A 57,671-nucleotide genomic window follows, 5' to 3' on the forward strand; every position below is an offset into this window, starting at 1 on the left:
CCTCCCGTTCTCCAACTCCGCGGTCCCCGCCCCTTCCTCCAGCACATCCAGCGCGACCAGCACCCGCAACCCCAGCGAACCCGGCAGATACTCCGTGAGTTCCTCGCGCGGGACGAGCCGCCACGACAACAGCTCCTCCTCCTGGAGCCGGATCGACTTGAGGTCGTTCGCCGTGAGGACTCCGCCGTCGTACAGGTAGGCCACCAACGGCGGGTAGTCCGGGCCGTGGTAGACCCAGTCGACGGCGAGCAGGGGGCCGAGTTCGACGTCGAGGCCGATCTCCTCCAAGGTCTCGCGGCGCGCGCCCTGGCGGGGTGTCTCGCCGTCGTCGGACTCGATCGTGCCGCCCGGAAGGGCCCAGCCCTCACGGTAGTTGGGCTCGACGAGGAGGACGTTTCCCCCGGTGTCGCGGAAGAGGGCGGCGGCACCGGCGAGGATGCGGGGGAGACCCGCGAGGTACGTGGCGAAGTCTGTCGTGGTGGTCATTGGGGAAGGGTAACCAGCCCGCGCAGCCGCCTCTCCGACTCGCTGCCCGGCTCGGGGAAGTGACAGATCAGGCTCAGCCAGGGCGCCTCCTGCACCGCGAGCCGTACGAACGACACCTCGATGTCACCCGCATCGGGGTGCCGGTAACGGCGCACGGACGAGCGGAACTCCACCACATCGTGTGCCTCCCACAGCCGCGCGAAGTGCGGGCTGGTGGTGACGAGTTCGTCGATCAGCTCCGCGAACCGCGGGTTGTCCAGTTCGTACGCCGCCTGCTGCCGCAGCAGGCCCGCCATCCACTCCGTCTCCGCCTCCCACTCGGGCATCAGGGCACGGACGCCCGGTTCCCTGAACAGCAGCCAGGCGCTGTTGAGTTCTAGGCGCGGCCGGTCGAGGAGGGTGGGGCCGAGGATCGCTTCCTGGGCCCGGTTCCAGGCCAGGACGTCGAAGCAGCGGTCGATGACGAAGGCGGGGTTCGGCATCAGCGTGTCCAGGAACGCCCGTACCGCGTCCGGGACTTGGAGGGACCGCTCGGCCGGTTCGGGGGCAGGCCGGCCCGCCAGCCGGAACAGGTGCGCCCGTTCCACGTCGTCCAATTGCAGCGCGCGGGTCAGGGCCAGCAGGATCTGCGGGGAGACGTTGATGTCGCGGCCCTGTTCCAGCCAGGTGTACCAGGTGAGGCTCACACCGGAGAGCAGCGAGACCTCCTCGCGGCGCAGGCCCGGGGTGCGGCGGCGGCCACCCGGTGGCAGCCCCGTCTCCGCCGGGTCGGCGCGCTCGCGGCGGGACCGCAGGAAGGCGGCGAGGGCCTTGCGGCCGTGATCCTTGGCCCCTGGTGGTTCCTTGGCTTCCGGTGGTTCTTCGGCTTCTGGTGGTGGTGTCGGCGGCACCAGTAAATTCTGCACTCTTCAACCGGGCCGCCACCCGGCGCAGGGTGGGAGGGACACCGGACCCGCAGGTCCGAAGCGATCCCAACTCCCAGCCGAAAGGCGGCCCTTGTGGCTGAGCTGTCCCTGTCCACTCCCCGCACCGTCCTGGTCACCGGCGCCACCGGCGGCGTGGGTTCCGCCGTCGCCCGCCGCCTGCACGCCGACGGCTGGACCGTGTACGCCGCCCACCGCCGCCCCGCGGACGCGGAAGCGCTCCGGGACGCCGGCTTCACCCCCGTACTCCTCGAACTGACCGACGAGGACTCCGTCACCGCGGCGGCGGAACAGGTCGGCCCGCGTCTGGACGGGCTCGTGAACAGCGCCGCGATCATGGGCCAGGGCCCCGTCGAACTGACCCCCACCGAGGCGTGGCGCCGCCAGTTCGAGATCAACGTGATCGGTCAGGCGACCGTGATCCGCGCCTTCCTGCCCGCGCTACGGGCGTCCGGCGGCCGGATCGTGAACGTCGGCGCCGTCTCGGCCCGCGTCCCGCCACCGTTCTTCGGCCCGATCGCCGCCTCCAAGGCCGCCCTCGCCGCCCTCACCCACTCCCTGCGCGCGGAACTGCGCCACCAGGGCGTCAAGGTCACCCTCGTCGAACCCGGCGCCATGGACACCCCCATCTTCGCCACGGCGGACAAGGCGAACTCGGAGATGGGCCTGGCCGGTTCACCGGAGACCCAACGCCACTACGCCCGCGCCCTGGACGCCGTACGAACGACGGCCGCCCGCCAACCGCTCGGCCCGGTCACCCCGGCCGTCGACGCCGTCGTACGCGCCCTGACCGCCCGCCGCCCCGCGACCCTCACCACCACCGGCAAGGACGGCCGCGCCCTCGCCCTGTTGCGCTTCCTGCCGGACGGGCTACGGGACCGGCTGGTGCTACGGGCGTTCGGGGTGACGGCGGAGGCGTTCGACGACATGACGCCTACGGAGTCGCCCGCAACCCGTCCACGATGAGGTCCAGGATCCGCCCGGCCCGCGCTTCCCCACCCCGTGCCGGATCGAGCCGCCACAGCACGCTCAGCTGAAGCAGCACGTCCTCCGGATCGAGCCCGGACTTGAGCGACCCGTCGGCCGCTCCCGCCTTCAGGAGTACGGCAATTGCGGCGACGAAGGGCGCGAAGTACTCGTCGTCGGCGCCCCCGTCGGTCGCCGCGTGGATGACCTCGGCGACGCCGTACTTGAGCCTCCCGTAGTGGGCGACCTCGTCAAACCAGAGGCGTAGCGCCACGAGCGGGGGATGGTCCGCGAGAAGGACGGGCGCGCGGTCGATCAGGTGCTGTATGTCGTGGCGGTACAGCTCCAGGATCAGCGCCTCCCGGGTGGGGAAGTGGCGGTAGAGCGTCCCGATGCCGACGCCCGCCTCCTTGGCGATCGCGGTGAGGGACGCGCTGCTGGACGTGGCGATCGCCTCTCGGGCGACGGTCAGGATGCGCTCCCGGTTGTCGAGGGCGTCGCGGCGGGTCGGTTTCGGGTTCACGGGTGCGGGGCCGTCCGTCCGGTGTCGGATTGCTAAGCGGAGGGTCCTCCGGTACGTTGGTGGATGTACCGGAGGGGCCTCCGCTTCGTTCTTCATTCTGGCACATCCCCACCCGACACCGCAGGGAGCACCGTCATGCCCGAACTCGTCCTCGTCACCGGAGGCAGCGGCTACATCGCAGGCTGGTGCATCGCCGAGCTGCTCCGCCGCGGCTACGACGTCCGTACGACCGTCCGCGCCCCGGGCAAGGAACGCGCGGTCTCCGACGCCGTCGCGACCGTCGTCGACCCCGCCGGCCGGCTGAGCTTCGCCGTCGCCGACCTCACCGCCGACGAGGGCTGGGACGCCGCGCTCAAGGGCGTCGACCTCGTCCTGCACGTCGCCTCCCCGCTCGGCGCCGCCTCGGACGACCCCGACGCGCTGATCGCCGCGGCCCGCGGCGGCGCCCTGCGCGTCCTGCGCGCGGCCACCGAGGCGGGCGTACGACGCGTGGTGATGACCTCGGCCGCGAACGCCGCGAGCCCCTCGTCGTACGCCTCCGAAGGCGTCACCGACGAATCGCTGTGGACCGATCCAGACGACCCGACCCTCATCCCCTACCGCCGCTCGAAGACCCTCGCCGAGCGCGCCGCCTGGGACTTCATGGACGGCTACGACGGTCCGACCGAGCTGACCACCGTCCTCCCCGGTGCCGTCTTTGGACCGGTCCTCACCACCGCGAACATGGGCTCCGTCGGCATCATCGCGCGCATGGTGGGCGGCAAGATGCCCGGCGTCCCGCGGATCGGCCTCGAAGTCGTGGACGTCCGCGACCTGGTCGACGTCCACATCCGGGCGATGACGTCACCGGACGCGGCGGGTCAACGCTTCCTGGCCACCGGGGAGTTCGTGTGGATGGAGGACATCGCGCGCACCCTGCGCGAGGGCCTCGGCGAGCACGGCCGTACCGTCTCCACGCGCCGCCTCCCGGACTTCGCCGTCCGCCTCGCCGCCCGCTTCCGGGACCCGTCGCTGCGCGAGATCACCCCCGCGCTCGGCCGCCGCAACCGCCACAGCACCGAGAAGGCACGCCGCGTCCTCGGCTGGGAACCGCGTCCCGCGCGTGAGGCAGTCCTTGACTGCGCCCGGAGCCTCATCGCGCAGGGCGCCGTCTAGGCGTCGGCGGCCTCCGCCAACTGCACGGTCCGCGCGGCCAGTTCACTGATCCGCGCCCCGTCGAAACCGAACACCGCACTGCGCACGGTGTCCTCCAGCGGGTCCTTCCACTGCGGCGGGATCGCGTCCGCGCCGGTCAGCACCCCGGCGACCGAACCGGCCGTCGCGCCGTTCGAGTCGGTGTCCAGACCGCCGCGGACGGTCAGCGTGATGGTGCGGGTGAAGTCGCCGTCGCCGTACAGGAGCCCGGCGGTGAGGACGGCCGCGTTCGGGATCGTGTGGATCCAGCCGAGCCCGGCGGTCTCCTCGGACAGCGTGGTGAGCGTGTCCTCCCAGGTCATCCGGGTCTCGTGCAGCGTGAGCACCCGGCGTACGGTCCGCGCGAGGCGGCAGCCCGGCGGGATCACGGTCAGCGCCGTGTCCAGCGCGTGCCGCACGGTCGGCGCGGTGAACGCCGCCGAGATGAGAGCGGCGGCCCACATCGCGCCGTAGACCCCGTTCCCGGAGTGGGACAACACCGCGTCCCTGCGCGCCAGTTGGGACGCGCGACGAGGGGCACCCGGACTCGTCCAGCCGTAGATGTCGGCGCGGATCAGGGCGCCGATCCACTCCTGGTACGGGTTGTCGTGCGTCGCCGTCAGCGGTGGCTTGAGGCCGTTGGCGAGGTTGCGGTAGGCGGCGCGCTCGGCCGTGAACGTCTGGAGGTACGGCAGTCTCCGCAGCCACAGTTCGCCGACCTGCTCGGTGCTGAAGCCGAAGCCGTGGGTCTCCAGCAGGTCGAGGCCGAGGACGGCGTAGTCGACGTCGTCGTCACGGCAGCTGCCGTGGATCCGGCCGCGCACGCACCGCTGCCACTCGGGGCGCAGCTCGAAGCCGTCGGACTCGTCGGCTGGCTCGGGCAGGTAGTCGGTCAGCGGCAGGGCGGCGGCCTGCCGCAGATAGCGGTCGATGCGGTCGCGCGTCCACAGGTCGCCCTGCTCGACCGGCTTCCCGAGCATGTTGCCCGCGATCCGGCCCAGCCAGCCCCCGAGGACGCGGTCCGCGAGCGCCGGCTCAGTGCCTACAGGGGTCATACCTCCGGTGTACCCGATTCCGGGCCGGGCAGCGGCACAGAGCGCGGCACAGGGTCCGCTCAGCGCGGTCCCAGCGTTCGGTCGGGGCATGACGGCGGGGGCGTCCGCCGGTTAAGGTCGCAGCGGCGCGACTGGCCCCGGAACGCGCGGGGGCCCGTAGAGCAAGGGGATCGCAAGGTGGCGAACGCTGCACAGAGGGGCACCCACAGGGTGCTCATCGCCGCGGACAAGTTCAAGGGGTCGCTGACGGCCGTGCAGGTCGCCGAGCGGGTGACGGCCGGGCTGCGCCGGGTCGTACCCGATCTGGACGTGGCGGCGATGCCGGTCGCCGACGGCGGCGACGGCACGGTGGACGCGGCCGTCGCGGCAGGCTTCGAGCGGCGCGAGATACGGGTCGCAGGACCCCTCGGCGACGAGGTCACCGCGGCCTTCGCGGTACGCGGCGACACGGCCGTGGTGGAGATGGCCGAGGCGAGCGGGCTGCAACGGCTGCCCAAGGGCGTCTTCGCCCCCCTCACCTCCTCGACGTACGGCTCCGGCGAACTGCTGCGGGCCGCGCTGGACGCGGGCGCGCGCACCATCGTGTTCGGCGTCGGCGGCAGCGCCACGACGGACGGCGGCGCGGGCATGCTCTCCGCGCTCGGCGCCCGCTTCCTGGACGCGGAGGGCGAACCGGTCCCCCCGGGCGGCGGCGGCCTGACCGACCTGGCCTCGGCCGACCTCACCGGCCTCGACCCGCGCCTCGCCTCCGTCGAACTGGTCCTCGCGAGCGACGTCGACAATCCGCTCACCGGCCCCAAGGGCGCCCCCGCGGTCTACGGCCCGCAGAAGGGCGCGGCGCCGGACGACGTGGACGCCCTCGACGCGGCCCTCGGGCACTACGCGAAGGTCCTGGAGGAGGCGATCGGCGCCAAGGCCGCCGAGTACGCCGCAGCACCCGGCGCAGGCGCCGCCGGTGGCATCGGCTACGGCGCGCTCCTCCTCGGCGCCCGCTTCCGCCCCGGCATCGAGGTCATGCTCGACGTCCTCGGCTTCGCCTCCGCCCTGGAGGGCGCCACGCTCGTCATCACCGGCGAAGGCTCCCTCGACGAACAGACCCTCCACGGCAAGGCCCCGGCAGGCGTCGCGGCGGCGGCCCGCGCGGAGGGCAAGGAGGTCGTAGCAGTCTGCGGCCGCCTCGCCCTGCCCCCACAGTCCCTGGGCCACGCCGGTATCCGCCGCGCGTATCCCCTCACGTCGATCGAGCCGGACGTCGTGAAGTGCATCGCGGACGCGGGCCCGATCCTGGAGAGCGTGGCGGAGAACATCGCACGGGACTTCCTGGTCTGAGCCGCACCCCGAGGAACGTCGAAGGGCCCCGAGCCAAGTGGCTCGGGGCCCTTCGTGTCGTACTGCAACGCGCGTTCTACGACCGCTACGGAAGCTGTGCGGCTCGCGCCTCACGCCGGTTGCCGCGGAAGTTGTTCACCCGGCGGGCCGTCGCGAACAGCGGGATCACCGCGCCCATGACCAGCTGGAGCGCGCAGCCCGTCTGAAGGAGCAGCTGGCCGCCCGGGGCGTCGAAGGCCCAGGATGCCAACAGGCCCATCGACAGGACGATCCAGGCGAGCATCGCGACCGCGAGGCGACCGCGGGGCTTCGGGTACTCGACCCGGCTCACCATCAGCCAGGCGGTGCCGAGGATCGCCATGAGCGTCGCCGCGAAGGGCAGCTCGAGCAGCACGATCGAGACCACCGTCAGCGCGCCGAACGGGGAGGGCATGCCCTGGAACATGCCGTTCGGTGGCGTCACGCACGAGAAGCGCGCAAGCCGCAGCACCACCGCCAGCAGCACCACGATCGCGCCGACCGCGGCCACTCTCTGGTGCGCGTCGTCGGCGACCATGCCGTAGACGAGGACGAAGTACGCCGGCGCGAGGCCGAAGCTGATCAGGTCCGACAGGTTGTCCAGCTCCGCGCCCATGGGGGAGGAGCGCAGCTTGCGGGCGACGAGGCCGTCGAAGAGGTCGAAGACCGCCGCGCACAGCATCAGGATGACCGCGGTGGCCGCGCTGTGGCGGGCCATGCCGGTCGACTCGTCGTTGCCCGTCAGATGCGGGATCAGGATGCCGGTGGTGGTGAAGTACACCGCCATGAAGCCGCAGGTGGCGTTGCCGAGGGTGAGGGTGTCCGCTATTGAGAGGCGGAGAGAAAGAGGCATCTCCTCCTCGTCGTCCACCTCATCGGCCTCGGGCACCCAGCCCGTCTGTGTCTCCGGATCAACCACGGTCAATGCGAGTCACCCCAGCCACCGTCTTCTGACCGACCTCCACGTCCACGTCGACACCCTCGGGGAGGTAGATGTCGACGCGCGAACCGAAACGGATCAGTCCGATGCGCTCGCCCTGCTCGACCTTCGTGCCCTGCGGGACGTAGGGGACGATGCGGCGGGCGACGGCGCCGGCGATCTGGATCATCTCGATGTCACCGAGCTCGGTGTCGAAGTGCCAGACGACCCGCTCGTTGTTCTCGCTCTCCTTGTTGAACGCGGGAACGAAACCGCCCGGGATGTGCTCGACCGACGTCACCGTGCCGGAGAGCGGCGCGCGGTTGACGTGGACGTTCAGCGGGCTCATGAAGATGGCGACGCGGGTGCGACCGTCCTTCCACGGCATGATGCTCTGCACCACACCGTCGGCGGGAGAGATGACCCGGCCTTGGGTGATCTCGCGCTCGGGGTCGCGGAAGAACCACAGCATGCCCGCCGCGAGCGCGGTGGCGGGTACGGCCACGGCCTTGGCGGCGCCGGACTTGCGCGCACGTACCAGGCTGAGGGCTGCGGTGGCGACGGTCGGCAGGAGCCACGGCGATGCTCCGCGCGCGAGGCGTACGCCTGCCAGGCTGTCGCGTGGTGCAGAGGTTTGGCTGTGGGGCATGGATGACCTTCGTAGCGGATGATGCCGCGCTGTAACGGGGGACGGCGGCTTTCCCGGGATCGTACCGGTCGCGGGCCACAACTGGGCAAGCCAGGAAGCCGAGTCGGCGGCTGAGGAGCGTTGACGGGGTGTGATCTTCTTCTCGATGAAAACACCCCGAAACGGACAATCAGCCCTGGAATCGATACTCTTCGAGCAACCTGCGCCCGATGATCATTTTCTGGATTTCGGCGGTACCTTCGCCGATCAGCAGCATCGGCGCCTCGCGGTAAAGGCGTTCGATCTCGTACTCCTTGGAGAAGCCGTACCCGCCGTGGATCCGGAAGGCGTCCTCGACGACCTCCTTGCAGTACTCGGAGGCGAGGTACTTCGCCATCCCTGCCTCAAGGTCGTTTCGTTCCCCGGAGTCCTTTTTGCGTGCCGCGTTGACCATCATCGCATGGGCGGCCTCGACCTTGGTAGCCATCTCCGCGAGCTTGAACTGGATCGCCTGGTGCTGGGCGATGGGCTTCCCGAAGGTGTGACGCTGCTGCGCGTACGAGACGCCCAGTTCGAAGGCACGCTGAGCGACACCGCAGCCACGCGCCGCCACGTTGACGCGCCCGACCTCGATTCCGTCCATCATTTGGTAAAAACCTCGGCCGGTCTCGCCGCCGAGCACGCGGTCGGCCGGAATCCGCAGGCCGTCCATGATCAACTCGGTGGTGTCGACGCCCTTGTAGCCCATCTTGTCGATCTTCCCGGGGATGGTGAGACCGGGCCGGACCTCTCCGAAACCGGGCTCCTTCTCCACCAGGAAGGTCGTCATCGACTTGTGGGGCGCGGTGCCCTCCGGGTGTCCTTCGTCACTTCGCACGAGGACGGCGACGAGCGACGACGTTCCGCCGTTCGTCAGCCACATCTTCTGTCCGGTCAGGACGTACTCGTCACCGTCCTTCACCGCCTTCGACGTGATCGCCGAGACGTCCGAACCGAGCGCCGGCTCCGACATCGAGAACGCGCCCCGGATGTCGCCGGCCGCCATGCGCGGCAGGAAGTGGTCCTTCTGCTCCTGGGTGCCGTGCTGCTTGAGCATGTAGGCAACGATGAAGTGGGTGTTGATGATGCCGGACACCGACATCCACCCGCGCGCGATCTCCTCCACGCACAGGGCGTACGTCAGCAACGACTCGCCCAGGCCGCCGTACTCCTCCGGGATCATCAGGCCGAACAGGCCCAACTCCTTGAGCCCGTCGACAATTTGCTGCGGATACTCGTCGCGGTGCTCCAGCTCGGTGGCGACCGGGAGGATCTCCTTGTCCACGAAGTCGCGGACGGTGGACAGGATTTCCCGCTGGATGTCGGTGAGACCGGCGGTCTGGGCGAGTCGCGCCATGGCTACTTCTCCGTCTGCTTCAGCTGGGGGCGGCCGGGCTGCTCGCCGCCGCGCTCCTTGATGTACGTCTCGGTCGGCACCATCACCTTGCGGCGGAACACGCAGACCAGCGTGCCGTCCTGCTTGTAGCCCTTGGTCTCGACGTAGACGATCCCGCGGTCGTTCTTCGACCTGGAGGGCGTCTTGTCGAGGACCGTCGTCTCGCCGTAGATCGTGTCCCCGTGGAAGGTCGGCGCCACGTGCTTCAGCGACTCGACCTCCAGGTTGGCGATCGCCTTGCCCGACACGTCCGGCACCGACATGCCGAGCAGCAGCGAGTAGATGTAGTTCCCCACGACGACGTTCTTGCCGAAGTCCGTTGTGTTCTCGGCGTAGTTGGCGTCCATGTGGAGCGGGTGGTGGTTCATCGTCAGGAGACAGAAGAGGTGGTCGTCGTACTCCGTGACGGTCTTTCCGGGCCAGTGCTTGTAGACCGCGCCGACCTCGAACTCCTCGTAGGTGCGTCCGAATTGCATGGTGCTCAGGCCTCCGGGGCTTCGAACTTGGACGTGCGCTCCATGCCGGCCGCCCGGCCCTTGCCCGAGATGACCAGCGCCATCTTGCGGCTCGCCTCGTCGATCATCTCGTCGCCGAGCATCGCGGAGCCCTTCTTGCCGCCCGCCTCGGACGTGTAGTAGTCGTAGGCGTCCAGGATCAACTCGGCGTGGTCGAAGTCCTCTTGAGAGGGCGAGAAGATCTCGTTGGACGCCTCGACCTGGCCCGGGTGCAGCACCCACTTGCCGTCGAAGCCGAGCGCGGCGGCACGCTGGGCGACCGCGCGGTAGCCGTCGAGGTTGCGGATCTGGAGGTAGGGGCCGTCGATCGCCTGGAGGTTGTTGGCGCGGGCGGCCATCAGGATCTTCATCAGGATGTAGTGATAGGCGTCCGCCGGATAGCCGGGCGGCTGCTCGCCCACGACCAACGACTTCATGTTGATCGACGCCATGAAGTCGGCCGGGCCGAAGATGATCGTCTCGACGCGCTGGGAGGCCGTCGCGATCTCGTTGACGTTGTTGAGGCCCTGCGCGTTCTCGATCTGCGCCTCGATGCCGATCTTGCCGACCTCGAAGCCCATCGTCTTCTCGATCTGCGTCAGCAGCAGGTCCAGGGCGACGACCTGCTGGGCCGTCTGCACCTTCGGCAGCATGATGCAGTCGAGGTTCTGCCCCGCGCCCTCGACGACCGTGACGACATCGCGGTACGTCCACTCGGTCGTCCAGTCGTTGACGCGCACGACCCGCGTCTTGCCCGTCCAGTCGCCCTCGTTGAGGAACTTGACGATGGTGTGCCGCGCCTCGGGCTTGGCGAGCGGCGCGCACGCGTCCTCCAGGTCCAGGAAGACCTGGTCGGCCGGGAGACCCTGTGCCTTCTCCAGGAAGCGCGGGTTGCTCCCGGGGACCGCGAGACAGGAGCGCCGCGGGCGAAGCCGGTTGACGGGGGCGGGCGTGGTCATGCGGGGACCTCCAAGGGGTCGAGCAGGGGGTCGAGCTTGTTCGCTTTCCGGATCTCGTCGACGATGCGGCCGATGATTCCGGTGATGTCGAAGTCCTTCGGTGTGAAGACCGCCGCGACTCCGGCGGCCCGCAGCTGTTCGGCGTCACCATTGGGGATGATCCCACCGGCGATGACAGGTATGTCTGTGGCACCGGCCACACGGAGCCGTTCGAGCACGTCCGGCACCAACTGGGCGTGCGAGCCGGACAGGATGGACAGCCCGACCGCGTGCACGTCCTCGGCGAGGGCCGCGTCCACGATCTGCTCCGGGGTCAGCCGGATGCCCTGGTAGACCACCTCGAAGCCGGCGTCACGCGCGCGTACGGCGATCTGCTCGGCGCCGTTGGAGTGCCCGTCCAGGCCCGGCTTGCCGACCAGGAACCGCAGCTTGCCGACGCCCATCTCGCGCGCCGTCACGTCCACCTTGCGGCGTACGCCGGCCATCGCCGAGCCCTCCTCGGCGGGCACCGCCACCGGCGCCGACGAGACGCCCGTGGGCGCCCGGAACTCGCCGAACACCTCCCGCAGGGCCCCGGCCCACTCACCGGTCGTGACACCGGCGCGGGCGCACTCCAGGGTGGCCTCCATGAGGTTGCCGGTGCCCTTGGCGGCCTCCTTCAGCCGCTCCAGCGCCTTGCACGGGCGCGGGTGGTTGAACGGCGGCTGGTAGCGCGTATCCCGCCAGTGCTGCAACGACTCGATGACCCGCGCCTCGACGGCCGGGTCGACCGTCTGGATCGCCGTGTCGAGGTCGGCGGTGAGTGGATTGGGCTCGGTCGTGTTGAAGATGTTGACGCCGACGATCTTCTCTTGACCGGACTCGATACGGCCCCGCCGCTCGGCATGCGAGGAGACGAGCTGCGACTTGAGATAGCCCGACTCGACGGCGGCCATCGCGCCGCCCATCTCCTCGATGCGGTCGATCTCGGCGAGGGACTCCTCGACCAGGGAGGCCACCTTCGTCTCGATGACGTGCGAGCCCTCGAAGATGTCCGCGTACTCCAACAGGTCGCTCTCGTACGCCAGCACCTGTTGCATGCGCAGCGACCACTGCTGGTCCCAGGGCCGGGGGAGCCCCAACGCCTCGTTCCACGCCGGGAGTTGGACGGCACGCGCGCGTGCGTCCTTCGACAGCGTCACGGCCAGCATCTCCAGCACGATCCGCTGGACGTTGTTCTCCGGCTGCGCCTCCGTCAGCCCCAGGGAGTTGACCTGGACGCCGTAGCGGAACCGGCGCTGCTTCGGGTTCTCGATGCCGTAGCGCTCGCGGGTGATCTCGTCCCAGATGCGGCCGAAGGCGCGCATCTTGCACATCTCCTCGATGAAGCGGACGCCCGCGTTCACGAAGAAGGAGATGCGGGCGACGACATCGCCCTTGCGGTCCTCGGGGATCTGGCCGGACGCGAACACCGCGTCCAGGACGGCGATCGCGGTGGACATCGCGTACGCGATCTCCTGGACCGGGGTGGCCCCGGCCTCCTGGAGGTGGTAGCTGCAGATGTTGATCGGGTTCCACTTGGGGATGTGGTTGACCGTGTAGCAGATCATGTCGGTCGTCAGCCGGAGCGAGGGGACCGGCGGGAACACGTGCGTGCCCCGCGACAGGTACTCCTTGACGATGTCGTTCTGGGTCGTCCCCTGGAGCTGGGTGATGTCCACACCCTGCTCCTCCGCGACGACCTGATAGAGCGCCAGCAGCCACATGGCGGTGGCGTTGATCGTCATCGAGGTGTTCATCTGGTCCAGAGGGATGTCCTGGAAGAGACGACGCATGTCCCCGAGGTGCGCGATCGGCACGCCGACCCGGCCGACCTCGCCGCGGGCGAGGATGTGGTCGGAGTCGTAGCCGGTCTGCGTCGGCAGGTCGAACGCGACCGACAGACCGGTCTGGCCCTTGGCGAGGTTGCGCCGGTACAGCTCGTTGGACGCCTCTGCCGTGGAGTGACCGGCGTACGTGCGCATGAGCCACGGCCGGTCTTTCTGGCGCTCAGTCATGTACTGGACCTCAGCCCTCAGATGTTCCGGAAGCGGTTGATCGCGTCGATGTGCTTGGCGCGCAGTTCCTCGTCGCGCACGCCCAGGCCTTCCTCGGGGGAGAGGCACAGGACGCCGACCTTGCCCTGGTGGAGGTTGCGGTGGACGTCGTAGGCGGCCTGCCCGGTCTCCTCCAGGGAGTACACGCGGGAGAGCGTCGGGTGGATCTTGCCCTTGGCGACCAGCCGGTTGGCCTCCCAGGCCTCGCGGTAGTTGGCGAAGTGCGAGCCCACGATCTTCTTCAGGGACATCCACAGGTAGCGGTTGTCGTACTCGTGGTTGTACCCGGAGGTCGACGCGCAGGTGACGATCGTGCCGCCCTTGCGGGTGACGTAAACGCTTGCGCCGAAGGTCTCGCGGCCCGGGTGCTCGAAGACGATGTCCACGTCCTCGCCGCCGGTGAGTTCACGGATGCGCTTGCCGAAGCGCTTCCACTCGCGCGGGTCCTGGTTGTGCTCGTCGGCCCAGAACTTGTAGTCCTCGGCGGTGCGGTCGATGATCGCCTCGGCGCCCATCGCCCGGCAGATGTCCGCCTTCTGCGGCGAGGACACGACACAGATGGGGTTGGCGCCGCCCGCGAGCGCGAACTGCGTGGCGTACGAGCCGAGTCCGCCGCTCGCGCCCCAGATGAGGACGTTGTCGCCCTGCTTCATGCCTGCGCCGTTGCGGGAGACCAGCTGCCGGTAGGCGGTGGAGTTCACCAGGCCCGGGGCGGCGGCCTCCTCCCACGACAAGTGGTCCGGCTTCGGCATCAGTTGGTTGGACTTGACGAGGGCGATCTCGGCGAGCCCGCCGAAGTTGGTCTCGAAGCCCCAGATGCGCTGCTCGGGGTCGAGCATCGTGTCGTTGTGCCCGTCGCTCGACTCCAGCTCCACGCTCAGGCAGTGCGCGACGACCTCGTCGCCGGGCTTCCAGGCGTTCACGCCGGGGCCGGTGCGCAGGACGACGCCCGCGAGGTCGGAGCCGATGATGTGGTACGGCAGGTCGTGCCGTTTGGTGAGCTCGCTGAGCTTGCCGTAGCGCTCCAGGAAGCCGAAGGTCGCCATCGGCTCGAAGATCGACGTCCACACGGAGTTGTAGTTGACCGAGGAGGCCATCACGGCCACCAGGGCCTCGCCCGGGCCGAGTTCGGGCACCGGGACGTCGTCCAGGTGGATCGACTTGCGGGGGTCCTTGTCGCGGGTGGTGAGGCCCGCGAACATGTCCGTCTCGTCCTTGTGCACGGTGATCGCGCGGTACGACTCGGGGAGCGGCAGGGCGGCGAAGTCCGCCGGAGTCGAGTCCGGCGACTGGATCGCTTCGAGGATGTCCTTCACGGTCACGGTATTGCCTCCGGCGAAGGGCGCCCTGAGGGAGGGGCGCCGATGGTTACGTCGGTGCTGCTGCTGAGGGTGGGTGCTGAGGTGCCGTCGGTTCGGCGGGTGGTGCTTCGGCAGCGCTTTGTGGCGCGGGAGGTTGCCTGTGACGCAGGCGTCCGGGCGCGCAGCCCAGTGGTGGGTTGCGGGGACAGCCGACGTACGAAAGGTCTCTGCACGCCGGCCGCCCGGACACCTTCAACGTATGACACTGCGTGTCACCTCGCAAGGCACCGAGTGCCACGAATCGCTCTCAGGTGAAATCTTTACGTAACAAATGAGCGATGATCGATCGAACGGGGTCTGAAAGGTGCCTGAAAACCTGCTCTGACATGCCAAAACGGCCACCCCGTGGGGTGGCCGTCATCACAGCGGGGTGGGGAGGTCAGCGGTCCCTCAGTGCCTCTTCGATGGTCCGCATGACCTCGTCCAGCGGCGCGTCGGTGCGGGCGACCGTCACCAGGACCTCGCCCTGCTGGTGCACCATCGCGGTGGCCGGCTTGGGGGTCGTGGTGCGGCCGGCGCCGATGCCGCTGCCGAACGTCTTCCGTACGATCCCGAAGGCGTGGTCGAGCTGTGCCTCGACGTCGCCCTGGCCGCCGGCCCGCAGCCAGCGCCGCAGCACGTGGTTGTGGGCGGTGACCACGGCCGAGGCGGCGACCTCGGCGAGCAGCGGGTCGTCGTTGGCGTCGTCGTCGTGAGCGTGCTCGTCGAAGTGGCCCAGGAGATAGCGCGTGAACAGCCGCTCGTAGCGGGCCACCGACGCGATCTCGGCCTCGCGCAGGGTGGGCACCTCGCGCGTCAGCTTGTAGCGGGCGACCGAGATCTCCGGCTGGGCCGCGTACATGCGCATGACTTCCTTGATGCCCCGGCACACGGTGTCGAGCGGGTGCTCGTGCGCGGGGGCGGCATTGAGTACCGCCTCGGCCCGGATCAAGGTGTCGTCATGGTCGGGAAAGATCGCCTCTTCCTTGGAGCGGAAATGGCGGAAGAACGTCCGGCGCGCGACCCCGGCCGCGGCCGCGATCTCGTCGACGGTGGTCGCCTCGTACCCCTTGGTCGCGAACAGCTCCATCGCGGCCGCCGCCAACTCGCGCCGCATCTTGAGGCGCTGGGCGGCGGCGCGACTGCCCGCGGCACTCTCCGGTGCGTCGGGCGTGGCTGGTGTACGGGCGGGCTTGGCGGGCTGGGGCATGACCCGAACGTACTGCATGTGCGCAGCTTGGCGTGCACGTCGGGGGTTTCCCCCGCCCACCGTGGGCGGGGGGTCCTCCGAGGGGTCGAGCAGCCCGCCCCAGTCTCCGTCGGCCGCGAACCGGTCGCCGGGATCCTCAGCGGCGGGCATATTCGCGGAAGCCGCGGCCCGTCTTGCGGCCGAGGCAGCCCGCGGCCACCAGGTGCTCCAGAAGCGGTGCCGGAGCGAGGCCCGGGTCGCGGAACTCGCGGTGCAGGACCTTCTCGATCGCCAGGGACACGTCGAGCCCGACGACGTCCAACAGCTCGAAGGGGCCCATCGGGTAGCCGCCGCCCAGCTTCATCGCCGCGTCGATGTCGTCGAGGGACGCGTAGTGCTCCTGCACCATCTTGATCGCGTTGTTGAGGTACGGGAATAGCAGTGCGTTGACGATGAATCCGGCTCGGTCGCCACAGTCGACGGCATGCTTCTTGATCTTGACGCACACCTCGTGAACTGTTGATTGGACGTCAACATCCGTCAACACTGTACGGACGACCTCGACCAACTTCATCGCTGGTGCGGGGTTGAAGAAGTGCATGCCGATCACGTCCTGCGGACGCGAGGTGGCGCGGGCGCACGCGACGACCGGCAGCGACGAGGTCGTGGTGGCCAGGACCGCGCCCGGCTTGCAGACCTTGTCCAGCGTCGCGAACAGCTGCTGCTTGATCTCCAGGTCCTCGGCGACGGCCTCGACGGCCAGGTCGACGTCCGCGAAGGAGTCGTAGGAGCCCGCCGCGGTGATCCGGTCCAGGGTCTGCGCGGCGGCCTCGGCGGTCATGCGGCCCTTGTCGACGGAGCGCGAAAGCGACTTGCCGATACGGGACTTGGCGACCTGCGCCTTCTCCTCGCTGCGGGCGGCGAGCACGACCTCGTACCCGGCCTTGGCGAAGACCTCGGCGATACCGGACGCCATCGTGCCGGAGCCGGCGACCCCGACCGAGCGGACCGTACGCCCCGGGGTGAGCTGCGCGCCCTCCGGCGGGGTCAGCGCGTCCCGCACGACGGTCGCGCTGCCCGGAGTCTCGTACGAGTAGAAACCGCGACCCGTCTTACGGCCGGTCAGACCCGCCTCGCTGAGCTGCTTCAGGATCGGCGCGGGGGCGTGCAGCCGGTCGTGCGACTCGGAGTACATGGCCTCCAGGACCGTGCGCGCGGTGTCGATGCCGATCAGGTCGAGGAGCGCGAGCGGGCCCATGGGCAGCCCGCAGCCGAGCCGCATCGCCGCGTCGATGTCCTCGCGGGAGGCGTACTTCGCCTCGTACATCGCGGCCGCCTGGTTGAGGTAGCCGAACAGCAGCCCGTCCGCGACGAATCCGGGCCGGTCGCCGACCGCGACGGGCTCCTTGCCCAGCTCGATCGCCAGCTCGGTGACGGCGGCGACGGCGGCGGGCGCCGTCAGCACCGAGGAGACGACCTCGACCAGCTTCATCGCGGGCGCCGGGTTGAAGAAGTGCAGCCCGAGCACCCGCTCCGGCCGCGCGGAGTCGGCGGCCAGCCGGGTCACGGACAGAGCGTTCGTGCCGGTCGCGAGGATGGTGTCGGGGCGCACGATCCCGTCCAGCTCGCGGAAGATCTGGTGCTTGATCTCGTACGACTCCGGGGCCACCTCGATGACCAGGTCGGCGTCGGCCGCGGCGCTCAGGTCGGTGGAGGTGCGGACGCGGGCCAGGGCGTCGGTGCGCTCCTGCCCGGTCAGCCGGCCGCGCCGCACGGCGTGGGCGGTCGCGGTCTCCAGGGCGGCGAGGGCGTTGGCGGTCGCGGCCTCGCTGACGTCGATGCCGACGACCTCGCGGCCGGCCCGGGCGAGGACCTCGGTGATACCGGTGCCCATCGTGCCGAGACCGACGACGGCAATGGTCTTGAACGGGGACAGAGGGGCGTCGGACAGGGGAGTTGCCATCGCGGGACTCCTGGAATGAGGGTGACGACTGGGAGCGCACGGAGTGCGGGTGATGCCGGGCAACGAGCGCACACGCCCGGCGGGATGGAGAGAGAGTTCCGACCGGCCCTGTCCCAGGCCGAGTCGTACCGCGGTACACGAAGTACCGAACCGACTGCACTCGCGGCGGCTGCGTCACCAGGCCACCGCAAGGAGATACGCGAGTGGGTAACTCGCTCACCTGAGCTTAACCGGTGAGTAACGAGCGCGCCAGCCCCCGAGTTTGTGATGTAGGTCCCGGGCTTCCTGTGACACCCATAGGCTCGGTTTCATGGACGAAGAGTTGCGATCACTCACGGAGCGCTTACGGCAGGAGTCGGGAGGGGCGGTGCCGTACGAGCGTCTCGTGGCGACCGGCGACCTCGACGAACTGGCGGACGTGCTCGCCGCCCCCGGCCATCCGCTGTGGGCAAGGGAGCTGGCCGCGTTCCGTCTCGGCCTCGCGGGCGACCGGCGTGCCTTCGAGTCCCTCGTCCTCCTCCTCAACCACCGCGAGCCACAGCGCTGCGCCTCCGCCGCGTACGCCCTGGCCCGCCTCGACGACCCCCGCACCGCCCGCGCGGCCGCTGCCCTCGCCACCAACGAACTTCGCGTCGCCTACGCCCTGCACCCCGTCCGCCTCCTGGCCGACCTCCACGCCCCCGAATCGGTCCCCGCCCTCATCACCACCCTGGAGCGCCGCCTCCGCCCGCACGACCCGTACCGCCGCGTGGCGCTGGCCTGCGTGGAGGGCCTGGGCGAACTGGCCGACCCGCGCGCCAGACCGGTCCTGAACGACGCGCTCGCCCACCCGGCACTGGCGGAGGCGCACGGTGACCTGGACCGTCGTGCTCGGTGCCGCGTGCTTCAGCGTGTTGGTGAGGGCTTCCTGCACGATGCGGTAGACGGCGAGCTGAAGTCCCTGGGCGAGACCGGTGAGTTCGCCCTTGAGGCGGAGGGTGGCGGCGGGGCCCGCGGCCCTCACCCGTTCCATCAGGGCGCCCAGATCTGCCAGTCCCGGCTGGGGTGAGAGCGGGGTGTCGTCGGGTTCGTCGTCGTGGATGACGGCGAGCAGCCTGCGCAGCTCGGCCAGGGCGCCGCGCCCGCTCTCGGCGATGATCCGCAGGGTGTCCGCGCCCCGCTTCGGCTTGGTCTCGGCGAGTCCGGCGGCGCCGCCCGCGAGGCCGACGATCACGGCGAGGGTGTGACCGAGGATGTCGTGCATCTCCCGTGCCACGCGGGCGCGTTCGGTCGCCGCGGCCAGCTGGGCGCGCTGGTCGCGCTCCATCTCCAGGCGTACGGCGTGTTCCTGGAGGGCCTCGATGTAGGCGTTCACCAGTTTTCCGGCCAGGCCCAGCGCGGCCATCGACAGGATGGCGACCACGGCCAGGAACGCCAGTACCGGGGTGCTGGCCGCCTGGTCCGACCCCTTGAGGCCGTTGAAGAAGACGATCGACACGAAGGTCTGGAGGAGGTTGTACACCACACCGACGGCCAGCTGGCCGGGAGCCCCGAAGCGCCCCAGGTTGAGCAGTGCCACCAGCTGGGTGGCGCTCGAACCCGAGTCCACGCCCAGGAACAGGGACGCCTCGGAGAGGGCGACCAGGAAGGCGAAGACCAGCACCGGCCGCTGCCTGCGCCACAGCAACGGCACGGTGTACCCCGCCGTGACCGTCAGCATCAGGATGAAGGCGGGACCGGAGTCCTGGGCCGCACGTACCAAGGCCGGAACGCCGCCGAGGGCGTAGAAGGCGGGCACCCCCCAGAGCCTGACCCGCGGATGCGCCACGTCGGCTGCCCGCACCCGCGCGAGCCAGGTGAGCAGCCGGACGACCGACCGGTACTCGGAGTCGCCCAGCCGGGTCCGTCCGATCAGGTTCTCGGGCTTGAGAGGGCGCTCCGTCGTCGGCGGTGCGGTCACGGGATACACCCTCCATGGTGCGGGCGGGGACGGTGTGGTCGACAGGGGCGGCAGCCGTACGGCCGTGAGCGGCGTCCTGGTGTGGATCGTACGGCCGCCGCCTCAGCTCTTGCCGGTGGCGCCGGACGACACGGGCGCCTTGTCGGGGCGGGCGGAGCCGTCGTCCTGGGTCTCGGCCAGCAGGTGGCGCAGGCGTTCGCCCTCGACGTCGACGTTGGGCAGCGCCCGGTCCAGCCAGCCGGGCAGCGCCCAGGCGCGGCGGCCGAGCAGGGTCATGACCGCGGGCACGAGCGTCATCCGGACGACGAAGGCGTCGAAGAGGACGGCGGAGGCGAGGCCCAGTCCGATCGACTTGATCAGTGCCACGTCGTCGAGCAGGAACCCGGCGAACACGGAGATCATGATGGTCGCGGCGGCCGTGACCACCCGGGCGCCGTGCCGGAAGCCCGCGATCACCGCCTCCGTGGGCTCGGCCCCGTGGACGTACTCCTCACGCATCCGGGTCACCAGGAACACCTCGTAGTCCATGGCGAGTCCGAACACCACGCCGATCATGAAGATCGGCAGGACGCTCACGATCGGCGAGGTCTGGTCGACGCCGAACACGTCCGCCAGCCAGCCCCACTGGAACACCGCGACCACGACACCGAGCGTGGCGAGCACGCTGAGCAGGAAACCGAGGGCGGCCTTGAGCGGGACCAGGATCGAGCGGAACACCAGGAGCAGCAGGACCAGGGCCAGGCCGACGACCACACCCAGGTACGGGATCAGGGCGCCGCTCAGCTTGTTGGACACGTCGATGTTCAGCGCGGTCGTGCCGGTGACCATCAGCTCGGCGCCAGTGTCGGACTTCAGCGCCGGGCCCCGGTCGCGGATCTCGGAGACGAGGTCGACGGTGGCCTGGCTGGTGGGGGCGCTCTTCGGCACGACGGAGATCAGGGCCACGTCGCCGCTCTGGTTGAACACCGCGGGGCGCACGGCGGCGACGTCGGACATCTTGCCGAGCTGGGTGACCGCGTCCTGCGCGGCGGTCTTGGCGGCGCTGCCGCTCTGGCCGTCGACGACCACGGTCAGCGGGCCGTTGTAGCCGTCGCCGAAGCCCTTGGTGATCGTGTCGTAGGCGATGCGCTCGCTGGTGCCCGGCGAGGACATGCTGTCGTCCGGCAGGGACAGGCGCATCGACAGCACGGGGATGGCCAGGATGCCGAGCCCGACGACGGAGACGACCAGCATCTTCAGCGGGTTGCGGGTCACGAACCGGGCCCAGCGCACGCCCGTCGTCTCGCCCTCGCCGCGTTCCTGGAAGGCGCGCATCCGGCGGCTGGTGAACCGGCTGCCCATGATCCGCGTCCCGGCGAAGCCCAGCATCGCGGGCAGCAGGGTCAGCGCGATCACGACGGCGACGACGACCGCGAACGCGGCGCCCAGGCCCATGGTGGTCAGCATGCTGATGCCGATGATGCTCAGTCCGGCCAGCGCGATGACGACGGTGAGTCCGGCGAACACCACCGCGGAACCGGCGGTGCCCAGGGCACGGCCCGCGGCCTCCTCCGGTTCGTGGCCGTCCCGGACCTCGCTGCGGTACCGGGAGACGATGAACAGGGCGTAGTCGATCGCCACCGCGAGACCCAGCATCAGCGCCAGCGTCGAGGCGCTCGAACTGAGGTCGAAGAACGCGCTCGCGACCGTGATGGCGGAGATCGCCGCCCCGACCCCGAAGACCGCCGTCAGCAGCGGCAGCCCGGCCGCGAGCATCGACCCGAACGTGATGACCAGCGCCACGGCCGCGATCAGCAGACCGAGCAACTCGGCGCTGCTGCTGCCCGCCTTCTCCTGTACGGCGTTGCCGCCCAGGCTGACCGCGAGGCCCGCCTTCTCGCCCCGGTCGACCACCGAGTGCAGCGCGTCGCGCGCCGCGTCGGTGACGTCGGCCTGGGCGACCTTGTAGGTGACCTGGGCGTACGTGATGGTGCCCGACTTGCTGATCAGGCCGCTCTGGTACGGGTCGGAGACGCTCGCGACCTGGGGTGCCTTCGTGAGGTCGGCGATCAGCGAACGGACCTCGGTCCTGTCGGCGCCGGAGGCCAAGGTGTGGCCCTTCGGCGCTTCGAACACCACGCGGGCGGTGGCGCCGGAGGCCGACGCCTGCGGGAACTCCTTCTCCAGCAGGTCGATCGCCTTCTGCGACTGCGTGCCGGGAAGGGTGAAGCTGTCGGACGTGCTCGTCGTGACACTCATGGCACCGATGCCGACGGCTGCCAGGACGGCGATCCACAGCATCAGGACGAGCCGTCGTCGCCGGAACGAGAACCGGCCCAGCCGGTAGAGGAAGGTGGCCATGGGGTACTCCCACCAGGTTCGATAGAAAGTGGAGGGCCTGCGCGACCCACGGCTTCACGCTATGAGCGGCTTTCCTCGCATCCGCGGCACCGGGGAAGTGAAAACGGCCCGGGTGACTAGTACCGGGGTACTAGACCCTCTCCACCCTCCAGTCGAGGCGGACGACCCTTCAGCCGAGGCGGGCGTCGCTCCCGTCGAGGTGGGCGCCGTGATCCGCCCCACATGATCTGTGACAAGAGCCGGTTATGGTGACCAGGCGAATCGAACGGGGACAGAACCGGCGGAGGACACCGTGTCGGACGAAGGGCGTCGCATCGCCGGGCGCTACCGGCTGACCGAGCAGATCGGCCGGGGCGGCATGGGCACCGTCTGGAGGGCCGACGACGAGGTGCTCGGCCGCCAGGTCGCGATCAAGCGGCTCCACGCACGGCCGGAACTCTCCGCCGACGAACTCGCCACCCTCTTCGAGCGCACCCGCCGCGAGGCCCGCAGCGCCGCCCGTATCGCGCACCCGAACGTGATCGTGGTCCATGACGTCGTGGACGACGACGGCCGCCCCTGCATCGTCATGGAGTACGTCCCGGGCACCACGCTCGCCGACCTCCTCAAGGACGGCCGGACCCTCCCGCACCAGGAGGCGGCCCGGATCGGCCTGGACATGGTCGCCGCCCTGCGCGCCGCCCACGCCGCCGGTGTTCTGCACCGCGACGTCAAGCCCGGCAACGTCCTGCTCGGCGCCGGCGACCGGATCGTCCTCACCGACTTCGGCATCGCCATGACGGACGGGACGTCGACGCTGACCAAGACCGGCGAGATGGTCGGCTCCATCCACTACATGGCGCCGGAGCGGATCCGCGGGCTCACCCCCGGCACCGCCTCCGACCTGTGGGCCCTGGGCGCCACGCTCTACCAGGCCGTCGAGGGACGCCCGCCGTTCCGCCGGGTCACGGCCATGGAGACCGCGTACGCCATCGCCGTGGACCCACTCGAACCCATGAAGCAGGCCGGACCGCTGGAGCCGATCGTCGAGGCCCTGCTGATCAAGGAGCCCGACGAGCGTCCGACGGCGGAACAGACGGAACGGGCCCTACAGACCGCGTGGTGGGGCGAGTCGACGGCCGAACTGCCCCCGCCCGCCACAGAGTTGGCCGTCGCACGACCGGAGCCGAAGCCGGCGGGAAATTCCGGTCGCGGACGGCGGCGGAGCCGTAAGGGGCTCCTCCTCGGAGGGATCGCCGTGGCCGCGGCTGTGGCGGTCACGGCGTTCGTGCTGCACACGACGTCGAAGTCCGCACCCGGGCACGCGGCGAGCAGCTCCACCACCACGGCCTCCGCATCACCGGTGCCGGAGGGCTATCACCTCGTCCGTGACCGCCAACTCGGCGTCTCCTTCCCGGTTCCGGACGGCTGGAAGGCCGGCAAGCGGACGGCGGAGGGGGTCACCTACACCGACGCGACGGGCCTGGCCGGACTCACCATCGGAGTCGTCGACCCCGCGGGCCCCAACCCCAGCACGCACTTCGCGGACATCGAGGCCAACACCAAGGTCAACTACCCCACGTACCGCAGGCTGCGCATGCAGCAGACCACCTTCCAGCAACAGCCCGCCGCGATCTGGGAGTTCACCTTCCAGGGCCGGGCCCGGGTGTTCCGCGCCATCGACCTCGGCTTCGGCCGGGAGGGCGACCGCGAGTACGACATCTACCTCTCGGCACCGGACGCGAAGTGGGACACCTACCGTCCCGTCTTCGACACGGCCAGGGACGGCTTCGTGACGAGCGCGTCGTAACTCACCGCTTCACGCGGGGTGTTCGGCGCACAGACAGCCGACCCCCTTCTCGATCCAGTCCCGCTCGGCCCACTCCGGATGCCGCCGGACCATGACCTCCCGGACCTCCTCGACGATCGTCTCCTCGCTCATCGCCGAGTCGCGCCGCACCCACGTCTCGTCCCGCAGCAGCCGCAGATAGTCACGGACATCCGCGAGCAACTCCGGCCCGCCGACGGCCCCGTGGCCGGGTACGACGACCCGCGCCCCCTCACCCGCGAGCCGCTCCATCACCGCGAGCCAGCGCGTGCCGGAGACGTCGGTGTCGTACGGCGGGAACCACGGGAAGATGGCGAACTGCCCCGCCTCCACCAGGTCCCCCGTGAACAGCACACCCGCGTCCGGCACCCGGACCACCTGGTCGCCCTTGCTGTGCGCCCGGCCCGTGGCCCGCAACTGCACGACCCGGCCGCCCAGTTCGAGGTCGTACGCCTCGTCGTAGACGAGGTCGGGCTCCGGCAGCACGACATCTTCGAGGTGCCGGGCGGCCGACTCGCCGAGCCCCCGGAACATGTCGAGATAGCCGGGCCCCTTCACCTTCAGGTCCTCGGCCTGCGCACGGTTCACGAGGAACGTCGCCTCGCCCGCGAAGACCTGGGCCCCGAAGGCGTGTTCAGGGTGGAAGTGGGTCGTCGTGAGGTACAGCCTGCGTCCCTTGGCGTACTCGGACGCGAACTCCAGCACCTTCTCGGCGTTCCGCGGACCCAGGCCCGTCTCCACGACGAGCACCGCGTCCCGGCCGCCGATGACACCGATGTTGGGCACCAACTGCACCCGCCCGTCGGGTACGACCACCAGATCGCGGTCCAGTTCCCGCACGTCGGTGATGTGCACGACGGGGTCGTGCGGCACACGGTCGGCCATGGAGACTCCTCAGCAGTACGACGATCTTGTCCGCCCACCACTCCACCGCCGGACACCCGGGGGTGTCCAAGACCGATCCTGTACGGCCGATACCGCGTCGGTATCATCGCCGGTCATGGAGCTACGCACGCTGCGCTACTTCGTGGCGGTCGCCGAGGAACTCCACTTCGGCCGGGCCGCCGTACGCCTGCGGATGACCCAGCCGCCCCTGAGCCGGGCGATCAAGCAGATGGAGGCCGACCTCGGTTGTGTCCTGCTGCTCCGCTCGCCCACGGGGGTGGCGCTCACCCCGGCCGGAGTCCTGCTGCACGAGGAGGCGTGCGCCCTGCTGGCGCAGGCCGACCGGATGCGGGACCGCGTGACCGACCTGGCCGGACCGGTCACCCTGACCGTGGGCACGCTCGCGGACAGCGTGGTGCAGTTCGGCACCCGTCTTGCCGCCGCGTACCGCGAGCAGCACCCCGCCGCCCGCATCCTCATCCGTGAGTCGGACCTGACCGATCCCACCGCGGGACTACGGGCCGGGCTCGTCGACGTGGCGCTGACCAGGACACCCTTCGACGACACCGGCATCGCCACCCGCCCCCTGCTCTCGGAGCAGGTCGGCGTGGTCCTCCGTACGGACGACCCCCTCGCCCGCCACGACGGCCTGCGTCTGGCCGACCTCGCCGAGCGCCGCTGGTTCCGCTTCCCGGACGGCACGGACCCCGTATGGGAGGCCTACTGGACCGGGTCGGCGGGGGACGGCCGACGCCGTGACGGGCCCGTCGTACGGACGGCTCGTGAGTGCCTCCAGTCCGTCCTGTGGAACGGCACCGTGGGCCTGATGCCCCTCGGGCACGCCCTGCCGGAGGGGCTGACGGTGGTGCCGTTGACCGACATGCCGCCGAGCGCACTCGTCATCGCCTGGCGTGCTGCCGACGCCACTCCGCGGATCCGGTCGTTCGTGCGGATCGCCGAGGCCGTGCACCGCACGACTACCGGACCGGCTCCCGGCCGATGACCCCGTCGGCCTCCAGCGCGGTGATCTCCTGTGCCGTCAGGCCGAGTTCGGCCAGCAGCTCGTGGTTGTGCCGGCCGAGCAGGGGAGCGTGGCGAAGACGGCTGTGGACAGGGCTCTGGGAGAGCCGCACCGGCAGGGTGCTGTAGCGGGCCCGGCCGCCCACGGGGTGGTCGATCTCCTCGAAGAAGCCGCGGAACCGCAACTGCTCCAACTCGGCCTGCCGGTGCGGCTGCATCACCTTGCCCACCGGGACACCGGCCGGCCAGAGACGGTCGACGATCTCGTCCGCACCGCGCTCACGGCACCAGGCGGCGAGCTGCTCGTCGACGGCGTCATGATGCCTGTGCCGTCCCCCGGCGGTGGACAGCTCGGGGCTCGACGCCCAGCCGGGGCGGCCGAGAGCGTCGCGCAGGGCCTCCCACTGCTCGTCGGTGGCCACGGCTATCGCCACCCAGGAGTCCCGTAGGCCGAACTCGTCGTGGTCCGCGGTGAGATACAGGTTCTGCGGGGCCGCGCGAGGCCCCCGGTTCCCGGCCCGCTCCAGCAGCGCGCCGTAGGCCGAGGACTCGATGACCTGCTCGGCGGCCACGTTGAGAGCCGCGTCGACCATGGCCGCCTCCACCAGCGCTCCCTCGCCGGTGCGGCGCCGGTGCTCCAGGGCCAGCAGCAGACCGTTCAGCGCGTGGACGCCGGCGTTCGGGTCGCCGATCGAGTACGGCTCGACGGGATTGCGCTCCGGATGGCCGGTGAGCCAGGTCAGTCCCGAAGCGTCCTCGATGACGAAGGCGAACGCGGCGTTGTCGCGCCACGGTCCGTCGAGGCCGAAGCCGGGCATGCGGACCATGATGGTGTCGGGGCGCAGGGCCCGTACCGCCTCGTAGTCCAGGCCGAGTTGGTCCAGGACCCGCGGGGTGTAGTTCTCGACGATCACATCGCAGGTCGCGATCAGGCGGCGCAGCAGGTCTCGTCCCCGCTCGGTCCGGAAGTCGAGTGTCAGGCTCTTCTTGTTGGTGTTGAGGCCCGCGAAGATCGGCGACCGCTCCCACCACTGGTCCACGGTCGGCGGGACGCCCGCGATCAGCCGGGTGCCATCGGGCCGCGAGGTGGATTCCAGGTGGATCACCTCGGCGCCGAGCAGGGCGAGCACGTGCGTGCACGAGGGTCCGGCCCAGAAGGCGGTCATGTCGAGGACCCGCAGACCGCTGAACGACAGCCCGGCGTCCGTCTTTCCGGTCGTCCGACGCGTCGCGCCACGCCGGCTCCCGGTGTGCTCGCCGAGGCGCGGGGCCGGGCCCGGGGGCCGTAGCCCGGCGGGTTCCAGACGGAAGGGAGGGGCGGGCTGGAGGAAGCCGTCGCGCGGGTTGGGCAGGAAGCTCCGGCGGGCTTCGAAGTGGTCCATGGCCGGGGCGTTGGCGCCGTTGACGACCGCGGAGTTGGGGATGCGGAACGCCGTGGCCAGCTCGCGGACCTCCGCGACCGTCCGGGCGGCGATCCACTCCTGGATCACCGGGGCCGTCGCGGTGGTCCGTGCGCCGATCGAGACCGGGTTCTTCTCGTCGATCCACTCCGGGTGGCCGACCATCGCGCAGAGGTCGAAGTACTGCTGGGCCGTCGCGCACCCGAGTGCCACGAGGCCGTCCTTGGCGGTGGCCACGCCCGGTGTGTTCAGCCTGCGCGTCTGCTGCCACGGCCGGTCCAGCATGTCCCGGAACGTCACCGGGTGGTAGGTCAGGGACAGGACATGCACTTCGAGCATGGAGAGATCGATCAGTTCGCCGGTGCCGGGAGCGCGCAGTCGTACGGCCATGGTCGCGGCGGCGGCGTACGCCCCCGACACCCAGTCACCGACCTGACCGCCCACGTGGACCGGCGCCCGGTCCGGTGCGCCGCGCCCCAGGCCGACGATGCCGCCGGACCAGGCCTGCAACGTGAACTCGGTGGCCGCGCGGTCCCGCCACGGCCCCTCGAGACCGAACGGCGTGATCGACGTGACGACCAGGTGGGGGTGGGTGCGGCGGATCTCCTGGGGGGACAGGGGCGAGCCCGGCGACCACACCGCGACGTCCGCCGAATCCAGGAGCCCGCGCACCAGCTCCGGATCGCCTACGACGCTCTCCTTCGAGCAGGCGAGGAAGCTGAACAGGGCGCCGTCGTCGCCGGGTCGGATCGTGGCGCCGGATGCCGACCAGCGTCGTAGCGGATCGCCTTCCGGAGGTTCGACCTTGACGACCTGGGCGCCCCCGTCGGCGAGCAGCTTCGTGCAGTAGGCGCCGGGGATTCCCGTGGACAGGTCCACCACGGAGCAGCCGGTGAGCGGGGGCTCGGCGGGCGTGGGGGTCAAGAGTCGTCCCTTCGCTCGCGGCCCGACCTGCTCAGCCGGAAGTCCGGCGGGAAGCGGTCGTCGTTGCTGCGGACCGCGTTGGGTACGCCGCCGTCGACCGTCTCCTCGTCGAGCATCAGGTCGTTGCCGTCGGCCCGGGCCATCCCGCCGACCGATTCGAAGAGACCGGTGAGGAGGGAGCCCATGTACTCGCCCTGGTGCTGTTTGAAGATCTCGAAGAAGACCTTCTGCATGAACACCGTGTCGGTCGGCCGGGTGCGGGCGCAGGCCAGCGCGTACTTGTCCACCTCCTTCTCCAACTCGTCCCGGGGGACGACGCTGTTGAGGAAGTTGCACTCGTACATCTCCAGCGCTGTGAAGGGTCTGCCGGTGAACACCATCTCCTGGAACTTCCGCAGGCCCATCGTCTGCGCCCAGGTCCACATCCGCGGTGCCCAGCCGACGTAGCGGAAGGAGGGGTGGCCGAAGAGGGCGTCGTCGGCGGAGATCACCAGGTCGGCGTCGGCCGCCTGGTAGAAGTGCCAGCCGTAGCAGTAGCCCTTGACCTCCAGGATGCTGATCTTCTTGAAGTCCTGGAGGCTGCGGCAGCCGGCCCCGGGGTTCGCGTACCACTGGGACGGGGTCCCGCCGTAGCGGTAGGAGCCCCTGGGGGGATAGCGGACATCGTCCTTCTCGTCGAGCCCGAGCTCCGACAGGAGTGGTCCGGCGGTCGGCGCGGCGTGCATCTCCATGGTCTCGGTGATGTCGGCGCCCGAGCCGAGGTCGTCGCCGATGCCCCGGATCACCAGGACCTTCACCTCGTCGTCGACGTTGGCCCGGTGCAGCAGGTCCCCGAAGCGCAGCCGGGCCGCCGCGGTCGGTGCGTTGAGGGCGTCGGGCCGGTCCAGGGTGAGGGTGGCGATCTTCGTCTTGGGGTCCTTCTCGTAGCGGATGATCTCCTCCGCCGAGGGACGCGAGCTGTCAGCCATGTGGGTCCTAACTACCGTTTCCAGACGGGACTTGAGGTCAGAAGTTCGGCGCCGTCCGGGGTGATGAGCACCGCCTCCCGGCGCAGGACCGCGCCCACGCCCCGCCGCCAGACGTAGCCGGTCACGGCCAGGGCCATGCCGGGTTCGAGCCGTTCCTCGGCCGCGGTGGCGGGCAGGCCGGAGGTGACCACGGGCGGGTCGAAGCCCAGCCCCAGGCCGCGGGCCACGGGCATCGGAGGGAGGGGCTCGCCGGCCGTGTCGTACGCGGCGAGCAGGTCGCCGGCCGGCGCGCCCGGCCTGCACGCCTCGAACAGCAGCTCCCACAGGGTGGCGGAGCGCCGGTACAGGTCACGGACCGCGTTACGGTCGCCGCCCTCGACCGGCCAGGTGCGTCCGACCTCACCGATGTATCCGCCCGCGACCACGCCCGCCGTGAGGGACACGAGGTCGCCCGGGCCCACCCGGCCGTCCCCGTCCACCCGCCGCCAGGGATGGTCCCGGGATGTCACCCACGCCACCTCCTGGGTCGCCGGTGTGGTCACGCCGCCGGCCGCCGCTGCCTCCAGCAGTACGCCCGACAGGTGCTGCTCGCTGACGCCGGGCCGCAGTTCGGCCACCGCCGCCGCCAGGCTGGCCTCGGCCACGCCGATGGCCTGCCGGAGAGCCGCCACCTCCTCCGCCGTCTTGACCCGGCGGGCGGCGCGCATGGCGGGTTCGCCGTCGACCAGGTCGGCGAACGGGAAGGCCAGGGGCAGGAGTTGGGCGAAGGTCGGCGAGATGGTGTCCGTGCCCACCCGGCGGGCCGTGGCCGCTCCCTCGATGTCCCGGATCACCGTCACCCAGTTCATCGGGTTCCACGTCAGGCCGTACAACTGCTCGTGCGGGATGTCGTCGGGGATGCCCTCGTCCCAGGTGCTGAGCATGTGGATGGCGCCGGTGGCGCGGACCACCACGGCGGCCGGGGCGAAGGGGTGGGTGCCGGCGGTCCACAGTCCGCGGGCCCCGGTGACGTAACGGACGTTGGCGCTCCGCCCGAGGACGAGGACGTCGAGGTCGTGGGCCTCCATGTGTGCCAGCGCGCGCTCCCGCCGCCCGGTGCGGAGAGCGCGGTCGTCCGGCAGGACCTCAGTCGCCATAGGGGGCGTAGGAGTAGTCGGTCAGGGCTGTCCAGCCCTCTTCCTCGATCACCAGGACCTCCTCGCTGCGGTAGCCGCCGGTGCCGTCCTCCCAGACCACGGGTTCCAGGACGAGCACCATGCCTGCTTCGAGCACCAGTCGCGCGTCGAACTCCTCACCCAGGTCGGTGCCGACGAAGGGCATCTCGGCGGGGTCCGTGCCCATGCCGTGGCCCAGGTAGAAGTGGGGGAGCCAGGGTTTCGAGCCGCCGTTCGCGGTGATGGCGGCCCGGGTCAGGTCGGCGGCGGTGGCCCCCGCCCGCAGCACGTCCTTGACCGCGCTGTGGATGTCCCACCACTTCGTGAACTGCGCCCGCTGGCGCGGGTCCGGGTCCTGTCCGACGATCCAGGTCCGGCCGAAGTCCGAGCAGTATCCGGCGTAGTTGATGCTCACGTCGGTCCACAGGACGTCGCCCCGGGCCAGTTCCCGTTCCGTCGTGAGCAGCGGGAGGGCGAGGTCGCCGTGGGTGGTCCACACCCCGGCCGCCCGGGAGTCCGGCATCACCTGCCAGATGGGGTCGAGCACGTTGGCCAGGGCGCCGTGTTCGTAGGCCCGGCGCACGAACGCCGCCGACAGGTCGATCTGCCGCATCCCCGGCGCGAGTGACCCCTCGACGTCGGCCATGGCCCGCTCGGTGATCCGCAACGCCGTGCGGATGCAGGCCAGTTCGTCGGGCGTCTTGATCATCTTGGCCGCGCTCAGGACCATCGCGGCGTCGCCGGGCGGTCCGCCCGGGAAGAGCGTTTTCTGCGCTCTGCGCATCGCCCCGGTCACCTCGTCGACGGCGACACCCGCCCCGCCGGGCACGAGGTCGGCGACCACGGCCGCGAAGTTCCGAACCCCTTCGTCGTACTCCAGGTAGACCGGGGGATGGACGTGGTCGGCGGGCAACGGCGACTCCGCCGAGGCGCCTTCGCGGAACGGCATGAACAGATGGGGCCACGGGTCGTCCGCCACGACCACCGCCACGGGACGGTCGACGTGCGCGAGACCGGAGTCGCCGAGCGGCCAGCTCGCTCCGGTCGCATAGGTCACCGCGTTGTTGCCGAGCAGGATCAGGGCGTCCACGCCCTGGCCCGCCATGGCCGTTCGCAGCCGTGCGCCGCGTTCACGGTTCATGCGGGTCAGGTCGGGTGCGGCCGGGATGTCGATGACGGTCATTGCCGTCTCCCTCACGAGGTCATGGAGCTTCGCCGTCGTTTCTCGTGGTCCGGGCCGGCACTACAGGCCGAGGTACTCCCTGATGTTGCCGCTGACCACGCGGGCGGCCTTCTCGGGCCCTACGGCGTCCACGACCATGGCGATCGACTTCTCCGAGTAGCCGAACGTGCTCTCGTTGTGCGGGTAGTCGGCCGACCACATGACCCGGTCCACCCCGATCCGGTCGACCAGTTCGAGGCCGAGCGGATCGACCATGAAGGACGCGTACATGTGGTGGTCCCAGTAGTGCTGGACGTCGTGCTCCACCGGACGGTCGAGCATGTGCCGGTAGGAGGCGAGGAGGTGTTCCGCGTCCTGGAGCGCGGAGGGGACCCAGTTCACGCCCCCCTCGAACCACCCGACGCGCAGCCCCGGATGACGGTCGAGGATGCCGCCGAGGACGTACCTCCCGAACATCTCCCGGTACGGCGCCACATTGGCCACCATGCCGACGGCGATGGCGTTGACCTCGCACGGGGCCTTGAGTCCCGTCTCGCCGATGTGGTGGGAGACCGGGAGCCCCGCCTCCTCGATCGCGTCCCAGACCGGGATCATCGCGGCGCCGGAGTAGTCGATCGGGTTGCCCGCGTCGTCCTGTCCGGGGTTCAGCGGCATCAGGAAGGTCTTCAGCCCCAGGCCCTTCATCTCCTCAAGGGTCCTGCGGGCCCCTTCCGCGTCCCACCAGTTGATGAGCCCGACGCCGTAGAAGCGGCCCCCGGAGCGTTCCTGCAACCCGGCGATGTACTCGTTGTAGATCCGGAAGCAGAGCTCGCGGACCTCCTTGTCGGGGTAGTGGAACAGGGCCAACAGCGCGTTGGGGAACGCCAGTTCCTTCGCGATGCCGTCCGAGGCCAGCTCCTCGATACGCCCTTCGAGGTTGTTGCTGCCGGCGCCGGCGAGGGGGTCGTACTGCATGAGCACATGACTGAACTCGCCCGGCAGGAACGACTTTCCGCCCATTCCCAGCTCGTAGGCGCCGTCCTCGTACCAGACCCGCGGTGCCTGGTTCCTGAGCCGCTCGGGGAAGCGGTCGTGGAAGATGTCGTCCGCGAGGGAGATGTGGTTGTCGGCGGAGAACACCTCCGTGCCCGGCGGAAGACCCGGCGAGGAGCCCTCGGCGTGGCCGTGCCGGTCCTTGGGCGGGCCGAAGCCCTCAGGGGGATACAGGGTGGATGACTGGCTGGACATCATTGTCCTCCATGGGAGCCGCGGGTTTCACTTCCGTGCGTGGTTCGTCTGCTCCTGCCGGGCGGGGGAGTGGGCGGGTCAGGCCCGCAGGGGCTTCGGGCCCGCCGTGGTCCCGCCGTCGATCGTCAGTACCGTTCCGGTGGTGTGCTGCGAGCGGTCGCCGCCCAGGTAGGCGACGGCTTCCGCCACGTCCCTGGGGGTGCCCTGTCGCTGTAGCGGCTGTACGGCCGCCATGTGGGCGCGGATGCGCCGGGTCATCTCCTCGGCGTCTCCTTCCTGCCCGGCCGCCGTCGCGGAGGACAGCAACTGCGTCGGGATTCCGCCCGGGGCAACGCAGTTGACGCGGATGCCGTACTCGGCGAGGTCGACGGCCACGCCCTTGGTGAAGTGGATGACCGCGGCCTTCGAGGCGCGGTAGGTCGGCACGCTCGCGCCGGCCTGGATCCCGCCTATGGAGCTGACGTTGACGATGGAGCCGCCGCCGTTCGCCGCCATGTGCCGGGCCGCGGCCTGGGTGCCGACCATCACGCCGAGCAGGTTGACCGAGAGGACGCGCTGGAAGTCGGCGAAGTCCTCGTCGAGGAAACGCTGGTGCATGGCACCCGACACACCGGCGTTGTTGACCATGAGGTGCAGGCCGCCGAACTCCTTCACCGCGAAGTCGACGAGTCCCCGGACCTGTTCGGCGTCCGCGACGTCCGTCCGCCGGAAACGGACGTCCGGGCCGTAGCCGTTCGCCAGTGACTCGCCGAGGTCCGGGTCGAGATCGGCGATGACGACCCGGGCACCGTCCTCAAGCAGCCTCTCGACGGTCGCGCGTCCCAGGCCGGCCGCTCCGCCGGTGACCACGGCGACCTTCTCCGACAGTTCCTCGGTCATCGCGGTCACTCCCATGTGACGGGCAGCGAGTAGACGCCGTAGGCCAGCCGGTCGTGCTTGAACTGGATCCGGTCCAGCGGCTCGGCCAGGCGCAGGGTGGGGATCCGGCGGAAGAGCGTGCCGTAGACGACCTGGAGCTCCACGCGGGCGAGTTGCTGGCCCACGCACTGGTGGATGCCGAAGCCGAACGCGTTGTGGTGACGGGCGTTCTCCCGGCCCAGGTCCAGTGCGTCGGGGTCGGGGAAGAAGTGCGCGTCCCGGTTGGCGCTGAAGAGTTCGATGATGATGCCCTCGCCGGCGCGGATCACCTCGCCGCCGATCTCGATGTCCTCCTTGGCGATCCGCCGCTGGCCGCCGTGGATGATGCCCAGGTAGCGCAGCAGTTCCTCCACCGCGCCCGCGACGACCTTCGGGTCGTCCGTGTCCCGCAGGACCGCCAGCTGGTCGGGGTGCTCCAGCAGCGCGACGACGGCGAGACCGATCATGTTGGCGCTGGTCTCGTGGCCCGCGATGAGCAGCCCCGTGCCCATCATGGCCGCCTCGGACACGCTGATGTCGCCGGAGGTGACGAGTGCCGCGATCTCGGACAGCGCGTCGTCCGCGGGTTCGGCGGCCTTCTTCTCGACGAGCCGCACCAGGTATTCGTTGAGCGACCCGAAGGTCCGCATGCTCTCCTCGGCGGACACGTTGTGGGCGATGCCGCGCGCGGCGTTCTCCTGGAAGAAGTCGTGGTCCTCGTAGGGCACGCCCAGCAGCTCGCTGATCATCAGGGTCGGCAACGGCAGTGCCAGCGCCTCGACGAGGTCGGCCGGCTTCGGTCCGGCCAGCATCGCGTCGATCAGCTCGTCGGTGATCTTCTGGATGCTGGGGCGCAGCGCCTCCACCCGCTTGAAGGTGAACGGCTTGGTCATGATCCGGCGGAACCCGGTGTGCTCGGGGGCGTCCGAGTTGAAGACCGAACGCGGGCGGTAGTCCACCGCCGCGGCCATGCCCTCGTGCCAGTGCGGGAATCCGGGCAGCCGTTCGTCGACACTGACCCGGGGATCGCCGAGCAGAACGCGCTGCTCGGCGTGGCCGGTGACGATCCAGGGGGTGCTGCCGTCCCAGATCCGCACCTTGGCGAGGGGCTTCTCGGCGGTCAGCTCCCGCAGGGCCGGGGGCGGATCGAACGGGCAGCCCTCCGCCCGTGGCATCGGCCACTCGGGGACCTCGGCAGGGCTGCCGGGTGCGGCGCCTGTCAGTGCGTCGGGCATGTCCATCCTCACGGTGTCGTCCGGGTTGTCTACTGCGCGATGTGGATCGCCAGCGCGGGGCAGACGGCGGCCGCCTCACGGGCGTTGTCTGCCAGCTCGGCGGGCGGGTCGTCGGTCAGCAGGACGACGACCCCGTCCTCGTCACGCTGGTCGAAGACGTCCGGCGCGGTGGCCGCGCACTGGCCGGCCGCAACGCATCTGTCCTGCTCGACGGTTATTTTCACGGGCTGCTCCCTCATGGCCGTCGGGGCAAAACGGCGCCCTTCGTGGGCTCCGTCGACCGCGCCTCCGAGTGAACTCCCGGCCTCCTGCTAAGTCAATCGATTGATTCAAAATTTACTGAGACGGGTCGGTGGATCTTCTGTGGTGGTGCGGTGGGGCGAGGAGGCCGACGGTCCGTCAGGAGCTGTGTGTCACGGGTGCCGACCACAGGCCGACGATCGCGTCGACCAGTCCGTCCGCGGCGTCGTGCCAACTGGCTCTCGGTGTCGGGGTGTTGAGGGCCAGGGCGCGCTCACGCTCGGCGCACGTGTAGAGGATCACGTTCCGGGTCATGGAGGTGCGTTCCGCGCGCACCTCGGCCGGCAGGTCGGGCAGGCACCGGTGCAGGCCGTCGAGGATCTGCCGCCACACCGGCAGGTCGAGGGTCTCGGCGACCAGGATCTCGCGCAGCGCGGGGTCGGCCATCACCTGGGCGCAGAACCGCGCGAACCACGTGGGGCTGCCCAGCTCGGCCAGGTACTCGGGGGTCGGCCGCACCAAGCACGCGACCCAGTCCCGGAGTTGGGCGGAGTCGCCGGTCTCGGCCAGCAGGCGCTCGCTCAGGCGCTGGATCCGCTCGGCGTGATGACGGGCGATCGCCCGCACCAGGTCCGTCTTGGTGCCGAAGTGGTAGCCGACCACGGCGGTGTTGCCCTGCCCCGCCGCCTCGCTGATCTGCCGGTTCGACACGGCGTACACACCGCGCTCGGCGAACAGGCGCTCCGCCGTGCTCCGGATGAGCTCCCGGGTCACTCTGACCTGCTCGGCCCGGACACTCCTACCCGTCATGTCCACCACCGTACCGGGACCGTGCGCGGCCGGTCGCTCCCACCTGCCCCTGGACGGAGATCAACCGGGTGACTTACGTTCTAGGCCGCGTCGGACCAACGGGACAAGTCGTCGCGAGACGGTGCCATGTCCCGGAACGGCGGTGGGGACGATGGCGGGCGGGACGCGACGGGACGAGCAGGTCAGGGCGACGCGGACAGCGCTTCTGGACGCGGCGGAGCGGCTGTTCGCCGAACACGGGGTGCACGCGATGTCCAACCGGCAGATCAGCGAGGCCGCGGGCCAGGGCAACAACACCGCCGTCAGCTACCACTTCGGCACCAAGGCCGATCTGGTGCGGGCCATCGTCCGACGGCACGCGGAACAGATCGAGCGCGTCCGCGTCCGCATGCTGGCCGACATCGGGGACTCCACCGAACTCCGCGACTGGGTCGACTGTTCGGTGCGCCCCGTCACCGGCCACCTGGCGGCACTCGGCCGCCCCAGCTGGTACGCCCGGTTCATCGCGCAGGTCTCGGCCGATCCCGCCCTCTACGCCATCACTGAGGAGGAGTTCTTCGGGGCCTCCCCGTCGCTGTGGAAACTGGAGGAGGGCCTGACCCGCTGTGTGCCCGTCCTACCGGCAGGGGTGCACGCCGACCGTGCCGTCATGACCCGGCACCTGATCGTGCAGATGTCCGTCGAGCGGGAACGGGCCCTCGCCGACGACACCCCCACCACCCGGTCGACCTGGCACGACACCGCCGACGGCCTCGTCGACGCGATCGTCGCGCTGTGGCAGGCACCGGTGACGACGGGGCCGCCGCCGGCGAAGTGACCGTGGTCGGGCCGCAGTTGAGAGCCATGGGCGGCCGTTCCACTCACCGGGAGTACGAACACCCCGCCCGGCCTCCCTCCCTACCGTGTGCTCACCTGTCGGCACCCGGTCAGGGGCTGCCGCGCCGGAACGCGGAGGGAGACCAGGCCGATGACCGACTGGGACCACTCGACCGACTTCTTGGTGGTGGGGAGCGGTGCGGGCGTCACCGGAGCGATCCGGGCACGGGCGCTCGGCAAGGAAGTTCTCGTCGTGGAGAAGACCGACCGGTTCGGCGGGTCGACCTGCATGTCGGGCGGTGTGATGTGGCTTCCCGACAACCCGCTCATGCGACGCGAGGGCGTGACCGACTCGGCCGACGCCGCACTCAGGTACTTCGCCACCGTCGTCGGTGACGCGGGCCCGGCGTCGTCGCCCGCCCGCAGGCAGACCTACGTCAGTGCCGGTGCCGAGATGGTCGACTTCCTGGAGTCCGAAGGCATGGAACTCCGGCGCTGCGAGGGCTACAGCGACTACTACTCCGGCGTCCGGGGCTGCGAGGGCGGCTCGGCGCGCGGCAGGTCCATCGAGGCGAAGGTCTTCGACAAGAAGCGGCTCGGTCCGTGGCAGGACCGGATCCGCCCCGGCTTCGCGGGCGGCCTCGCCGTCTACACCGGTGAGGCGTCACGCCTGACCCTGATGCGGACACGGGTCGGGCTGACCGTCCTGGCCAGGGCGGGGGCACGTACAGCCCTCGGCCGGATCCGCCGGCAGCGGCTCGTGACGAACGGGGTGGCCCTGTCCGCCCGGCTGCTCCAGATCCTGCTACGACAGGACGCCACCGTCTGGCTCGACTCCGCCCTGACCGACCTCGTCGTCGAGGACGGGCGGGTCGTCGGCGCTGTCGTCCACCGGGGCGGTCGTGACCTCCGGATCCGCGCCCGGGACGGCGTGCTGCTCGCCGCCGGAGGCTTCGCCCGCAACAAGGAGATGCGGGCGGAGCACTCGGGTGGCCGGCCCACCAGCGACCGGTGGACCTCGGCCAACCCGGGCGACACCGGGGAGACGATCCGGATCGCCATGGCACACGGAGCCGCCACGGACATGCTCGACGAGGCGTGGTGGATGCCCTCGTGGATCATGCCCGACGGCACCCCCAACATGTGCATGTCCGAACGCACCAGGCCCGGCTCGATCATCGTGGACACGGAGGGCCGCCGGTACTTCAACGAGGCGGTCGCCTACCAGGAGGCCGGCCAGCAGATGTACGCACACGACCGGGAGTCCGGAGGCGCGGTGCCGTCCTGGCTCGTCATCGACTCCCGGCACCGCAGCCACTACCCGTTCGGGATGTCCCCTCCCGGCCGCACACCGAAGGAGTGGATCACCAGCGGCGCGATGAAGCGCGCCGACAGCCTGGAGGACCTCGCCCGGCAGTGCGGAATCGACACCGGCGGACTCCTCAAGACCGTCGAGCGGTTCAACACGCTCGCGGCCCGGGGAGTCGACGAGGACTTCCACCGTGGGGAGGGCGACCACGAGAAGTTCTACGGCGACCCCACCCACGCCCCCAACCCCTGCCTGGGGCCCGTCTCGAAGCCGCCGTTCTACGCGGTCGCCCTGTACCCGGGGGACATCGGCACCAGCGGGGGAATCCTCTGCGACGAGTTCGCTCGGGTGCTCGACACCGAGGGCAACCCGGTCGACGGGCTCTACGCCACCGGCAACTGCACCGCGTCCGTGATGGGACGCAAGTACCTCGGCGCGGGCGCCAGCATCGCCGCCTCGGCGGTGTTCGGACACGTGGCGGCGAACCACGCGTCCTCGGCGGGACGGGGGCCGGGCGGCAACGACGCCGACTGACCGTACGGGCACCACGCGGTGGCCGGAACCCGTGCCGCCCCGGGTGCGCACATCCCCGTGGGCCGAACCGCACGAGACCCCCTGCACCGGTCTTGCCTCCGCGGCCCCCGCCCCGTTACGTTGCGGCAAAGTTACTGGCCAGGTACGCGATGCGGTCCGGCGCATCGGTGTTCGGCGAGCGGAACGGGCATCGGGTGACAGGTCGCGGCAAGGGGCAACTGGAGGCGCAGTACGGCCTCCTGACGAGCATCGCCGCCGAGGCGGGGGTTTCGCTCAGCACGGTGTCCAAGGTGGTGCACCGGCGCCGGGACGTCGGCGCCAGGACGCGCGAGCGGGTCGAGGAACTCCTCGCCCGGCACGGCTTCGTGCGCCCCTGGGAGCGCGATCCCGCCACACCCCGGCAGATCATCGCGGTGTTCCGGGACCTGTCCGGGCCGTACACGCTGGAAGTGGTCCGCGGCATCGTGGACGCGGCCGGCGCGCTCGGCATCGACGTGGTCACCGGGACGACGAGCCGGCGGTCGATCTCCGGGTGGCTGGAGCAGTGCGTGGCGCTCGGCGCGGCCGGGATCGTCATCGTGATCTCGATGCTGTCCGAGGAGGACCAGCGCCGTATCGTCGAGCAGCGGATCCCGGTGGTGCTGATCGACCCGCTCAGCGCACCCTCCGAGGACATCCCCAGCATCGGCGTGACGAACTGGAGCGGCGCCCGCGACGCCGTACAGCACCTGCTGGGGCTCGGGCACACCCGGATCGGCATGGTCGCGGGCCGTTCGCACTCCCTGGCCGGGGCGGCTCGCGTGCACGGCTACCGGGCCGCGCTGGAGGAGGCCGGGATCGCCTACGATCCGGCGATCGTCCGCTCCACCGACTTCGACTACGCCGAGGCCCTCGCCACCGCAGGCCAGATCCTGCGCGCCGACGACCCGCCCACGGCCGTCTTCGCGGCCAGCGACGCACAGGCGCTCGGCGTGCTGGAGGCGGCCCGGCAGCAGGGCCTCGCGGTACCGGACGACCTGGCGGTCATGTCCTTCGACGACACCCTCGTCGCGGCGATGGCCTGCCCGCCGCTCAGCGCCGTACGCCAGCCCTTCGAGGAGCTGGGGCGCGAGGCGACCAGAGTGCTCCTCGAACTCGCCCAGGGGCGGCCGCCCGTGTCCCCGCGCATCGAGCTGGCCACGGAACTCGTGCTGCGGACCTCGACCTCCGTGCGCCGTCCCGCGCAGCACGTCAATACCGCGTAACTCCCCATCCTGCGAAACACTTTCGACACGTGCCGGTGACATCGCGGTGTCGCATCCGAATACTGGCTTCCTGCTCCGCACCCCCATTCCATCCCCCTGGGACCTCCGGAAACTCCGGACTCCCCTGGAACGTGGTGCGCGCCTTCCCCCGGTGAAAGGAACGCCGTTGACTAGATCTTGGGCGCGAAAGGCTTTCGCTGCGGCGACCGCCTTCGGCATGGGCGTGGCATTCGCCATCGCCTCCACGACGAGTGCGTCGGCCTATCAGCCGAGTCCCGCGAATCTGTATACGGCGACCAACACCGCCGCGTGCAACAAGAGTCCGTGTGTTCTCTATCCGAAGTCGGCCCAGTTGGCGGACGGCCGGATCGTGGCCACCTTCGAGAACGACCAGACCGCTCCGGTGGGCCAGACACTGCCCGTCTACAAGAGCGACGACGACGGTACGACGTGGGCGAAACTGTCCGACGTCAAAGCCCCCGCGTATCTCTCCAGCGACTCCAAGTACGCGAAATACACGAGCAATTGGACCAACCCGTATCTCTACGTCCTCCCGCAGAACGTCGGCAGCCTGACCGCCGGCACCCTGCTGCTCGCGAGCATCGTCTCCGGCGACGACTACTACTACCAGGAGCAGAAAGCCGCCAACTCCAGCTGGATGCCCACCAGTGACGGCGACCGCAAGGACGTGGCGCTCGCCCTCTACTCCAGCACGGACGACGGCGCGACCTGGGCCATCCAGAACATCATCACCGCCGGCGGCTGGCAGGGCGGCAGCGCGGGCAACGTCGGCCGCGTCTCGACGGCCAACACCTACGCGCAGGTCGACCCCGTCTGGGAACCCCATCTCCTCGCCCACAACGGCACGTTGATCGCCTACTACTCCGACGAGGACGACTACACCGGCTACAACACCACCACCGGTGCCCCGACCCTCGACCCGGACAACGCCACGGCGACGGACTCCGGCGGCCAGGTCCTTCTGCACCGCACCTGGGACGGCGGCAGCACAACGTCCTGGAGTTCTCCGGTAGTTGACGTCCCGGGCTCCACGGTGAGCATGGGCAACGGCAAGACCGAGATCGGCGGCGGCCGGCCCGGCATGACGACCATCGCCCCGACGACCGACGGCAAGTGGCTTCTGACGTACGAGTACTGGGGCGGCGGCACCAACGTCCGCTACCGGATCTCCGACGACCCGACGAAGTTCTTCTCCGCCACGGACGCCGCGATCACCGCACTGCCCGTGCCCTCGGGCGGGGCGACTCTGGCCACCGGTGGCAGCCCCGTCCTGCTCCCGATGCCGGACGGCCGGATCGTCTACAACGCCTCCGGCAGCGGCGACGTCTGGGTGAACGAGTCCGGGCTGTCCACCGGCACCTGGAAGGAGTACAAGACCTCGATCGCCGCCGGGTACAGCCGCATGCTCCAGTACGTCGACGGCACCGGACGCGTCCTCGTGCTCCAGGCCTCGTGGAGCGGGGGCAGCATCGGCCCGGTGAAGTACGCCGAGGTCGACCTCGGCCGCTCCGACGGCGCCTACTACCGCCTCGTCAACCGGCTCACCGGCCAGGTGCTCAGCACCGCGTCCGGCAAGACGCAGGACGCGAACCTCACCGGGAACACCCCCGACCTCGTCCTGGCAGCCGACACCGCAGCCAATACCCAGCGTTGGCACCTCACCGCCAAGGGCAGCAATGTGACGCTGCTCAACAAGGCCGGGGGCCGCTCGGTCGCCATCTGGACCGGCACCGCGACGGCGGGGCAGAAGCTGGCCCAGTGGGTCGACGACGGCGCCACCGACAAACAGTGGACCCAGGTCGCCTCGTCGACCAGCGGCTACTACAAGCTCCGCTCGGTCCTCAACACCAGCCTCTACATGACCGGTTCGACCGCGGGCGGCTCCGTCACCGTGGCGGCGGCGACCACCGACGGCTCCCAGGACTGGCAACTGGTCCAGGACCCGCTCCCCACCACCTCCACCTTCACCCTGAAGGGCACGTACTCCAGCCGCTGCCTCGACGTCCCGAACGGCGCGACGGGCGTCCAGGTCCAGATCTACGACTGCTCAGGCAACGCCAACCAGACCATCACGCAGACCACGGCCGGCGAACTCCGCGTCAGCGGCAACTGCCTGGCCGCGAACGGTGACGGCACCACCGCGGGCACCACGCTCATCCTCTGGGCCTGCAACGGGAAGTCCAGCCAGAAGTGGGCGTTCCGCGTGGACGGCACGATCGTCAACCGGGCCAACGGCCTGGTCATCGACGTGACCAATTGGGGTACGGCCAACGGCTCGAAGGTCGAGCTGTGGACCGGGCTGGGCAACGCGACCCAGCAGTGGAGCCGCGCCTAGGCACACGACAGAAGCGGCGCCACCGTCGGACACGGTGGCGCCGCTTCGTGCAAGTGCCTCTGCTGCTACTCCCGTTCGACGCTCACCGGCACCGCGTGCTGCCGCAGAACCGTCGCGTCCCGCTCCTCACCGACGAGTCGGATCGTCTCCCGCACCGGCGTGTCCAGGCTGGAGGAGCCCACCTCCAGCAGGATCTCGCCGGGCTCGACGACGCGCGTGCCGGCCAGGCCGGTGAACGCCAGCCGGTCGGTGTGGACATGGAAGCGGACCGTCGCCCGCTCGCCCGGTTCGAGGGCCACCTTGGCGAAGCCGAGCAGGGACCGCACCGGCCGGGTCACCTGGGCGACCGGATCGATCGCGTACAGCTGGACCGTCTCGGCACCCGCGACCGCCCCCGTGTTCCGCACCCGCGCGCCGACCGTGAACTCGCCGTCCACCGGCACCAGTTCACGGTCCACACCGAGCCCGTCGATCTCGAAAGTCGTGTACGACAGGCCGTGCCCGAAGGGGAACGCCGGTGACGGATCGAGGTTGGACAGCCAGCTCTGCCGGTCGCCGAGCGGCGCATGGAGGTAGGTGTACGGCTGGCCGCCGGGCGTGGTCGGGAGCTGCACGGGGAGTTTGCCGCTGAAGTTCGCCCGACCGGCGAGGAGTTGGGCCACGGCACGGCCGCCCTCCTCGCCCGGCAGGAAGACCTGCACCATGGCGGCGGCGGAGGACGCGAACCGGCCCACCGCGTACGGTCGGCCACTGCTCACGACCAGGACGACCGGCCGCCCGGTCGCCAGCACCGCCCCGACCAGCTCCTCCTGCACGCCCGGCAGACGCAGATCCTCCACGTCACAGCCCTCGCCCGAGGTGCCGATCCCGAACATGCCGGCCTTGTCACCGACGACCAGCACGGTGAGGTCGGCCGCGGTGGACGCCTCCACAGCGGCCGCGATGCCGGACCGGTCGGCCTCGCGGATCGGGCAGCCCTGCGCGAACTCCCACTCCACACCGGGCAGTTCGGCCGTCAGAGCATCGCGCAGGGAGACCGCCTCGACACCGTTGCCGAGGTCGTCGCGTTCGGCGAGCACGTGGTTGGGGAAGCTGTAGCAGCCGAACATGGTGCGTACGTCGTCGGCGCACGGGCCGATGAGCGCGATCCGGCCGGTCGCCGGGAGGGGCAGGACACCGTCGTTCGACAGCAGAACGGCACTCGACTGGGCCACGGCATGGGCGAGTTGGCGGCTCCGAGGCTTGTCCAGGTCCAGTTCGCCGGCGCGCAGGGCGGGCGGGCGCGGGTCCCAGTCGGCGTCGAGCAGTCCGAGTTCCACCTTCTGGCGCAGCACCCGGCGCACCGCCCGGTCCACGAACTCCTCGTCCACCAGGCCCTGTTCGACGGCGAGCACGAGGGCATCGCCGAAGCCGCGCTGATCGGGCAGCTCGACGTCCATCCCGGCCCTCAGGGCGAGCGCGCCCGCCTCGGGCAGGTCGGCCGCGACCCGGTGGGCGTTGACCAGGAAGGGCAGGGACCAGTAGTCGGAGACGACAGTCCCCTCGAAACCCCAGGCGTCGCGCAGGACTTCGGTCAGCAGCCAGCGGCTCGCGGCGGGCGCCTCGCCGTCGATGTCGGCGTACGAGTTCATGACCGACCGCACACCTGCCGCGACGAGTCGTTCAAACGGCGGGAGGATCACGTCGAAGAGCTCGCGGCGGCCCACGTGCACGGGGGCGTGGTTGCGGCCGCCCATCGAGGCGGAGTACCCGGCGAAGTGCTTGAGGGTCGCGTACACCCCGGCGCTCTGTAGGCCGGTGACATACGCCTCGGCCAACTCGCCCACCAGGTACGGGTCTTCGCCGTAGGTCTCCTCGCAGCGGCCCCAGCGGTAGTCACGGATGACGTCGACGACGGGGGAGAGGCCCTGGTGGACACCGGCCTCGGCCATGTCGGAGCCGATGGCCTCGCCCACCCTGCGGATCAGCGCGGGGTCGAAGGTGGCCGCCATGCCGAGCGAGGTGGGGTAGATGGTGGCACCGTAGGCCGTGAAGCCGGTGAGGCACTCGTCGTGGGCCATGGCCGGGATGTCGAACCTGCTCTGCGCCATCACCTGTCGCTGGTGCCGGTCCAGCAGGCGGGCGTGCTCAAGGGCGGGCCGGGGCAGGGTGCCGTAGGGGCGGGTGAGCTGGCCCAGACCGTGCCGGGCGGTCTCGTCGAGGTCGCCGACGCGGCCGAAGTGGTTGCTGCCCGGGGCCACTTCGGGACCGTCGGCCTCGATGTCCTCCCAGGTACTGCTCAACTGCGCGACCTTCTCCGGCACGGTGAGCCGGGCGAGCAGTGCCTCGACGCGTTCGGCGACGGGCAGGGCGGGGTCGGTCCAGGGGCGGTCGCTCTCCTCCTGGGGGAGGCCGCCGTGGTCGGGCATGGTGGTCGTCATTCACGACTCCTCGGTGTTGCGCGGGCACGCCGACGGGGCCGGGCGCACGGCCCGGCCGTCGTAACGGTGTGAACTGCCCGGTGGTGGGGGCTACTTGGAGAAACCGGCGGTGAGACCGGCGACGAGCTGACGGCGGGCCAGGATGAACAGGGCCAGCATCGGCAGGGTGGAGAGCACCACCGCGGCCATCGTGGACGGCACGTCGATGCCGAACTGGCCGCGGAACAAGGTCAGGGCCAGGGGCAGTACGGCCTTGTCGCCGCTCTGGGTCAGGATGAGGGGGAAGAGGAAGCCGTTCCAGACCTGGAGGCCGTCGTAGACGGCGACCGTCATCAGCGCCGGACGGGCCAGTGGCGCCGCGAGCGACCAGAGCATGCGCCAGTCACCGGCGCCGTCGACGATCATCGCCTCGAACAGCGAACGGGGCACGTCCCGCAGGAAACTGACCAGGATCATCACGGTGATCGGCAGTGCGAACGCCGCCGAGGGCAGGACGATCGCGAGCAGGCTGTCGTAGAGATGCATGCGGATGATCAGCAGGTACACCGGGATGATCACCGCTTGGAGCGGGATCGCCAGGCCCAGCAGGAACAGGCGGAAGGACACCCGGGAGAAGCGGGTGCCGGCGTTGCGGACGATGGAGAACGCGGCCATCAGCGCCACGGCGACGGCGATGACGACCGTGCCCGCCGTGACGACGACGCTGTTGATCAGATAGGTCGTGAAGTCGCTGTCCAGGACGGTCCGGTAGCTGTCGAGCGTCGGATGGCTGGGCAGGGCGAGGGGGCTGTCGGAGGTGAAGTCGGACTGGCTGCGGAGGCTGGTGACGACGAGCCAGTAGATGGGGACGACGACGATCGCCGTCCAGAAGAGCGTGGCACCGCTGGTGAGAGTGCGGCGGAGGATCCCGGGCACGGGGTTTCGCCGGACGGTCCTGGGTGGCACCGCCCGGTGGGTGGGGACGGTCTGCCGTCCGGTGGCGGTGCGGGTCTTGGTCACGGTGGTGCTCACATGCCCTCCTGCTGGCTGTCCATCCGGGTGAAGCCGGACAGGCGGGTGGTCAGCAGCGACAGGCCGAGGCCGAACACCACGAGAAGAGTGGCCACGGCGCTGGCCCGGCCCATGTCGTGGGCCTGGAAACCGGTGATGTACATGGAGAGGGGAAGGACCCGGGTGGCGGTGCCGGGCCCGCCGGTGCCGCCCGACAGGACGAAGATCAGGTCGAAGTAGGTGAGCGAGCCGACCAGCATGAGCGTGGTCGACGTGACGAACGTGTACTTCAGCTGCGGCAGCGTGATGTGCAGGAAGCGCGTCACCGGCCCGGCGCCGTCGAGCGCGGCGGCCTCGTACAGGGCGGTCGGGATCTGCCGTATCCCCGCCTGGTAGAGCAGGGCGTGGAACGGCACGAACTGCCAGGCGATCACGAAGATCACGGTGTACAGGGCGAGTTCGGGCGAACCGAGCAGCGGCTTGGCCAGCCAGTGCAGACCGGGCGTGGAGCCGATGCCGAAGGACGGGTCCAGCAGCGCCTGCCAGGTCAGGCCGATCGCCACGGCGGACAGCAGCAGCGGCAGGAAGAACAGCACCGCGAACAGGGCGCGCAGCCGGCCCTTGGGCGATTGGAACAGGCCGAGCGCCAGGGCGATCGGCGTCTGCACCAGCCAGCTGACCAGCATCACTTTGACGGTGAGCCACAGGGACTGCCAGGTGGCGCCGTCGGTGAGGACGGACGTCCAGTTGGTGACGCCCGCCCAGCCGACCGAGCCCAGGCCGTCCCAGCGGGCGACGCTGAGCGCCGCCACGCCGACCAGGGGGACGAAACCGAACAGACCGAAGAGGAGTAGGGCCGGGGCGGCCATGAGGAGGCCGCTCCCTCCTCTCCGGCGTGCGGGAGTGGTGGTGATGGTCACGACCCCGCCTTGCTCATGTTCACTCCGAACTCCGCGGGCGCGATCTGCCGCAGGAACGACTTGTCGGTGTTGGTCAGCAGCGGGTCGGCCTGGTCGGACGGCAGCGCCTGGTCCCACGAGAGCTGGAAGCTCGGGGCCTTGTCCACCAGGTCGTAGACGAACGTCAGCCACGCCTTGTCCGTGGACGACTTCACCGCGGCGAGCTTCGAGTCGAGGCCCTTGACCGGCGGGACGCTGCCGGAGGCGAGGTAGGCGTCGACCTGGGAGCCGTTGAGGACGTAGTCCTTAAGGTACGTCAGCGCCTCGGACTTGTTCTTGGACGACTTGTTCAGCGACAGGAAGTTCGACGGGTTGCCGACGATGTTCGTCGGGCTGCCGGCGCCGCCGGTCAGGGCCGGGAACGCGGTGTAGCCCAGCTCGCCCTTCTTCAGGAAGTCCGGCGCGGCCTTGGCTATGTTGGCGTACTCCCAGGTGCCCATCACCTCCATCGCGGCCTTGCCCGTGTAGAGCAGCGCGGTCGAGGCGCCCTGGTCGTAGCTGACGGAGGACGCGTTGTCCCCGAAGGCGCCGGCCTTGGCCAGGTCCTGGAGCTTCTGGTTGGCCTTGGTGACCGACGGGTCCTTCCAGGCGGCCGCGTCACCGGAGGCGATGTTGCTGAACACGCGGGAACCGCCGGTCCGGTCCAGCAGGTACTCCAGGTACATCAGCGTCGGCCACTTGGAGTTCGCCGCGAGGGACAGCGGGGTCACGCCCTTGCCCTTGAGCTTCTTCACGGCCGCGAGGAGGTCGTCGTACGTCTTCGGGGGCTGGACGCCCGCGTCGGACAGCACCTTCTTGTTGTAGTAGAGGACGACCGGGGCGAGGCCGTTGACGGGCACGCCGTAGACCTTGCCGTCGAAGGTCGCGCTCTGCATCACGCTGTCGGTGTACCGGTCCGCGTTCACGTCCGAGGCGTTCAGGACGTCGACCTTGCCGGCCTTGACGTAGTCGTTCAGGGCGCCGCCGCCCCAGTTGAAGAAGAGGTCCGGGGCCTGGTTCGCGCCGAAGGCCACGCGCAGCTTCTGCTTGTAGTCGTCGTTGGCGAACAGCCGCAGGGTGATCTTCGCGTCGGCGTGGTCCTTGTTGTAGGCGTCGACCGACTGCTTGAGGATCGTCTGGTCGTTGAGCGCCCACATCGTCAGGCCCTTCGACGAGGAGCTGCTCGACGGGCCCGAGGACCCGCAGGCGGCAAGGCCCGCGGCCGCGGCCAGGGTGACCGCGGCTGCGACGGCGCGTCGGATTCTCGGACTTCCGAGATGTCCGCTGACCGGGATTCCCCGCATGGTGTGCCTCTCTTCTTTCGGCATGCCGTAGGTGCGCAAGGCAGAGCGGAAACGGATACCGGACCGAAAGGCTTTCGGATGCCCCACCGCGGGTCGCCTGCCTGCTGGCCGGGACACTGACACGGAATTCACACCCAGGACAAGCACGGGAAATTCCTCGGTTACGAAAGACTTTCGTACACCGTCCAGGACGGGGTCCTACGGCGCCCCACACGTTCGGTGGCTGGTAGTCGCCGTCCGGGAAGCATCCCTTCCGCGGCTCACCGGATCGCTTGCTCCGGCTGACGGTGTGGGCGTTGAACGCGTAGGACCTGGCGAGTGCCGGGTGGACGATCGGCTGCTCGGGCAACTGGGGTGTCCGGCTGCCCAGTTGAACTTTCAGACCAGGTCCAGCTCCTTGGGGCTGGTGACGCGCCGCAAGGTGGGTGTCGAATACGGGCCGGTCGTCGGCATCGGGCGATATCGACGGCACCGGCGCCGCGGCCGCGGAGTTTCACACCTCCGCGACCAGCCCCTCGCCCCGAGCCGATCCCGCCGTACCACGGGTCGCTACCGTCCGAACGTCCGCGCGGGTGTTGGGATGGGGGCGGCAGAAAGGGACGGTCTTGGACGGCGACGGGGTTGGCGGGGCAGAGGCGGGCTCGACGGATCGGTTCGCGCTCGCGCGGCGGGCCGTGTCCGCGATCGGGTCGACGCTCGACGAACGCAGGACGGCGGCGGAGTGCGCGGGGTTCCTCGTTGATGGGCTGTGCGACGCGGCCGCCGTGGACCTGTTCGCGCAGGACGAGGCGCGCCCGGCGCCGCACGGCATGCTGCACCCGATGGCGGCCGAGGGCCGCAAGGAACTGCTGGACAGCCTGCGCACCGCGCCTCGCGAGGACGTCATGGTCCGGGCCCTGGACGCGGGCCACCCGATCACCACGTCGTTCACCACGAACGACCACGGCGTCCTGGCCGCCCTGTCCGTCCCACTCACCGCCTGGGGCAAGGCCTACGGCGCCCTCCTCGCGATCCGCGCCGGACGGACGTTCGGCGACGAGGAGGCCGCCGCCGTGCACTACGCGGCCCGGCTCACCGCGGCCCACCTGCACCACGCCGTCGAACACCACCGCCTGCGCACCACCGCCCTGAACCTGCAACAGGTCCTGCTCACCGAACCCAGCCGCCCCCACCCCAACGTCGAGATGGCCACCCGCTACCTGCCCGCGGGCAGCGGCACCCTCGTCGGCGGCGACTGGTTCGAGGCCGTACGCCTGCACTACGGCCGCACCCTCCTCGTCATCGGCGACGTCATGGGGCACGGCCTGGACGCGGCCGTCGACATGAACGCCTACCGCTCGATGCTGCGCTACGTCGCCTCCACCGATCTGCCGCCCCACCGCATCCTGCGTCAGATGGACACCGCCATGTCCGAGGAGCACAACCGCCGCCCCGCGACCTGCCTGCTCGCCCTCCTCGACCCGGACCGGGGCACCGCCGCCTTCTCCAGCGCGGGCCATCTGTCACCCGCCGTCTTCCACCGCGACGGCGCCGGCGAACTGATCCCCGTCCCCGTCGGCCCACCCCTCGGCACGGGCCTCGGCGACTACGAGATGACCACCCTCACCCTCAGCCCCGAGGACACCCTGGTCATGTTCACCGACGGGCTGGTCGAGCGGCGCGGCGAGGACATCGACGTCTCCCTCGCCCGTCTGTCCCGCCTCCGCCTGCACCCCGGCCAGGGTGTCTCCCGCCTCCTCGACGACATCGTGCTGCGCCTCCACGTCCAGGAGGCGGAGGACGACGTGGCCGCGATCGCCGCCCGACTCCGTCCGAGAAACCCCGCATAGGCGCGAAGCACCCGACCTTTTCGTACGGCTCTGTGTACCCGCGTCCGGCGCTGTTCGCGGTGAACTTCGCAAACGGGAAACAAGTCGGGCACCGGTGTCTCCGGACGGGCCGGCTCATGTGACCGCCAGCCGTCCCCCAAGGTTTGGCAACACCCGAGCAACGCCCGGATGTTGCCGGTCACGGCTTGGCCAACCCCTTCCCGCGCGTTGGCCGCAAATTCATCGCACGCCCCTGACACCCCATACCGAATGGGGCGGAGAGTGATCCGAGGTCTGGTCCACGAGATCCCTCGAAGCTCTTCAAGAAGGGGCAGTCATGGCCGAGTTGACACGTCGCAGACTCCTGGGTTCCGCCGCGGGCGCGGTGGGCGGCGCCGCGGCACTCTCCCTCCTCCCGCCGAGCGTCCAGAAAGCCGTCGCCGCCGAGCCGCCGAAGAACGGCTCGCTGCGCGACATCGAACACGTCGTCATGCTGATGCAGGAGAACCGGTCGTTCGACCACTACTTCGGCACCCTGTCCGGCGTTCGCGGATTCGCCGATCCGCACGCACGCAAACTCGACACCGGGCGCAGCGTCTTCTACCAGCCGGACGCCGTGAACCCGAAGGGCTACCTCCTCCCGTTCCACCTCGACACCCACACCTCCAGCGCGCAGGCCATCCCGTCCACCAGTCACGCCTGGTCGGTGCAGCACCAGGCCTGGAACAACGGCAAGATGGACCAGTGGCTGCCGGCCCATCGCGCCGCCGACGGTGTCAACGGCCCCTACGTGATGGGCTATTACACGCGCGAGGACATCCCGTTCCAGTTCGCGCTCGCCGAGACCTTCACCATCTGCGACAACTACTTCTGCTCGGTGTTCGGGCCCACCTGGCCCAACCGGCTGATGTGGATGACCGGTTCGATCGACCCGGGCGGGACGCAGGGCGGCCCGATCATCAGCAACGTCGCGCCGACTCCGTACCGTTGGACGACGTACGCGGAGCGCCTCCAGAACGCCGGCGTCAGCTGGAAGGTGTACCAGGAGGAGGACGACTACGGCACCAACATGCTGGAGCAGTTCGCCTCGTTCAAGAACGCGCAGCCCGGCTCCGACCTGTACGAGCGGGGCGTACGCCCGCAGCCGCACGGCACGTTCGAGGACGACGCCCGCAACGACCGGCTGCCGACGGTGTCGTGGATCTGCCCCACGAGCTACCAGTCGGAGCACCCGGACTACCTCCCGGCCGCCGGTGCCGACTACGTCGCGTCGAAGATCGAGGCGATCGCGTCGAACCCGAAGGTGTGGCGCAAGACCGCGTTCATCCTCAACTACGACGAGAACGACGGCCTGTTCGACCACGTCGTCCCGCCGACCCCGCCCGCGGGCACGAAGGACGAGTTCATCCAGGGCCTGCCGATCGGTGGCGGCTTCCGCGTGCCCGCGATCATCATCTCGCCCTGGACCGTGGGCGGTTGGGTCGCCTCGGAGGCCTTCGACCACACGTCGGCTCTACAGTTCCTGGAGCGGTTCACCGGCGTCGAGGAGCCGAACGTCACCGACTGGCGGCGTGACACCTTCGGCGACCTCACCTCCGCGTTCCGCTTCCGCGACGCCCGCCCGCGCTCGCCCCGGCTGCCCGACGACACGGCGGAACAGCTGGAGAAGGCGAAGGAGGAAGTGGCGACACTGCCGAAGCCCACGCTGCCGGGCGCGGACCAGAAGTTCCCGCACCAGGAGCGGGGCCGTCGCCCACACGTCTGACCGGACTGCCGCGACGGGCGGCCCTGGCCGGCGTCATCCGGTCAGGGCCGCCCCGCGCAGCTGAGGTGGTCCGCCTGGCGTGGCCGGGGCCGGAGAGCGCGATGCGCACCGGCAGCGTCTGGCCTGGACGGTTGTGTCGGGCGGTCTCGTCCGTTGCCAATCGGCCAGGACCACCCGCGTGGCTGAGGTGGTCGGCTCGGCGCAGCCGTTGCCGTAGCCGAACATCACGATGTGCACCAGCAGCGTCTGGCCTGGACCGTCGTGACGGGTGTCCTCGCCCGGTGTCATCCGGTCAGGGCCGTCCGTGCCGCCGACAGTGCCTGCTCGGCATAGCCACGGCCGAACTGCACCACATGCACCAGCAGCGGGAAGAGCTGGTGCAGGCCGATGCGGTCGGTCCAGCCCGGGGCGAGGGGTGCGGCCTCCTGATAGCCGTCCAGCACCTCGGACAGGTGCGGGCAGCCGAAGAGACGCAGCATGGCGAGATCGGTCTCCCGGTGCCCGCCGTGCGCGGCCGGGTCGATCAGCCGGACGTGTCCGTCGGCGCCCCAGAGCACGTTCCCGTTCCACAGGTCACCGTGGAGCCGCGCGGGCGGCTCGGCGGGACCGGCGAGTTGGGGCAACCGCTCGCAGACCTCCTCCACGACCGTCGCCTCGGCGGGCCGCAGGGTGCCCGCGTCGACCGCGCGGCGCAGATAGGGCAACACCCGTTGCCCGGCATACCAGTTGGGCCAGTCGGCAGCGGGCACGTTGCGCATCGGGGCGAGCCCGATGTACGCGTCGGTGGGACCGCCGGGCGGTGGTGCGCCGAACGCGGGCGCACCGGAGGCGTGCAGGGCGGCCAGGTCACGCCCGAACCGGACGGCCGCTCGCGCACTCGGCGGGCCGGTGTGGACGAGATCGGTCACCAGCCAGTGCTCGTCGAGCCCGCGTACGGCGGGGATACGGACCGTCCCGGCGTCCGCCAGCCAGCGCAGCCCCGCCGCCTCGGCCCGCACCGCACCCGGCGCTTCATCGCCCTTGACCACGACCAACTGCCCACCAGCGAGGGTGACTTCAGTGACCGCCCCGGACAGCGGACGCTCACCGGTCACCGCGCACCCGGTGAGCCGCGCCGCCGCGGCACCCGCGCTCTCGCCCCCGGTCACGGTGCCGGCGTACGAGCGGGAACCGAGCCGAGGTGCGCGCATGGCGAGGGGCAGAGCCCGGATTCGTGCAGCACCCGGTCGACCGTCCCGTCCAGCGGACTCGCCGCCGGGACCACCGTCTCGACGCCGCCGGGCAACAGGTTCAACGGCCGGTACCACTCCCGGAGTTGCTGCTCGGTGACCTCGTCCGCGATGGGCTTCGTGGCGTGCCGGGCCAGGGTCTCCTCGAACGGCACGTCGAGGTAGTAGCAGTGCGTACGGCCCGGATGGTCGGCGAGCAGACCGGCCAGCATCTCGCCGTAGTGGTCGACGTGGAGGATGCCTTCCAGGACGGTGTGGAAGCCGTGCGCCAGGGCGTGCCGGACGGTCAGGTCGATCAGGCCGATGTTCGCGCCGCCGGGGATGTCACGCTCGCGCAGCACCTCGCGGCGGAGGGTGTCCTGGCGCACCAGGGCGATACCGCGGCCGTACCGCTCGCGCAGACCGGTGGCCACCGAGCTCTTGCCGGAGGCGCTGTTGCCGCGCAGCACGATCAGCCGGGTGGGGGAGGAAGGCGTTGTCACCGGGGCACCCTATCCATCGTGTGGCACTGAGTGACCGGGTGGACGCAAAGTGCACCCTGAGGCCCTCCCGGTCTGCTTATATCGTGGGAAAATGGTGTGATAGCGGCGATTGGTGGCAGGGCCATGACGGACGCGGCGATCGACTACGCGGCGGTGTTCCAGGGGCTGCCCGGCATGGTGGCCCTGCTGACACCCGACCTGGTGTACGCGGACGCCAACGAGGAGTTCCTGCGCATGTCCGGCCGCACCCGCGAGCAGGTCGTCGGCCGCTTCCTCTTCGACGTCTTCCCCGACAACCCGAACGACCCCGCAGCCACCGGCATGCGCAACCTGGAGATCTCGCTGCGCCGCGTCCTGTCCACCGGGGAACGCGACACCATGGCCCTCCAGCGCTACGACGTCGAGTCGACGCGGTGCCCCGGCGAGTGGGAGCAGCGCTACTGGAGCCCGGTCAACGCCGCCGTGCTCGACCTGGACGGCAAGGTCGTCCTCCTCGTCCACCGGGTCGAGGAGGTCACCGAACTGATCCGGGCCCGCGGCACCTCCGGCAGCGGCCGCACCCGGGTACTGGAGGCCGAGCTGTACACCCGTGCCCGCGAACTCCAGGAGGTCAACGAACGCCTGCGCAGCGCCCACGCCCGCGAACGCGAGGTCGCCCTGGCCCTCCAGGAGGCGATGCTGCCCACCCGCCGCCAGAGCGCGAGCCACCAGATCGCCGTGCGCTACCGGCCCGCGGTCGGCTCCCTGAACGTCTGCGGCGACTGGTACGACGTGGTCGACCTGGTCCGCGGCAACCGCATAGGCGTCTCCGTCGGGGACGTCGTCGGCCACGGTCTGGCCGCCGCCGGCGTCATGGGCCAGCTGCGGAGCGCCCTGAGCGCCACCTCCCGGGTCGCGGACGGCCCGGCCGAGGCCCTGAACGTCCTCGGCCGCTACGCCAACGTGGTCGACGGCGCCGAGTCCGCCACGGTGGTCACGACCTTCGTCGACTTCGACCGGCACACCATCACGTACAGCAGCGCCGGACACCCACCGCCCGTCCTGGTCCACCCCGACGGCCGCGTGGAGTTCCTGGACCAGGCCACCGACCCGCCCCTCGACGCGCGTCCCGACCCGATGCCCAGGCCACAGGCCGAGACCATGTTCTCGCGCGGCTGCACCCTGGTCCTCTACACCGACGGCCTGATCGAACGCCGCCGCGAGGACATCGACACGGGCCTCGCCCGCCTCGCCGACTCCTTGGTCCGCCACCGGAACACCGACCCCGAAGCCCTCGCGGACGCCGTACTCCTCGAACTGCTCCCGCACGGGGGCGCCACCGACGACACGGCCCTGGTCATCGTGCGGCTCTGACCCGTCACACCACGATGCAGGTGATGGCGGCCCACAACAGGGGCGAGTGCTCGATACGGCCGTCCGCGCGCCAGCGGTCGAGCTGCTCGCGCTGCCACTGACCGAGGCTCCGCACGGGGTCCTCGTGTTCGTGGGCCGTGTCGACGGCGATGATCGCCTCCGACAACGGGCGTACAGACTCGGGCAGTTGGGCCAGTCGGTGGAACGCGAAGCTGGTCGGCAGGACCCAGCGGGTGGCGGTGACCAGTTCGGCGCCGTTGTGGAGCATCGCCGTCGCCAGGCCGAACGATTCGGCGAACCGCAGATCGCCGCCGCTCTCGCAGCCGATGAGGGCGACCCGGGGTGGCGCGGGCCAGATCCGCACGCCCGCCTCGCCGTCGGCGCGCAGCGGGAGCGAGCCCAGCAGGAGGTCCTTGGCCGACAGTGGCCGGTGGGTGCGGAGCGGTTCGGCCAGGCCGGAGGCGCCCGCGTCGCAGCACAGGTGCAGGCTGCCGTCCTCGCTCTGGCCGCCCGCGACCGGCGCACCGCTCACATGGCCGACGTACATCAGCCTGCGGGCACCCTTGCGGAGCACGCCGCTCAGCCAGTCCCGGTCCAGGTCCGTGCGGCGGAAGGCCTCCGCCGGGGTGGCGACGGACGGTACGACGGCGCCCGCGTCTAGGCGCGCCTGGACCAGCGCCATCAACTCCGGGTCGGAGCCGGGCGCTCCCAGGACCGAGCCGAGCGGGGAATCGGCGCGGAAGCCGGGGACGCGGGGGTCGAGGACGAGTACGACCGGCTGGGTGTCGGCGTCTGTCCCGATGTCCGTGGTCTGTGTTCCCGTCGGGGCCGCCGCCTCCCGTGGCCGCAACGACGCCGGCGCGGTGGTCACGACATCCGCCAGGTCGATGAGACGTACGTCGGTCCCGTCGTCGACGGCGAGCAGTTCCCAGGGGACCTGAGCGACCCGGGGCGAGGGCTGGATCCGTACGAGGGGACGGCCCGCCCGCTCCGCCACCTGGCGTATCTGCGCGGTCAGTTGCTCCGGCCACAGGGCCTCGGCCAGCGTTCGCGCGAGCCGTCGTTCGCTCCCGTGCTCGGCCAGCGCGCCCGAGTCGAACGCCCGCCGCATGCCCTCCGCGCCGTCGCCCGCTCCCGGCAGCGCGTCGCTCAACTCGCTTACCGCCTGGTCGACTTCGGTACCGGGCCCGTGGCCGGTGCCGAATCCCCGGGCTCCGCCCGCCCACGTCCAGGTCATGAACAGGTCGCCGGCGTCGGCCAGCCGGACCTGGACGACCGGGCGACTGGTCAGGTCGTCGGTGATCCAGAACGGCACCGCTTCCTCGTGCGCGATCCGCCGGTGATAGCGGAACTCGGCAGCTGCGATGAACTCCTGGAGCGCCACACGGCCCGGCCCCGACTGTGCCGACATCCGCACCTTCGGCGGCGGCGCGACCCGCAGGCCGACCGAGGCGGCGGCCTGCGCCGCGACACCGCCGAGCGTCATCGTGCCCTCGGTGTGCTCGTGGCTCGTGTACGACTTCATGGCCGCACTCGGGAAGACCGACGTGGAGTCTTCGGCCGGTACGGCGGCGGGCGGTGTCCGGTCCAGGGCCAACGAGGCGCCCGCACAACGGTGTTCCGCCAGTTCGAAGAGCAGGCCCTGGTCCTGTCGGCGGTTCGCGAGGCGGTACACCAACCGCATTGCATCGTCGGCGAGTTGGAGCCACTGGCTGCGGGCGTGGGCGGTCGTGAAGTCGTAGCGCGCCGCCTCCAGGGCCAGTGCGGCGGGCAGGGCGAAGGAGAGCGCGGTGTCGACGGACTCCCGCTCGCGGTCGCCGTGGTCCATCCGGTTCAGGTTGTCCTCGAGGGTCCGCGCGAGCATGAGGTCGACCTGAGCGCACCGCTCGTAGACCTCCCGCTCCTGGTACACGTCCCGGGCGTCTTGGGCCAGCCGCTTCATCTCGTCGATGTCGCCCCGGTCGTACGCGTGTTGGGCGCCCAGCAGCATGGAGTCGGCGGCGGCGATCGAGGCGCCGAGCCGTTCGAACCGGGACAGGCTAGCCGTCAGCAGGTCCTCCGCGCCGATGGCGTCGCCGCGCCGGCCGGCGAGAAAGGCGCGGGCCTGCTCGCAGACCGCCAGCTGGCCGAACCACCGCTGCTCCTCGAAGTACGCGGACGCCTCCGCGAACAGCCGCTCCGCCAGGTCGAGTTCACCCCGGTTCATCGCCGTGTACGCCCGGTGCGCGAGCAGTGTCCGCTGCGCACCGGAGTCGCCGATCGCCCGGAAGTGGTCCTCCGCGCGGGCGAAGTAGTCCTCGGCCGGGTCGAACCGCCCGGTGGAGGAGCAGATCAGTCCGAGGGCGACGAGGAGCCGCGGGACGGTCTCCACCGCGCTCGCCGGCGTGGTCGACAGCAGCGCCGACGCCTGGTCCTCGGCCGCTCCCCACTCGCCCCTGTCCATGAGCAGATGCACGCGGTTCAGGCCGAGTTCGGAGGTGCGCAGTCCGTCGGGGTCCTCGAACTCGGGCAGCCTGACCGCCGCCTCGTCGAGACAGGCCAGCGCCTCGTCCAGCCGTCCTGTCCTGCGCAGCAGGTCGGCCCGGGCGATCAGCGTCCGCAGCAGCATCTCCAGCCAGAGCTGACGGCCGCGCGGGCCCATCGGTGCGGAGGCGATGTCGTCGAGCAGGTCACGGGACCGCCTGTTGGCTTCTTCGGCCCCGGCCAGGTCGGTGGCGTCGAGTTGGACACTCGCGATGTTCTGGAGCAGATGCGCCCGCAGGAACCGCACGTCGGGCGAGTCGTCGAGGGACTCGGCCAGGGCGAGCAACTCCTCGTAGACGGCGACCGCGGCGGCGAGATCGGCGGCCAGTTGATGTTCTTCGGCCAGGGCGAGACCGCTGTCGAACGGCTCTCCGTAGAGCCGCGTCGCCTCGGCACTCTCCTCGCGCTCGTTCTCGTCCGGCATCCGTCAGTAGTCCTCATCGGTGGTGGTGGCGGCGATCTCGGCGAGGAACGGCCCGGAAGTGCCGTCGTTCGGCGGCGAGTTGGGCGCGAGGGGCTGTGCCGCTGTCGCGAGGCGCCGTCGGACCAGCGCGCGGACCGAGTCGCGGTCGGCGCCGCCCTCGGGCCCCGGCCCCGGGTCGAAACCGGGCAACAGCACGCCGAGTTCGATGCGCGGCTGCGTCTCTCCGGCGGGGAGGTCCAGATCCGCCCGGCCGGTCCACACGTCGACCCGCCTGGAGAGGGACACCCGGTTCCGGGGGCCGTCGTTCACCCGGACCTCCGCCGCGAGGGGTACGGCGGCGACGGGGGCCGTGATGTGGGCGACAACCTCGACCTCGATCTGCCGTCGTGCGCCGAGTGCGCGTGCGGTCCAGGCCACCGCGGTCTCGGAGGCGTCGACGAAGCCGGGCGGGTAGCGGCGCCAGTCGTTGGTCCCCGAGCCCCGCGCGATCAACCGGCCGCCCGTGACGAGCGGTTCGCCCGCGGCAAGGGCGTAGTCGTCGTGCCGTGCGAACAGCGCGACGGGATCGACCGGAGTGCCGTCCGGACGGGGCCGGGCCAGGAAAGACCGGAGGTGGCGCAGGGCTTCCGAGTCCAACCCGGCGCTGTCCGCCGCGTCGTCGACCGACCGCAG

44 protein-coding genes and 2 pseudogenes (1 of these 46 running past the window's edge) are annotated in these 57,671 nt (G+C 70.4%); 13 read left to right on the forward strand and 33 right to left on the reverse strand.

Going from position 1 to position 57,671, the window contains the following annotated elements; all coding sequences use genetic code 11:
* Together ACNFOC_RS00005 and ACNFOC_RS00010 are read right to left on the reverse strand one after the other, a co-directional pair.
* Window positions 1-486: NUDIX domain-containing protein (locus ACNFOC_RS00005; protein WP_416955212.1), on the reverse strand; the 486-nt coding region annotated here is incomplete at its 3' end.
* Entirely contained in the window at window positions 483-1,376 is an 894-nt protein-coding gene (locus ACNFOC_RS00010; RefSeq protein ID WP_416955215.1) for a helix-turn-helix transcriptional regulator, read from the reverse strand. The genes ACNFOC_RS00005 and ACNFOC_RS00010, both read right to left, overlap by 4 nt.
* A 108-nt stretch (window positions 1,377-1,484) precedes the next feature.
* Between ACNFOC_RS00010 and ACNFOC_RS00015 the strand changes: the two genes are divergently transcribed.
* Complete coding sequence (locus ACNFOC_RS00015; protein ID WP_416955217.1) at window positions 1,485-2,375, forward strand: SDR family NAD(P)-dependent oxidoreductase; 891 nt, start codon at window positions 1,485-1,487, stop codon at window positions 2,373-2,375.
* On the opposite strand, the gene ACNFOC_RS00020 is transcribed toward ACNFOC_RS00015, so the two are convergent.
* The gene (locus ACNFOC_RS00020; protein WP_416955219.1) at window positions 2,344-2,898 is read right to left on the reverse strand and encodes a TetR/AcrR family transcriptional regulator; all 555 of its coding nucleotides are present in this window, start codon (window positions 2,896-2,898) and stop codon (window positions 2,344-2,346) included. The two genes, ACNFOC_RS00015 and ACNFOC_RS00020, sit on opposite strands and share 32 nt — an antisense overlap.
* Window positions 2,899-3,033: 135 nt before the next feature.
* Between ACNFOC_RS00020 and ACNFOC_RS00025 the strand changes: the two genes are divergently transcribed.
* On the forward strand, window positions 3,034-4,053 hold the full coding sequence (locus ACNFOC_RS00025; RefSeq protein WP_416955221.1) for an NAD-dependent epimerase/dehydratase family protein: 1,020 nt from the start codon (window positions 3,034-3,036) through the stop codon (window positions 4,051-4,053).
* Here ACNFOC_RS00025 and ACNFOC_RS00030 read toward each other — a convergent pair.
* Complete coding sequence (locus ACNFOC_RS00030) at window positions 4,050-5,126, reverse strand: ADP-ribosylglycohydrolase family protein (RefSeq protein ID WP_416955223.1); 1,077 nt, start codon at window positions 5,124-5,126, stop codon at window positions 4,050-4,052. The two genes, ACNFOC_RS00025 and ACNFOC_RS00030, sit on opposite strands and share 4 nt — an antisense overlap.
* A gap of 210 nt (window positions 5,127-5,336) precedes the next feature.
* Here ACNFOC_RS00030 and ACNFOC_RS00035 point away from each other — a divergent pair, with 210 nt between their 5' ends.
* Window positions 5,337-6,455: a glycerate kinase gene (locus tag ACNFOC_RS00035; RefSeq protein WP_416955412.1), complete on the forward strand. Its 1,119-nt coding sequence runs from the start codon at window positions 5,337-5,339 to the stop codon at window positions 6,453-6,455.
* 85 nt (window positions 6,456-6,540) lie between these two features.
* On the opposite strand, the gene pssA is transcribed toward ACNFOC_RS00035, so the two are convergent.
* The 9 genes from pssA to ACNFOC_RS00080 form a co-directional block, all read right to left on the reverse strand.
* Window positions 6,541-7,362, reverse strand: a complete 822-nt coding sequence (pssA, locus tag ACNFOC_RS00040; RefSeq protein WP_363096127.1) for a CDP-diacylglycerol--serine O-phosphatidyltransferase — start codon at window positions 7,360-7,362, stop codon at window positions 6,541-6,543.
* Between the two features lie 22 nt (window positions 7,363-7,384).
* A complete protein-coding gene (locus tag ACNFOC_RS00045; protein WP_033279388.1) occupies window positions 7,385-8,041 on the reverse strand; it encodes a phosphatidylserine decarboxylase in 657 nt (218 codons plus the stop codon).
* A 169-nt stretch (window positions 8,042-8,210) separates the two neighbouring features.
* Complete coding sequence (locus ACNFOC_RS00050) at window positions 8,211-9,416, reverse strand: acyl-CoA dehydrogenase family protein (protein WP_416955226.1); 1,206 nt, start codon at window positions 9,414-9,416, stop codon at window positions 8,211-8,213.
* Window positions 9,417-9,418: 2 nt separating this feature from the next.
* Window positions 9,419-9,931, reverse strand: coding sequence for a MaoC family dehydratase (locus ACNFOC_RS00055; RefSeq protein WP_328827622.1), 513 nt, complete (start codon window positions 9,929-9,931; stop codon window positions 9,419-9,421).
* A gap of 5 nt (window positions 9,932-9,936) precedes the next feature.
* Complete coding sequence (locus ACNFOC_RS00060) at window positions 9,937-10,908, reverse strand: HpcH/HpaI aldolase/citrate lyase family protein (RefSeq protein ID WP_019062927.1); 972 nt, start codon at window positions 10,906-10,908, stop codon at window positions 9,937-9,939.
* On the reverse strand, window positions 10,905-12,944 hold the full coding sequence (locus tag ACNFOC_RS00065) for an ethylmalonyl-CoA mutase (RefSeq protein ID WP_416955230.1): 2,040 nt from the start codon (window positions 12,942-12,944) through the stop codon (window positions 10,905-10,907). The genes ACNFOC_RS00060 and ACNFOC_RS00065 overlap by 4 nt, the downstream gene beginning before the upstream one ends.
* Before the next feature lie 17 nt (window positions 12,945-12,961).
* Window positions 12,962-14,299: a crotonyl-CoA carboxylase/reductase gene (ccrA, locus tag ACNFOC_RS00070; protein ID WP_416955415.1), complete on the reverse strand. Its 1,338-nt coding sequence runs from the start codon at window positions 14,297-14,299 to the stop codon at window positions 12,962-12,964.
* 424 nt (window positions 14,300-14,723) lie between these two features.
* Window positions 14,724-15,551 carry a TetR family transcriptional regulator gene (locus ACNFOC_RS00075; RefSeq protein ID WP_416955232.1) on the reverse strand — a complete coding sequence of 276 codons (828 nt, stop codon included), beginning with the start codon at window positions 15,549-15,551 and terminating at the stop codon, window positions 14,724-14,726.
* Between the two features lie 118 nt (window positions 15,552-15,669).
* Window positions 15,670-17,475, reverse strand: coding sequence for a 3-hydroxyacyl-CoA dehydrogenase family protein (locus ACNFOC_RS00080; protein WP_416955234.1), 1,806 nt, complete (start codon window positions 17,473-17,475; stop codon window positions 15,670-15,672).
* A gap of 310 nt (window positions 17,476-17,785) precedes the next feature.
* Here ACNFOC_RS00080 and ACNFOC_RS00085 point away from each other — a divergent pair.
* Window positions 17,786-18,322 (forward strand): annotated as a pseudogene (locus tag ACNFOC_RS00085) (adenylosuccinate lyase); the annotation flags it as partial.
* Between the two features lie 237 nt (window positions 18,323-18,559).
* On the opposite strand, the pseudogene ACNFOC_RS00090 reads toward ACNFOC_RS00085, so the two are convergent.
* Window positions 18,560-19,174: pseudogene (locus tag ACNFOC_RS00090) on the reverse strand (sensor histidine kinase); the annotation flags it as partial.
* 342 nt (window positions 19,175-19,516) lie between these two features.
* Complete coding sequence (locus tag ACNFOC_RS00095) at window positions 19,517-21,754, reverse strand: MMPL family transporter (protein WP_416955235.1); 2,238 nt, start codon at window positions 21,752-21,754, stop codon at window positions 19,517-19,519.
* Between the two features lie 292 nt (window positions 21,755-22,046).
* Between ACNFOC_RS00095 and ACNFOC_RS00100 the strand changes: the two genes are divergently transcribed.
* On the forward strand, window positions 22,047-23,543 hold the full coding sequence (locus ACNFOC_RS00100; RefSeq protein ID WP_416955237.1) for a serine/threonine-protein kinase: 1,497 nt from the start codon (window positions 22,047-22,049) through the stop codon (window positions 23,541-23,543).
* 9 nt (window positions 23,544-23,552) lie between these two features.
* Here the strand turns inward: ACNFOC_RS00100 and ACNFOC_RS00105 are convergent, their stop codons facing one another.
* Window positions 23,553-24,446: an MBL fold metallo-hydrolase gene (locus ACNFOC_RS00105; protein ID WP_416955239.1), complete on the reverse strand. Its 894-nt coding sequence runs from the start codon at window positions 24,444-24,446 to the stop codon at window positions 23,553-23,555.
* Window positions 24,447-24,561: 115 nt separating this feature from the next.
* On the opposite strand from ACNFOC_RS00105, the gene ACNFOC_RS00110 reads away from it, so the two are divergent.
* Window positions 24,562-25,449, forward strand: coding sequence for a LysR family transcriptional regulator (locus ACNFOC_RS00110; protein WP_416955241.1), 888 nt, complete (start codon window positions 24,562-24,564; stop codon window positions 25,447-25,449).
* Here the strand turns inward: ACNFOC_RS00110 and ACNFOC_RS00115 are convergent.
* The 9 genes from ACNFOC_RS00115 to ACNFOC_RS00155 form a co-directional block, all read right to left on the reverse strand.
* On the reverse strand, window positions 25,424-27,790 hold the full coding sequence (locus ACNFOC_RS00115) for a CaiB/BaiF CoA-transferase family protein (protein ID WP_416955243.1): 2,367 nt from the start codon (window positions 27,788-27,790) through the stop codon (window positions 25,424-25,426). The genes ACNFOC_RS00110 and ACNFOC_RS00115 overlap by 26 nt on opposite strands.
* Window positions 27,787-28,758, reverse strand: a complete 972-nt coding sequence (locus tag ACNFOC_RS00120; protein ID WP_416955245.1) for an enoyl-CoA hydratase/isomerase family protein — start codon at window positions 28,756-28,758, stop codon at window positions 27,787-27,789. Before ACNFOC_RS00120 ends, ACNFOC_RS00115 begins: the two co-directional genes overlap by 4 nt.
* A gap of 11 nt (window positions 28,759-28,769) precedes the next feature.
* A complete protein-coding gene (locus ACNFOC_RS00125) occupies window positions 28,770-29,894 on the reverse strand; it encodes a M24 family metallopeptidase (protein WP_416955247.1) in 1,125 nt (374 codons plus the stop codon).
* Window positions 29,884-31,095: a M24 family metallopeptidase gene (locus ACNFOC_RS00130; protein ID WP_416955249.1), complete on the reverse strand. Its 1,212-nt coding sequence runs from the start codon at window positions 31,093-31,095 to the stop codon at window positions 29,884-29,886. Before ACNFOC_RS00130 ends, ACNFOC_RS00125 begins: the two co-directional genes overlap by 11 nt.
* 60 nt (window positions 31,096-31,155) lie before the next feature.
* Window positions 31,156-32,322 (reverse strand): amidohydrolase family protein, encoded by a 1,167-nt coding sequence (locus tag ACNFOC_RS00135; RefSeq protein ID WP_416955251.1) that lies wholly within the window; start codon window positions 32,320-32,322, stop codon window positions 31,156-31,158.
* Window positions 32,323-32,400: 78 nt separating this feature from the next.
* Window positions 32,401-33,201, reverse strand: a complete 801-nt coding sequence (locus ACNFOC_RS00140) for an SDR family NAD(P)-dependent oxidoreductase (RefSeq protein WP_416955253.1) — start codon at window positions 33,199-33,201, stop codon at window positions 32,401-32,403.
* Window positions 33,202-33,206: 5 nt separating this feature from the next.
* On the reverse strand, window positions 33,207-34,454 hold the full coding sequence (locus ACNFOC_RS00145; RefSeq protein WP_416955255.1) for a cytochrome P450: 1,248 nt from the start codon (window positions 34,452-34,454) through the stop codon (window positions 33,207-33,209).
* Window positions 34,455-34,483: 29 nt separating this feature from the next.
* Complete coding sequence (locus ACNFOC_RS00150) at window positions 34,484-34,678, reverse strand: ferredoxin (protein ID WP_416955257.1); 195 nt, start codon at window positions 34,676-34,678, stop codon at window positions 34,484-34,486.
* Between the two features lie 175 nt (window positions 34,679-34,853).
* On the reverse strand, window positions 34,854-35,504 hold the full coding sequence (locus tag ACNFOC_RS00155; RefSeq protein ID WP_416955259.1) for a TetR/AcrR family transcriptional regulator: 651 nt from the start codon (window positions 35,502-35,504) through the stop codon (window positions 34,854-34,856).
* Window positions 35,505-35,655: 151 nt separating this feature from the next.
* Between ACNFOC_RS00155 and ACNFOC_RS00160 the strand changes: the two genes are divergently transcribed.
* The 4 genes from ACNFOC_RS00160 (at window position 35,656) to ACNFOC_RS00175 (ending at window position 41,763) form a co-directional block, all read left to right on the forward strand.
* Window positions 35,656-36,321 carry a TetR/AcrR family transcriptional regulator gene (locus ACNFOC_RS00160; RefSeq protein ID WP_416955261.1) on the forward strand — a complete coding sequence of 222 codons (666 nt, stop codon included), beginning with the start codon at window positions 35,656-35,658 and terminating at the stop codon, window positions 36,319-36,321.
* 150 nt (window positions 36,322-36,471) lie between these two features.
* Window positions 36,472-38,163 carry an FAD-binding protein gene (locus ACNFOC_RS00165; protein ID WP_416955263.1) on the forward strand — a complete coding sequence of 564 codons (1,692 nt, stop codon included), beginning with the start codon at window positions 36,472-36,474 and terminating at the stop codon, window positions 38,161-38,163.
* Between the two features lie 149 nt (window positions 38,164-38,312).
* The gene (locus tag ACNFOC_RS00170) at window positions 38,313-39,407 is read left to right on the forward strand and encodes a LacI family DNA-binding transcriptional regulator (protein WP_416955265.1); all 1,095 of its coding nucleotides are present in this window, start codon (window positions 38,313-38,315) and stop codon (window positions 39,405-39,407) included.
* Window positions 39,408-39,624: 217 nt separating this feature from the next.
* Entirely contained in the window at window positions 39,625-41,763 is a 2,139-nt protein-coding gene (locus ACNFOC_RS00175) for an RICIN domain-containing protein (protein WP_416955267.1), read from the forward strand.
* Window positions 41,764-41,828: 65 nt separating this feature from the next.
* On the opposite strand, the gene ACNFOC_RS00180 is transcribed toward ACNFOC_RS00175, so the two are convergent.
* From ACNFOC_RS00180 to ACNFOC_RS00195, 4 genes are all read right to left on the reverse strand, one after another.
* Entirely contained in the window at window positions 41,829-44,183 is a 2,355-nt protein-coding gene (locus tag ACNFOC_RS00180; RefSeq protein WP_416955269.1) for a glycoside hydrolase family 3 N-terminal domain-containing protein, read from the reverse strand.
* Window positions 44,184-44,273: 90 nt separating this feature from the next.
* Entirely contained in the window at window positions 44,274-45,194 is a 921-nt protein-coding gene (locus tag ACNFOC_RS00185; protein ID WP_416955271.1) for a carbohydrate ABC transporter permease, read from the reverse strand.
* Window positions 45,191-46,042 carry a carbohydrate ABC transporter permease gene (locus ACNFOC_RS00190; RefSeq protein ID WP_416955417.1) on the reverse strand — a complete coding sequence of 284 codons (852 nt, stop codon included), beginning with the start codon at window positions 46,040-46,042 and terminating at the stop codon, window positions 45,191-45,193. The genes ACNFOC_RS00185 and ACNFOC_RS00190 overlap by 4 nt, the downstream gene beginning before the upstream one ends.
* A gap of 47 nt (window positions 46,043-46,089) precedes the next feature.
* Window positions 46,090-47,415 (reverse strand): extracellular solute-binding protein, encoded by a 1,326-nt coding sequence (locus tag ACNFOC_RS00195; RefSeq protein ID WP_416955273.1) that lies wholly within the window; start codon window positions 47,413-47,415, stop codon window positions 46,090-46,092.
* A 605-nt stretch (window positions 47,416-48,020) separates the two neighbouring features.
* On the opposite strand from ACNFOC_RS00195, the gene ACNFOC_RS00200 reads away from it, so the two are divergent.
* Together ACNFOC_RS00200 and ACNFOC_RS00205 are read left to right on the forward strand one after the other, a co-directional pair.
* Window positions 48,021-49,244: a PP2C family protein-serine/threonine phosphatase gene (locus ACNFOC_RS00200; protein WP_416955275.1), complete on the forward strand. Its 1,224-nt coding sequence runs from the start codon at window positions 48,021-48,023 to the stop codon at window positions 49,242-49,244.
* Window positions 49,245-49,560: 316 nt separating this feature from the next.
* A complete protein-coding gene (locus ACNFOC_RS00205) occupies window positions 49,561-50,988 on the forward strand; it encodes an alkaline phosphatase family protein (protein ID WP_406118774.1) in 1,428 nt (475 codons plus the stop codon).
* A gap of 284 nt (window positions 50,989-51,272) precedes the next feature.
* Here ACNFOC_RS00205 and ACNFOC_RS00210 read toward each other — a convergent pair whose 3' ends face one another.
* Both ACNFOC_RS00210 and ACNFOC_RS00215 read right to left on the reverse strand, forming a co-directional pair.
* Window positions 51,273-52,178, reverse strand: coding sequence for a fructosamine kinase family protein (locus ACNFOC_RS00210; RefSeq protein WP_416955277.1), 906 nt, complete (start codon window positions 52,176-52,178; stop codon window positions 51,273-51,275).
* A complete protein-coding gene (locus tag ACNFOC_RS00215; protein ID WP_416955279.1) occupies window positions 52,133-52,699 on the reverse strand; it encodes an AAA family ATPase in 567 nt (188 codons plus the stop codon). Before ACNFOC_RS00215 ends, ACNFOC_RS00210 begins: the two co-directional genes overlap by 46 nt.
* 123 nt (window positions 52,700-52,822) lie before the next feature.
* Between ACNFOC_RS00215 and ACNFOC_RS00220 the strand changes: the two genes are divergently transcribed.
* Complete coding sequence (locus tag ACNFOC_RS00220) at window positions 52,823-54,052, forward strand: PP2C family protein-serine/threonine phosphatase (protein WP_416955281.1); 1,230 nt, start codon at window positions 52,823-52,825, stop codon at window positions 54,050-54,052.
* Window positions 54,053-54,056: 4 nt separating this feature from the next.
* On the opposite strand, the gene ACNFOC_RS00225 is transcribed toward ACNFOC_RS00220, so the two are convergent.
* Window positions 54,057-56,999, reverse strand: a complete 2,943-nt coding sequence (locus tag ACNFOC_RS00225) for a hypothetical protein (RefSeq protein ID WP_416955283.1) — start codon at window positions 56,997-56,999, stop codon at window positions 54,057-54,059.
* 3 nt (window positions 57,000-57,002) lie between these two features.
* A protein-coding gene (locus ACNFOC_RS00230) for a hypothetical protein (RefSeq protein WP_416955285.1) crosses the window boundary here: on the reverse strand, window positions 57,003-57,671 show its 3' portion. It continues 579 nt past the right edge of the window; 669 of the gene's 1,248 nt are visible here — the last part of the coding sequence; its start codon lies off the right edge, out of view — the gene reads right to left on this strand; the stop codon is at window positions 57,003-57,005.

The organism is Streptomyces colwelliae, assembly GCF_048158785.1.
Taxonomy (GTDB): Bacteria; Actinomycetota; Actinomycetes; order Streptomycetales; family Streptomycetaceae; genus Streptomyces.

Coding starts and splice junctions, on each gene's coding strand:
- ACNFOC_RS00050 (WP_416955226.1), bottom strand. CDS start 9,416: ATGGCGCGACTCGCCCAGACCGCCGGTCTCACCGACATCCAGCGGGAA.
- ACNFOC_RS00080 (WP_416955234.1), bottom strand. CDS start 17,475: ATGGCAACTCCCCTGTCCGACGCCCCTCTGTCCCCGTTCAAGACCATT.
- ACNFOC_RS00225 (WP_416955283.1), bottom strand. CDS start 56,999: ATGCCGGACGAGAACGAGCGCGAGGAGAGTGCCGAGGCGACGCGGCTC.
- ACNFOC_RS00130 (WP_416955249.1), bottom strand. CDS start 31,095: ATGACCGTCATCGACATCCCGGCCGCACCCGACCTGACCCGCATGAAC.
- ACNFOC_RS00175 (WP_416955267.1), top strand. CDS start 39,625: ATGGGCGTGGCATTCGCCATCGCCTCCACGACGAGTGCGTCGGCCTAT.
- ACNFOC_RS00095 (WP_416955235.1), bottom strand. CDS start 21,754: ATGGCCACCTTCCTCTACCGGCTGGGCCGGTTCTCGTTCCGGCGACGA.
- ACNFOC_RS00025 (WP_416955221.1), top strand. CDS start 3,034: ATGCCCGAACTCGTCCTCGTCACCGGAGGCAGCGGCTACATCGCAGGC.
- ACNFOC_RS00065 (WP_416955230.1), bottom strand. CDS start 12,944: ATGACTGAGCGCCAGAAAGACCGGCCGTGGCTCATGCGCACGTACGCC.
- ACNFOC_RS00030 (WP_416955223.1), bottom strand. CDS start 5,126: ATGACCCCTGTAGGCACTGAGCCGGCGCTCGCGGACCGCGTCCTCGGG.
- ACNFOC_RS00190 (WP_416955417.1), bottom strand. CDS start 46,042: ATGGCCGCCCCGGCCCTACTCCTCTTCGGTCTGTTCGGTTTCGTCCCC.
- ACNFOC_RS00220 (WP_416955281.1), top strand. CDS start 52,823: ATGACGGACGCGGCGATCGACTACGCGGCGGTGTTCCAGGGGCTGCCC.
- ACNFOC_RS00110 (WP_416955241.1), top strand. CDS start 24,562: ATGGAGCTACGCACGCTGCGCTACTTCGTGGCGGTCGCCGAGGAACTC.
- ACNFOC_RS00160 (WP_416955261.1), top strand. CDS start 35,656: ATGGCGGGCGGGACGCGACGGGACGAGCAGGTCAGGGCGACGCGGACA.
- ACNFOC_RS00195 (WP_416955273.1), bottom strand. CDS start 47,415: ATGCGGGGAATCCCGGTCAGCGGACATCTCGGAAGTCCGAGAATCCGA.
- ACNFOC_RS00155 (WP_416955259.1), bottom strand. CDS start 35,504: ATGACGGGTAGGAGTGTCCGGGCCGAGCAGGTCAGAGTGACCCGGGAG.
- ACNFOC_RS00145 (WP_416955255.1), bottom strand. CDS start 34,454: ATGCCCGACGCACTGACAGGCGCCGCACCCGGCAGCCCTGCCGAGGTC.
- ACNFOC_RS00055 (WP_328827622.1), bottom strand. CDS start 9,931: ATGCAATTCGGACGCACCTACGAGGAGTTCGAGGTCGGCGCGGTCTAC.
- ACNFOC_RS00045 (WP_033279388.1), bottom strand. CDS start 8,041: ATGCCCCACAGCCAAACCTCTGCACCACGCGACAGCCTGGCAGGCGTA.
- ACNFOC_RS00170 (WP_416955265.1), top strand. CDS start 38,313: ATGCGGTCCGGCGCATCGGTGTTCGGCGAGCGGAACGGGCATCGGGTG.
- ACNFOC_RS00140 (WP_416955253.1), bottom strand. CDS start 33,201: ATGACCGAGGAACTGTCGGAGAAGGTCGCCGTGGTCACCGGCGGAGCG.
- ACNFOC_RS00165 (WP_416955263.1), top strand. CDS start 36,472: ATGACCGACTGGGACCACTCGACCGACTTCTTGGTGGTGGGGAGCGGT.
- ACNFOC_RS00210 (WP_416955277.1), bottom strand. CDS start 52,178: ATGCGCGCACCTCGGCTCGGTTCCCGCTCGTACGCCGGCACCGTGACC.
- ACNFOC_RS00180 (WP_416955269.1), bottom strand. CDS start 44,183: ATGACGACCACCATGCCCGACCACGGCGGCCTCCCCCAGGAGGAGAGC.
- ACNFOC_RS00135 (WP_416955251.1), bottom strand. CDS start 32,322: ATGTCCAGCCAGTCATCCACCCTGTATCCCCCTGAGGGCTTCGGCCCG.
- ACNFOC_RS00060 (WP_019062927.1), bottom strand. CDS start 10,908: ATGACCACGCCCGCCCCCGTCAACCGGCTTCGCCCGCGGCGCTCCTGT.
- ACNFOC_RS00125 (WP_416955247.1), bottom strand. CDS start 29,894: ATGGCGACTGAGGTCCTGCCGGACGACCGCGCTCTCCGCACCGGGCGG.
- ACNFOC_RS00205 (WP_406118774.1), top strand. CDS start 49,561: ATGGCCGAGTTGACACGTCGCAGACTCCTGGGTTCCGCCGCGGGCGCG.
- ACNFOC_RS00075 (WP_416955232.1), bottom strand. CDS start 15,551: ATGCAGTACGTTCGGGTCATGCCCCAGCCCGCCAAGCCCGCCCGTACA.
- ACNFOC_RS00120 (WP_416955245.1), bottom strand. CDS start 28,758: ATGGCTGACAGCTCGCGTCCCTCGGCGGAGGAGATCATCCGCTACGAG.
- ACNFOC_RS00105 (WP_416955239.1), bottom strand. CDS start 24,446: ATGGCCGACCGTGTGCCGCACGACCCCGTCGTGCACATCACCGACGTG.